At 46.8% G+C, this 57671-nt stretch carries 59 protein-coding genes and 1 other RNA gene; 19 read left to right on the top strand and 41 right to left on the bottom strand.

Annotation, left to right across the window (positions count from 1 at the left end; all coding sequences use genetic code 11):
• The first annotated feature begins 107 nt into the window (after positions 1 to 107).
• Genes CHH53_RS09575 through CHH53_RS09560 form a run of 4 tightly spaced genes read left to right on the top strand, consistent with a single transcriptional unit; the run spans position 108 to position 2310 of the window.
• Positions 108 to 836, top strand: a complete 729-nt coding sequence (locus tag CHH53_RS09575; protein WP_095215898.1) for a metal ABC transporter ATP-binding protein — start codon at positions 108 to 110, stop codon at positions 834 to 836.
• Complete coding sequence (locus tag CHH53_RS09570; RefSeq protein ID WP_095215897.1) at positions 833 to 1699, top strand: metal ABC transporter permease; 867 nt, start codon at positions 833 to 835, stop codon at positions 1697 to 1699. Before CHH53_RS09575 ends, CHH53_RS09570 begins: the two co-directional genes overlap by 4 nt.
• 1 nt (position 1700) lies before the next feature.
• A complete protein-coding gene (locus CHH53_RS09565; protein ID WP_095215896.1) occupies positions 1701 to 2117 on the top strand; it encodes a Fur family transcriptional regulator in 417 nt (138 codons plus the stop codon).
• A gap of 13 nt (positions 2118 to 2130) precedes the next feature.
• A complete protein-coding gene (locus CHH53_RS09560; RefSeq protein ID WP_093725739.1) occupies positions 2131 to 2310 on the top strand; it encodes a 2-hydroxymuconate tautomerase in 180 nt (59 codons plus the stop codon).
• Between the two features lie 56 nt (positions 2311 to 2366).
• On the opposite strand, the gene CHH53_RS09555 is transcribed toward CHH53_RS09560, so the two are convergent.
• Positions 2367 to 3170 (bottom strand): VLRF1 family aeRF1-type release factor, encoded by an 804-nt coding sequence (locus tag CHH53_RS09555; RefSeq protein WP_233135013.1) that lies wholly within the window; start codon positions 3168 to 3170, stop codon positions 2367 to 2369.
• A gap of 149 nt (positions 3171 to 3319) precedes the next feature.
• On the opposite strand from CHH53_RS09555, the gene CHH53_RS09550 reads away from it, so the two are divergent.
• A complete protein-coding gene (locus tag CHH53_RS09550) occupies positions 3320 to 3754 on the top strand; it encodes a GtrA family protein (protein ID WP_095215895.1) in 435 nt (144 codons plus the stop codon).
• A gap of 27 nt (positions 3755 to 3781) precedes the next feature.
• Here the strand turns inward: CHH53_RS09550 and CHH53_RS09545 are convergent, their stop codons facing one another.
• Complete coding sequence (locus CHH53_RS09545; RefSeq protein ID WP_233134998.1) at positions 3782 to 5227, bottom strand: SulP family inorganic anion transporter; 1446 nt, start codon at positions 5225 to 5227, stop codon at positions 3782 to 3784.
• Positions 5228 to 5354: 127 nt separating this feature from the next.
• Here CHH53_RS09545 and CHH53_RS09540 point away from each other — a divergent pair, with 127 nt between their 5' ends.
• Positions 5355 to 5801 carry a DUF2512 family protein gene (locus tag CHH53_RS09540; protein ID WP_095215893.1) on the top strand — a complete coding sequence of 149 codons (447 nt, stop codon included), beginning with the start codon at positions 5355 to 5357 and terminating at the stop codon, positions 5799 to 5801.
• 49 nt (positions 5802 to 5850) lie between these two features.
• Here CHH53_RS09540 and CHH53_RS09535 read toward each other — a convergent pair whose 3' ends face one another.
• From CHH53_RS09535 to CHH53_RS09500, 8 genes are all read right to left on the bottom strand, one after another.
• Positions 5851 to 6837 (bottom strand): ketoacyl-ACP synthase III, encoded by a 987-nt coding sequence (locus CHH53_RS09535; protein ID WP_095215892.1) that lies wholly within the window; start codon positions 6835 to 6837, stop codon positions 5851 to 5853.
• A 71-nt stretch (positions 6838 to 6908) separates the two neighbouring features.
• Positions 6909 to 8048, bottom strand: a complete 1140-nt coding sequence (locus CHH53_RS09530) for an acyl-CoA dehydrogenase family protein (RefSeq protein ID WP_095215891.1) — start codon at positions 8046 to 8048, stop codon at positions 6909 to 6911.
• 86 nt (positions 8049 to 8134) lie between these two features.
• Positions 8135 to 8455: a cytochrome aa3 quinol oxidase subunit IV gene (gene qoxD, locus CHH53_RS09525; RefSeq protein ID WP_095215890.1), complete on the bottom strand. Its 321-nt coding sequence runs from the start codon at positions 8453 to 8455 to the stop codon at positions 8135 to 8137.
• Position 8456: 1 nt separating this feature from the next.
• Complete coding sequence (gene qoxC / locus CHH53_RS09520) at positions 8457 to 9068, bottom strand: cytochrome aa3 quinol oxidase subunit III (protein WP_095215889.1); 612 nt, start codon at positions 9066 to 9068, stop codon at positions 8457 to 8459.
• A gap of 16 nt (positions 9069 to 9084) precedes the next feature.
• Positions 9085 to 11034 carry a cytochrome aa3 quinol oxidase subunit I gene (qoxB, locus tag CHH53_RS09515; RefSeq protein WP_095215888.1) on the bottom strand — a complete coding sequence of 650 codons (1950 nt, stop codon included), beginning with the start codon at positions 11032 to 11034 and terminating at the stop codon, positions 9085 to 9087.
• Between the two features lie 20 nt (positions 11035 to 11054).
• The gene (qoxA, locus tag CHH53_RS09510; RefSeq protein ID WP_095215986.1) at positions 11055 to 12077 is read right to left on the bottom strand and encodes a cytochrome aa3 quinol oxidase subunit II; all 1023 of its coding nucleotides are present in this window, start codon (positions 12075 to 12077) and stop codon (positions 11055 to 11057) included.
• A 361-nt stretch (positions 12078 to 12438) separates the two neighbouring features.
• On the bottom strand, positions 12439 to 12999 hold the full coding sequence (locus CHH53_RS09505) for a GNAT family N-acetyltransferase (RefSeq protein ID WP_095215887.1): 561 nt from the start codon (positions 12997 to 12999) through the stop codon (positions 12439 to 12441).
• A gap of 64 nt (positions 13000 to 13063) precedes the next feature.
• Positions 13064 to 14248, bottom strand: a complete 1185-nt coding sequence (locus CHH53_RS09500) for an MFS transporter (protein WP_095215886.1) — start codon at positions 14246 to 14248, stop codon at positions 13064 to 13066.
• Between the two features lie 199 nt (positions 14249 to 14447).
• Between CHH53_RS09500 and CHH53_RS09495 the strand changes: the two genes are divergently transcribed.
• Entirely contained in the window at positions 14448 to 16043 is a 1596-nt protein-coding gene (locus CHH53_RS09495; RefSeq protein WP_095215885.1) for a solute:sodium symporter family transporter, read from the top strand.
• A gap of 30 nt (positions 16044 to 16073) precedes the next feature.
• Here the strand turns inward: CHH53_RS09495 and CHH53_RS09490 are convergent, their stop codons facing one another.
• Complete coding sequence (locus CHH53_RS09490; protein WP_158221531.1) at positions 16074 to 17144, bottom strand: methyl-accepting chemotaxis protein; 1071 nt, start codon at positions 17142 to 17144, stop codon at positions 16074 to 16076.
• A 140-nt stretch (positions 17145 to 17284) separates the two neighbouring features.
• Between CHH53_RS09490 and CHH53_RS09485 the strand changes: the two genes are divergently transcribed.
• Complete coding sequence (locus CHH53_RS09485; RefSeq protein ID WP_095215883.1) at positions 17285 to 18352, top strand: nitric oxide synthase oxygenase; 1068 nt, start codon at positions 17285 to 17287, stop codon at positions 18350 to 18352.
• A 45-nt stretch (positions 18353 to 18397) separates the two neighbouring features.
• On the opposite strand, the gene CHH53_RS09480 is transcribed toward CHH53_RS09485, so the two are convergent.
• From CHH53_RS09480 to CHH53_RS09465, 4 genes are all read right to left on the bottom strand, one after another.
• Positions 18398 to 19339: a siderophore ABC transporter substrate-binding protein gene (locus tag CHH53_RS09480; protein WP_095215985.1), complete on the bottom strand. Its 942-nt coding sequence runs from the start codon at positions 19337 to 19339 to the stop codon at positions 18398 to 18400.
• A 93-nt stretch (positions 19340 to 19432) separates the two neighbouring features.
• A complete protein-coding gene (locus CHH53_RS09475; RefSeq protein WP_095215882.1) occupies positions 19433 to 20188 on the bottom strand; it encodes an iron ABC transporter ATP-binding protein in 756 nt (251 codons plus the stop codon).
• Positions 20185 to 21135 (bottom strand): iron chelate uptake ABC transporter family permease subunit, encoded by a 951-nt coding sequence (locus tag CHH53_RS09470; protein ID WP_095215881.1) that lies wholly within the window; start codon positions 21133 to 21135, stop codon positions 20185 to 20187. Before CHH53_RS09470 ends, CHH53_RS09475 begins: the two co-directional genes overlap by 4 nt.
• The gene (locus tag CHH53_RS09465) at positions 21128 to 22078 is read right to left on the bottom strand and encodes an ABC transporter permease (protein WP_095215984.1); all 951 of its coding nucleotides are present in this window, start codon (positions 22076 to 22078) and stop codon (positions 21128 to 21130) included. Before CHH53_RS09465 ends, CHH53_RS09470 begins: the two co-directional genes overlap by 8 nt.
• A gap of 303 nt (positions 22079 to 22381) precedes the next feature.
• Between CHH53_RS09465 and tlp the strand changes: the two genes are divergently transcribed.
• A complete protein-coding gene (gene tlp, locus CHH53_RS09460) occupies positions 22382 to 22621 on the top strand; it encodes a small acid-soluble spore protein Tlp (RefSeq protein ID WP_095215880.1) in 240 nt (79 codons plus the stop codon).
• A gap of 30 nt (positions 22622 to 22651) precedes the next feature.
• Here tlp and CHH53_RS09455 read toward each other — a convergent pair whose 3' ends face one another.
• From CHH53_RS09455 to CHH53_RS09435, 6 genes are all read right to left on the bottom strand, one after another.
• Positions 22652 to 23266: a spore coat protein gene (locus CHH53_RS09455; protein ID WP_233134996.1), complete on the bottom strand. Its 615-nt coding sequence runs from the start codon at positions 23264 to 23266 to the stop codon at positions 22652 to 22654.
• A gap of 67 nt (positions 23267 to 23333) precedes the next feature.
• A complete protein-coding gene (locus tag CHH53_RS09450) occupies positions 23334 to 23480 on the bottom strand; it encodes a YfhD family protein (protein ID WP_095215982.1) in 147 nt (48 codons plus the stop codon).
• Positions 23481 to 23514: 34 nt separating this feature from the next.
• On the bottom strand, positions 23515 to 23736 hold the full coding sequence (locus CHH53_RS09445; RefSeq protein ID WP_095215879.1) for an alpha/beta-type small acid-soluble spore protein: 222 nt from the start codon (positions 23734 to 23736) through the stop codon (positions 23515 to 23517).
• Positions 23733 to 23891 (bottom strand): hypothetical protein, encoded by a 159-nt coding sequence (locus tag CHH53_RS17335; protein WP_158221530.1) that lies wholly within the window; start codon positions 23889 to 23891, stop codon positions 23733 to 23735. The genes CHH53_RS09445 and CHH53_RS17335 overlap by 4 nt, the downstream gene beginning before the upstream one ends.
• A gap of 84 nt (positions 23892 to 23975) precedes the next feature.
• Positions 23976 to 24836 (bottom strand): undecaprenyl-diphosphate phosphatase, encoded by an 861-nt coding sequence (locus CHH53_RS09440; protein WP_095215878.1) that lies wholly within the window; start codon positions 24834 to 24836, stop codon positions 23976 to 23978.
• Positions 24837 to 24852: 16 nt separating this feature from the next.
• Complete coding sequence (locus CHH53_RS09435; RefSeq protein WP_095215877.1) at positions 24853 to 25467, bottom strand: DedA family protein; 615 nt, start codon at positions 25465 to 25467, stop codon at positions 24853 to 24855.
• A 233-nt stretch (positions 25468 to 25700) separates the two neighbouring features.
• On the opposite strand from CHH53_RS09435, the gene CHH53_RS09430 reads away from it, so the two are divergent.
• The gene (locus CHH53_RS09430; RefSeq protein WP_095215876.1) at positions 25701 to 26828 is read left to right on the top strand and encodes a conserved virulence factor C family protein; all 1128 of its coding nucleotides are present in this window, start codon (positions 25701 to 25703) and stop codon (positions 26826 to 26828) included.
• Positions 26829 to 27257: a BrxA/BrxB family bacilliredoxin gene (locus CHH53_RS09425; RefSeq protein WP_095215875.1), complete on the top strand. Its 429-nt coding sequence runs from the start codon at positions 26829 to 26831 to the stop codon at positions 27255 to 27257.
• 332 nt (positions 27258 to 27589) lie between these two features.
• On the opposite strand, the gene CHH53_RS17330 is transcribed toward CHH53_RS09425, so the two are convergent.
• The gene (locus CHH53_RS17330; protein WP_158221529.1) at positions 27590 to 27757 is read right to left on the bottom strand and encodes a hypothetical protein; all 168 of its coding nucleotides are present in this window, start codon (positions 27755 to 27757) and stop codon (positions 27590 to 27592) included.
• Positions 27758 to 28177: 420 nt separating this feature from the next.
• Between CHH53_RS17330 and katA the strand changes: the two genes are divergently transcribed.
• The gene (gene katA / locus CHH53_RS09420) at positions 28178 to 29629 is read left to right on the top strand and encodes a catalase KatA (protein ID WP_095215874.1); all 1452 of its coding nucleotides are present in this window, start codon (positions 28178 to 28180) and stop codon (positions 29627 to 29629) included.
• A 140-nt stretch (positions 29630 to 29769) separates the two neighbouring features.
• Here the strand turns inward: katA and CHH53_RS09415 are convergent, their stop codons facing one another.
• The 5 genes from CHH53_RS09415 to smpB all read right to left on the bottom strand — a co-directional run bounded on the left by CHH53_RS09415 (position 29770) and on the right by smpB (position 33055).
• The gene (locus CHH53_RS09415) at positions 29770 to 30030 is read right to left on the bottom strand and encodes a CPCC family cysteine-rich protein (RefSeq protein ID WP_095215981.1); all 261 of its coding nucleotides are present in this window, start codon (positions 30028 to 30030) and stop codon (positions 29770 to 29772) included.
• Between the two features lie 42 nt (positions 30031 to 30072).
• Positions 30073 to 31011: a UDP-N-acetylmuramate dehydrogenase gene (gene murB / locus CHH53_RS09410; RefSeq protein WP_369819874.1), complete on the bottom strand. Its 939-nt coding sequence runs from the start codon at positions 31009 to 31011 to the stop codon at positions 30073 to 30075.
• Between the two features lie 151 nt (positions 31012 to 31162).
• Positions 31163 to 31786, bottom strand: coding sequence for a nuclear transport factor 2 family protein (locus CHH53_RS09405; protein ID WP_158221528.1), 624 nt, complete (start codon positions 31784 to 31786; stop codon positions 31163 to 31165).
• A 342-nt stretch (positions 31787 to 32128) separates the two neighbouring features.
• Positions 32129 to 32494: a transfer-messenger RNA gene (ssrA, locus tag CHH53_RS09400) on the bottom strand.
• A 96-nt stretch (positions 32495 to 32590) separates the two neighbouring features.
• Positions 32591 to 33055: an SsrA-binding protein SmpB gene (gene smpB, locus CHH53_RS09395; protein ID WP_093725697.1), complete on the bottom strand. Its 465-nt coding sequence runs from the start codon at positions 33053 to 33055 to the stop codon at positions 32591 to 32593.
• Between the two features lie 117 nt (positions 33056 to 33172).
• On the opposite strand from smpB, the gene CHH53_RS09390 reads away from it, so the two are divergent.
• Positions 33173 to 34033, top strand: a complete 861-nt coding sequence (locus tag CHH53_RS09390; protein ID WP_095215871.1) for a GNAT family N-acetyltransferase — start codon at positions 33173 to 33175, stop codon at positions 34031 to 34033.
• Positions 34034 to 34068: 35 nt separating this feature from the next.
• On the opposite strand, the gene rnr is transcribed toward CHH53_RS09390, so the two are convergent.
• From rnr to secG, 3 genes are all read right to left on the bottom strand, one after another.
• Positions 34069 to 36357 carry a ribonuclease R gene (rnr, locus tag CHH53_RS09385; protein WP_095215870.1) on the bottom strand — a complete coding sequence of 763 codons (2289 nt, stop codon included), beginning with the start codon at positions 36355 to 36357 and terminating at the stop codon, positions 34069 to 34071.
• A 42-nt stretch (positions 36358 to 36399) separates the two neighbouring features.
• A complete protein-coding gene (locus CHH53_RS09380; RefSeq protein ID WP_095215869.1) occupies positions 36400 to 37155 on the bottom strand; it encodes an alpha/beta hydrolase in 756 nt (251 codons plus the stop codon).
• Positions 37156 to 37274: 119 nt separating this feature from the next.
• Positions 37275 to 37508 (bottom strand): preprotein translocase subunit SecG, encoded by a 234-nt coding sequence (secG, locus tag CHH53_RS09375; protein ID WP_095215868.1) that lies wholly within the window; start codon positions 37506 to 37508, stop codon positions 37275 to 37277.
• A 213-nt stretch (positions 37509 to 37721) separates the two neighbouring features.
• Here secG and CHH53_RS09370 point away from each other — a divergent pair, with 213 nt between their 5' ends.
• The 5 genes from CHH53_RS09370 to ptsP all read left to right on the top strand — a co-directional run bounded on the left by CHH53_RS09370 (position 37722) and on the right by ptsP (position 43366).
• Positions 37722 to 38474, top strand: a complete 753-nt coding sequence (locus CHH53_RS09370; RefSeq protein WP_095215980.1) for a DeoR/GlpR family DNA-binding transcription regulator — start codon at positions 37722 to 37724, stop codon at positions 38472 to 38474.
• Positions 38471 to 39382 carry a 1-phosphofructokinase gene (gene pfkB, locus CHH53_RS09365; RefSeq protein WP_095215867.1) on the top strand — a complete coding sequence of 304 codons (912 nt, stop codon included), beginning with the start codon at positions 38471 to 38473 and terminating at the stop codon, positions 39380 to 39382. Before CHH53_RS09370 ends, pfkB begins: the two co-directional genes overlap by 4 nt.
• A 14-nt stretch (positions 39383 to 39396) precedes the next feature.
• Positions 39397 to 41301 carry a PTS fructose transporter subunit IIABC gene (locus CHH53_RS09360; protein ID WP_095215866.1) on the top strand — a complete coding sequence of 635 codons (1905 nt, stop codon included), beginning with the start codon at positions 39397 to 39399 and terminating at the stop codon, positions 41299 to 41301.
• A gap of 77 nt (positions 41302 to 41378) precedes the next feature.
• Positions 41379 to 41645, top strand: coding sequence for a phosphocarrier protein HPr (locus CHH53_RS09355; protein ID WP_038564763.1), 267 nt, complete (start codon positions 41379 to 41381; stop codon positions 41643 to 41645).
• 5 nt (positions 41646 to 41650) lie between these two features.
• Positions 41651 to 43366: a phosphoenolpyruvate--protein phosphotransferase gene (ptsP, locus tag CHH53_RS09350; protein ID WP_095215865.1), complete on the top strand. Its 1716-nt coding sequence runs from the start codon at positions 41651 to 41653 to the stop codon at positions 43364 to 43366.
• A gap of 47 nt (positions 43367 to 43413) precedes the next feature.
• Here the strand turns inward: ptsP and blaI are convergent, their stop codons facing one another.
• Positions 43414 to 43788: a penicillinase repressor BlaI gene (gene blaI / locus CHH53_RS09345; RefSeq protein ID WP_095215864.1), complete on the bottom strand. Its 375-nt coding sequence runs from the start codon at positions 43786 to 43788 to the stop codon at positions 43414 to 43416.
• A gap of 13 nt (positions 43789 to 43801) precedes the next feature.
• Positions 43802 to 45565 (bottom strand): BlaR1 family beta-lactam sensor/signal transducer, encoded by a 1764-nt coding sequence (locus CHH53_RS09340; RefSeq protein WP_158221527.1) that lies wholly within the window; start codon positions 45563 to 45565, stop codon positions 43802 to 43804.
• 115 nt (positions 45566 to 45680) lie between these two features.
• Here CHH53_RS09340 and bla point away from each other — a divergent pair, with 115 nt between their 5' ends.
• On the top strand, positions 45681 to 46583 hold the full coding sequence (gene bla / locus CHH53_RS09335) for a class A beta-lactamase (RefSeq protein WP_095215862.1): 903 nt from the start codon (positions 45681 to 45683) through the stop codon (positions 46581 to 46583).
• Positions 46584 to 46925: 342 nt separating this feature from the next.
• On the opposite strand, the gene CHH53_RS09330 is transcribed toward bla, so the two are convergent.
• The 9 genes from CHH53_RS09330 to CHH53_RS09290 form a co-directional block, all read right to left on the bottom strand.
• Positions 46926 to 47642: a 3-ketoacyl-ACP reductase gene (locus CHH53_RS09330; RefSeq protein WP_095215861.1), complete on the bottom strand. Its 717-nt coding sequence runs from the start codon at positions 47640 to 47642 to the stop codon at positions 46926 to 46928.
• A 253-nt stretch (positions 47643 to 47895) separates the two neighbouring features.
• A complete protein-coding gene (locus CHH53_RS09325; protein WP_095215860.1) occupies positions 47896 to 48639 on the bottom strand; it encodes an alpha/beta hydrolase in 744 nt (247 codons plus the stop codon).
• 171 nt (positions 48640 to 48810) lie between these two features.
• Positions 48811 to 50097, bottom strand: coding sequence for a phosphopyruvate hydratase (eno, locus tag CHH53_RS09320; protein ID WP_095215859.1), 1287 nt, complete (start codon positions 50095 to 50097; stop codon positions 48811 to 48813).
• A gap of 16 nt (positions 50098 to 50113) precedes the next feature.
• Positions 50114 to 51652, bottom strand: a complete 1539-nt coding sequence (gene gpmI / locus CHH53_RS09315; RefSeq protein ID WP_095215858.1) for a 2,3-bisphosphoglycerate-independent phosphoglycerate mutase — start codon at positions 51650 to 51652, stop codon at positions 50114 to 50116.
• Positions 51649 to 52407, bottom strand: coding sequence for a triose-phosphate isomerase (gene tpiA, locus CHH53_RS09310; protein WP_095215857.1), 759 nt, complete (start codon positions 52405 to 52407; stop codon positions 51649 to 51651). The genes gpmI and tpiA overlap by 4 nt, the downstream gene beginning before the upstream one ends.
• A gap of 21 nt (positions 52408 to 52428) precedes the next feature.
• Positions 52429 to 53610 carry a phosphoglycerate kinase gene (locus CHH53_RS09305; protein WP_095215856.1) on the bottom strand — a complete coding sequence of 394 codons (1182 nt, stop codon included), beginning with the start codon at positions 53608 to 53610 and terminating at the stop codon, positions 52429 to 52431.
• Between the two features lie 139 nt (positions 53611 to 53749).
• Positions 53750 to 54757, bottom strand: a complete 1008-nt coding sequence (gap, locus tag CHH53_RS09300) for a type I glyceraldehyde-3-phosphate dehydrogenase (protein ID WP_095215855.1) — start codon at positions 54755 to 54757, stop codon at positions 53750 to 53752.
• A gap of 30 nt (positions 54758 to 54787) precedes the next feature.
• Positions 54788 to 55819, bottom strand: coding sequence for a sugar-binding transcriptional regulator (locus CHH53_RS09295; protein ID WP_095215854.1), 1032 nt, complete (start codon positions 55817 to 55819; stop codon positions 54788 to 54790).
• A gap of 228 nt (positions 55820 to 56047) precedes the next feature.
• A complete protein-coding gene (locus CHH53_RS09290; protein ID WP_095215853.1) occupies positions 56048 to 57412 on the bottom strand; it encodes an MATE family efflux transporter in 1365 nt (454 codons plus the stop codon).
• Positions 57413 to 57671: the final 259 nt, after the last annotated feature.

Genomic DNA, 57671 nt, shown 5'->3' with positions numbered 1-57671 from the left:
AAAGAGAAATTCATCAATAAATCGAAACGATTATGATTTACAAATCGAAATGATTACGATAGAATAATTCCTTGTGAAAGAGTACGTGAATAGAAAGGTGATAGAATATGACATCTATCCTTCAAATAGACAAGATTAATTTTTCCTATGAACAAAAAGCCGCTTTGCGCGAGGTATCCTTACAAGTCGAAAGGGGGGACTTCCTTGGTTTGATCGGTCCGAACGGCGGAGGCAAAACAACGCTGATCAAGCTTGCACTCGGACTGCTTCAGCCAAATAAGGGCTCCATCCAGCTCTTCGGACAGCCTGTCCCCTCTTTCAAGGACTGGAATAAAGTAAGCTTTGTATCGCAAAAAGCAAATGCCTTCAATAAAGGTTTCCCAGCTACTGTCTTTGAGGTGGTCGCAATGGGACTCACCCCGAAGATCGGTTATTTCCGCAGATTTTCGGCTAAGCACCGAGCTGCAGTGAAACAGGCAGTGGCCCAGGTGGATATGAGCGATTATCTGCATGAAAATATCAGCAGCCTATCCGGCGGTCAGCAGCAGCGTGTGTTCATCGCCAGGGCACTCGTAAGCCAGCCGGAATTGATCATCCTAGATGAACCCACAGTCGGGATCGATCATGCCAATGTAAAAGGCTTTTATGAATTGCTGCAGCGGTTGAATAATGAAAACGGACTGACACTTGTGATGATCACCCATGATTTGGAGGGAATTGCACGTTACGCATCCAAACTGGTTTATTTGGATCAGCAAGTCCGATACGAAGGCAGTCCCGAGCAATTCAGCTTGCCTGAAACCGACTTACATGTATTGCGAGGTATCCATGCATGATTGCTGATTTCCTTCAATTCGAATTTTTACGCAATACACTATATACTGGTCTGCTGATCGGCTTGATAGCCCCATTATTGGGCTGCTTCATCGTCGTCCGCAGGTTATCCTTGATTGCGGACGCCTTATCCCATGTGACACTGGCCGGGATTGCTTTCGGCCTCTTAATGGAAAAAAAGCTGGCAACACCTGTGATATCACCATTTTATGCAGGTCTTGGATTTTCCGTCGTCGCTTCTTTGTTGATCGAGAAGCTTCGCAGTATGTTCCGTAATTTTCAGGAAATCGCCATCCCGATCATCCTTTCCGGCGGAGTCGGATTGAGCGTCATCTTCATTTCACTGGCAAATGGCTTCACGACCGATTTGTTTTCTTATTTATTCGGCTCTGTATCAGCTGTCAGCAGTGACGATCTGCAAGTCATCATCATCATTTCCATCATTGTTTTGCTGGTGATCGGCGTCCTTTACAAACAGCTGCTCGTGCTCTCCTTTGATGAAGAGCATGCACGTGTCAGCGGCTTGCATGCAAAAGTGATCCACTTCATTTTCATGCTGCTGACTGCCCTTGTCATCGCAGCGAGCATCCGCATCGTCGGCGTGCTGCTCGTAAGCGCCTTGATGACCATTCCTGTCGCAGCAGCCATCCGTCTGGCCAAAGGATTCAAACAGGCAATGATACTTGCAATCCTCTTCGGTGAGACATCTGTCATTGTAGGATTGTTCTCCGGCTATTACTTCGAGATACCGCCCGGAGGTACCATCGTTGTCGTATCGATCCTTATCCTTCTGTTGAGTTTCATCGTTCAAAAGCTGCTGCTTGCGAACAAACGAAAAACTGCATTCGAGAAAGGGGTTTCCTAATATGCAAGTGGACGAAGGCATTGCCATCCTGAAAGAAAATGGTCATAAGTATACGGATAAACGCGCGGATATTCTATCTTATTTCATTCATGCCCAAGGGTATCGAAGTGCAAAGGCCCTGCTTGCGTTCATGGAAACCAGCTATAAGGGCATCAGTTTGGATACGATTTACCGAAACCTCCGCCTTTTCGAACAGCTTGGGCTGCTGGAGACCCGCGAGAAAAACGGGGAGAAACTCTTCAAGATCGCTTGTAAAAGCGGCACGCATCACCATCATTTCATCTGCGAAAGCTGCGGGCTGACCAAGCCGCTCCAAAAATGTCCGCTGCCGGTTTACACAGATGAATTGGCGGATTATCATATAAATACACACGCATTCGAGCTTTATGGACTTTGCCCGACGTGTCACAATCGCTAAGGAGTCGTTATATATGCCAATCATTACCGTCAAAATGCTGGAAGGCCGTACAGATGAACAAAAAGAGCAAATGATCAAAAAGATGACCGATGTAATGGTCGAAACAACCGGCGCACGCGCTGAAGCAGTTTCCATCGTCATCGAAGAAATGAACAAAGCAAATTATGGTGTGGCGGGGAAACGCCTATCCTAATGGAAAAGCAGCATGCCACTGGGCATGCTGCTTTTTCACTCCTCTCGCAACTTTGATCATGAATAGGCTGGCATCACTTCTTCCAGGACTTTCCTCTCCTCTTGATCAAAAAGGTTTTTGCTTTCGGTTTGCTGGACCTGCTTCTGCATATGGCTTTCAATCAATCTTGCTTCTTCTTTATTACCCACAAGGTGGATGCATTTCCATTCTTTTTCCTTGGCCAGTCTATCGAGATCCGGCGCCAAAGACTTATACCAGCGTTTTTGATTGGCTTCCAAACGGCTCTCGATCGTCTCCTTTTTCGATCCTTTGCCGCCTTTTCCTTTTATCGATAAAGCTCGCTGAGGGCTTGCCTGCACCTTCCATTTCTCCGTATCCAAATCCATTTCATAAAGTTTCGTATCCTTGATCTTTCCCAGTACGGCATCGATCACTTTCACCTGATTTTTTTGGACCAAGATCACACCAGATTCCGGGAATCGGTCATACAGCGACTGGAATTGTTCCAGCTTTGGCTCATCCTCCCAGTGGAATTCCGTTGTTACGGGCATTTGTAGGCATTCGGCAAACCAAATATCATCTGCTGATGCAAACACGACACAGCTTTTTTTCATGCTTTGACCGTTATCGTCCAAAAAAGCTTTCACCTTTTCCTTCACTTTCAAGAATTGCTTCCATTCTTCGGGATCATTCTTGAGATATGTCTCGAAATTCTTCAAGCCATTTTTCACATGAATCTTCCATTCCCCGCCTGTCTGATCACGATTGGCCGGATCGGTGTTCACATACATGCTAAGTACTTTTTGAGGATGGTGCTTGGCTTTTTGTGCAAGTTTCTCCATATTTTTTGCATAACACAAACTGCAATCACTCCTCTTCCAGATTTGCTTGAATGAAACTAGCATATAGCACTACATACCACATCCAAGCTACTTGAAACGTTAAAAAAGCAGCAAATGAGGGAAGAATGTTAAGATATAACCATGTCACCCAAAGGCTGTGAAAAATCATGTTAAAACGGACCCGGACCCAAATCCTGCAATTCACCTCTATTGGCGTACTGAATGCAGCAGTCGATTTGGCTGTGCTGAATATATTGCTACTCATTTGGCCGACAAAGGATAATCTTTTACTGTTACTATTCAATACGATCAGCTATTTGGTATGTATCTGGAATAGTTACTATTGGAATACGAGATATACCTTCCGCAGTCAAAAAAAATCAAACATGGCCGAGAAAGGCTTGTTCTTTGCGCAAGCCTTGATTGCGTTAGTAATCAGCAATCTTGTCTTCATTGCCGGTCTTTCCGTCCTGAGAGCCATCACTTTCATTTCGATCCCGGCATATATAGAGCACAATGCAGCAAAAGGGGCGGCAATGTTCCTTTCTTCCTCCAGCAGCTTCTTGTTCATGAAATACATTGTGTTCAAAAGAAAAAAATAGCGTATACCATCCGGTATACGCTATTTTCTATGCCTGAATATAAGCAGCCCGCCGATCGACCAAGGCCTGGCTTGCATGATCCAAGTTTTGGATGTCGACTTGGATGCCGTATTCCCGATATTTCAGCACAAGTTTATCCAATGCTCCGACAGCAGAATCATCCCATAGTCTTGCTTCCTGAAAATCAAGGATGATTTGCTTGGAAGTTTCCTGTTTGGGATGGAAGCTTGCCAGAAAATCAGTCACGGAAACGAAGAACAATTGACCCTTGATTTTATATACCTTCGTATCTTTCTGCTTTGTCTCTTTGACATCCACCTTGGAAATTTTAGCAGCAAAGAATACAGCGCTCATCAATACACCGATGATGACACCGATGGACAGATTATCTGTCCACACGACGGCAATCACTGTCACGATCATGACCACTGCATCCGTCCGCGGCATCCGATGCAGATTCCGTACCGATGACCAGTCAAATGTACCGATACTGACCATGAACATGACAGCAACAAGTGCCCCCATCGGGATTTGTACTAAAACATCCTGGAAGACGAGAATCAGCAGCATGAGAAAGGCACCTGCGATGAAGGTCGATAGGCGGGTGCGTCCCCCAGCTTTTACGTTGATGACGGATTGCCCGATCATCGCACAGCCTGCCATTCCGCCGAAGAATCCGGCAGCAATATTGGCAATCCCCTGTCCGCGCGCTTCACGGTTCTTATTACTATCTGTATCCGTATATTCATCCAATAGCTGCGCTGTCAGGAAGGTCTCCATCAGACCGACGATCGCCAAAGCAATCGCATACGGAAAAATGATTTGAAATGTTTCCATATTGAACGGGACATCCGGGATGAAGAACGAGGGCAAAGCCTGCTTCAGCTCTCCCATGTCGCCGACTGTTTTCGTCGAGCTATGGGTAAAGATGGCGATGATGGTCATCACGACAATCGCCACCAGCGGTGATGGAATAGCTTTCACAAACCGCGGGAGCACATAGATGATCAGCAGGGCGCCTGCTGCGAAAGCATAAATTTGCCATGATTCACCTTTGAAATGTACAAGCTGGGCCATGAAGATCAAGATTGCCAGACTATTTACGAATCCGATCATGACCGGACGCGGGATGAAAATCATCAATCTCGCCACTTTAAAGACACCGAATAGAATTTGGATGATACCCGTCAGGATTGTCGTCGCGAAAAGATACTGCAGTCCGTGATCAGCCACCAGACTTCCCATCACGAGTGCCATCGCGCCTGTAGCTGCAGATATCATCGCGGGTCTTCCGCCAGCGAATGATATTACGATGGCTATACAGAAAGAGGCATACAATCCGACCATCGGATCGACACCAGCAATGATGGAAAAAGCAATTGCTTCTGGAATGAGTGCCAAAGCGACCAAAATGCCTGATAATACATCTTTCGGCACATTGGAAAACCATGCTTCTCTTATATTTGTAATCATAATCGACATAAACTCCTATCTCTTGACTTACAGCAGGTTATTATACCATATTTTCCGGACTTGTTGCAGCTGCGTATACAAGCGGCTCAAACTGGACATATTGTATAAAAAAAGCAGCAGGTGAACAATGATGAAACATATCAAAGCCATAGTTCTGAAAGGCATCTTTGCCGTGGCTATCCTTTATCTCTTCGCAGGTTTAATCTATCAATTATCTTTCACCAAAGTAGCACAGCTGACAGTCATCCTGACAGTCATCGGTTACTTGATCGACATGGCATTGCTCCCAGGTAAAACAAATAAAAGCACTGGATGGCTTGATTGTATCTTCTTCACCATTGTCAGCTGGATGCTGATCTTCCTGGCGTCCGATGGACATGTGCATCCATTGGCAGGTGCCATTCCAGCAGGACTGATCCTGGCTTGGCTGGATGGGACATTTTTGCATGCTTACGTGCGGAAATACGTCATACGCAATGGCAAAGATCAATACTACAATGTCATCTTCCTGGATCAATTCCGTACGAAAATCGCTGGTGATTTGCCTGTTCGCGGTCCGCATAAGGATTCTTGAAGAAATGAACAGAAGAAAGCCCGTGGAGTAATACCCACGGGCTTATTTTTTATGCTTTTGGATCCCATTTGATGATGATACCGCATTCGGTCAGACCGCCGCCGAATCCGTATAATAGCATGGTATCTCCATCTTTGACCTTGTTTTCCTGCAATCCGAAATCAAAAGCCAAAGGAATCGTAGCCGAAGATGTATTACCAGCTGTCGCCATGCTGGTAAGCGTCTTTTCCACCGGATAATCCAAACGATCACAGATGGACTCGATCATCCGCATGTTCGCACTGTGCGGGATGAACCAATCGATATCATCCATGGACATGTTTGCTTCTTCCACCAGTTTCTTGACACCCTTTGGAACACCGGAAACGGCCCATTTATATACTTCGCGTCCGTTTTGGACCAATTTGCCTGGGTTGGTGAGCTCTTCCCCATTCATCTTTGTGGACAAGCCCGTTTGGTATAGATGGCGGCCGCCTTCCCCTTTCGTTCCCATGTGAAAGCCGAAGAAGCCAGGATTTTCAGCATCGTACTCCACCAATGCCGCACCAGCACCGTCCCCAAATAGGATACAGCTTGTACGGTCGGTATAATCAGTGATCTTGGACAATGTTTCTCCGCCTAAAACAAGTACTTTCTTATGCATGCCGGCAGTGACCAATCCATTAGCCATATGCAGTCCATATACGAAGCCTGCACATGCACCGCCCAAATCGACGGCTCCCGTGTTCTTCAGGCCTAGTCTTGCTTGCAGCTGACTGGAAACACTAGGGAATTTATATTCCCCAGTCACTGTAGCCACAAGGATCAAGTCCACATCATCCAATGACTTGTTGAAATTCTTCGCCAGGTTCCGTGCAGCATTTTCACATAAATCTGTTACATATTCATCTTCAGCAGCGATTCTTCTTTCTTTGATGCCAGTTCGCTGTACAATCCATTCATCGGAAGTATCGACCATTTTTTCAAAATCTGCATTGGTCAACACCTTTTCCGGTATATATGTTCCAATCGCTGTTATGCGTGCTTTGGATTCCATATTATCTGCCTCCTTTACATCTGCCTCCATTATACCATCTAGTTTTAATACCTGGTACTAAAAAGAATAAATTAATTATCTTTTTTCTCAGCATGGGAAGCCAGGAGCTCCAATACAGCATCATCCATAGGCGGGTTATGCAGGCCGGCACGTACATCCCGATAATGCTGCTCGAAGACTTGTGACTTGGCAAGTCCCCTGCCGCCGGCAATCCGCATCGCCAAGTCCACTGCCTCGGAAGCAGCCCTGGTGGCATTTACTTTTACTGCTGCCAGCTCAGGTCCCAGGTATTTCCGCTTCTCAGGATAGCTATCCCACAAACTGGCAACATGATACATGAAATGTCTGGCTTGCATCAATTCCAAATCCATTTTCCCGATTTTCTCCCGTATGTGAGGAACACTGATGATCGGTTTATCCAATGTATTCGGCTGGAATGCTTTAGCGAACTTGACAGCTTCGTCACGTGCGCTTTTGGCAATGCCTAAATAACAGGCTGGAATATGCAGTAACGATCCTTTTGGCCCTGACTTCTTCCTGGTTCGTTCTACATAATGATCAGCTGGCACCTTAACCTTTTCCAAAATCAAATCGTCACTTCCGGTTGCACGCATTCCCATGGGATTCCATGTCTTTTCGACACGTACTCCATTTATTTCCCTGGAAATCAAAAAGCTTCCGACAGTATCATCATCTTCTACATAAGCCGTAACCAAATAATAATCCAGATCAGCAGCCATGGAAGTGAAGGTTTTACGGCCGGTTATTATATAATGATTGCCCTCCCGCACAGCTTTCGTTTCTGGAATGCCTCCACGTGTAGGACTCCCTGTATTCGGTTCCGACGCTGCACGATTGACTATCTTACGCTCCTGGATGACTTCTTGCAGGAAATCCTCAAACACCCCATCGGGCCAATCCGCATTTTCAGTCAAATCCTGCATCGTGCTGAGATGCCAGCCTATGGATAAAGCCGCCGCTCCATCACCAGCAGCTACCGTTTCCTGTGCCAGCAGGAAATCATGCAAATTGGCTCCATCCCCTCCGTGCATTTTCGGGATGGTCAGCAATGTATAACCAGTCGAGCGAAATGCATCCACCACCTGCGGAGCGAGCCGTGCCTGCTCATCGCCGATCCTTTTATATTGTCTTGCAACTTCCGCTGCTTGCTTGGCCTTTTCAAGAATATGTTCCTCATTTGCGATTATCATGCGCCGTACCTCCTCATTTCTCTTTTCCATTCTATTGAAAAGCAGAAAATAATACAAAAAAACCCGCTCAAAGAGCGGGTCTTATCTTACATACTCATACCCATGTGCATGTGACCGGAAGTCATCAGCCAGTAAGTACCGAGAATGATGACGATAGCGATGAAGAAACCGAAAAGTGTATTCCCGGAAATCAATCCACCGTCTTCTCCTTCTGTCATGTGCATGAACATAACAAGCTGCAATGCTGCCTGGATAACCGCAAAAATCAAGATGATGATGAAAATCGTTGATGATGACCAGTCTGTCCATAGCGCTGTTGCGAAGGCGACGAGTGTCAATGCAATCGAAATCAAAAAGCCGATGACATGCTTCCAAGGGAAATGTCCTTTTTTCGTTTGTTGACTCATATTAATTCACCATCCCCATCAAGTAGACGCATGTGAAGATAAAGATCCACACAACGTCCAGGAAGTGCCAATAAAGACTAGAAATAAATACTTTCGACGCTGTTTTTGGTGTAAGTCCCCTTCTTGCAAGCTGGATGAGCAGCAGGATGATCCAGCCGATACCGATCGAAACGTGCAGACCGTGAGTACCAAGCAAGATGAAGAACATTGACCAGTGTGCACTTGTTCCTAGTGTAACACCTTCATGTACGTAATGTACAAATTCATAAAGCTCATAACCGATAAATCCTGCACCCAGGATGAGTGTGATGATCATCCAGATGATAACGCCTTTTACATTGTTCGCACGCATTTCGTGAATCGCGATACCGCATGTGAAACTACTTGTAAGAAGCAGCATCGTCATGATCATGACCAGGCCTGCTTCGAACATCTCGATTGATGTCGGTCCATCGCCTACACGTGATTGTAACGCGAAATAGGATGCGAATAGTGTCGAGAACAAAGCGATCTCTGCACCAAGGAAGGTCCAGAAACCGGTGATGTTCAAACGGCCGGTTTCTGATTGGTATTCCAATGGAGCGTTGGGGTTCACATTGTGATCATGTGCCATTTCTTCACAACCTCCTTTATTTATTCGCTTTCGCTTCTGTTTCTTTTATTTCTTCCACGCTGATATAGTAGCCGTCATTGTAATCGAATGAACGGACGATCATTGTGATGAAGATACCGATGGCACCTACGATTCCAACCCAGTACCATTGGAATGTAAGCCCGAAAGCTGCAATCCCCATCAATACTGACATGATTGCTGGAATGGAAGAGTTGCTTGGCATATGAATCGGCTTATAATCCGTGTTCTTCTGTCGATCAAGGCCTTTTTCTTTCATATCCCAGTATGGATCGAGACCTGTCACTTCAGGAAGGACTGCAAAGTTGTAATGCGGCGGGATCGATGAACTTGTCGCCCATTCCAAGTTACGTCCAAGACCCCAAGCATCGCCAGTCTTCTCTCTTGGTGCATGTCTCCAGCTATAGTAGATGTTGTACACGAAGATGATGAATGCAAGACCCATCATGAACGCACCGATTGTCGAAATCATGTTCAATCCTGTCCAGCCATCTTCCGGTGTATACGTGGAAATACGTCTTGGCATACCGTCCAACCCTAGGAAATACTGCGGGAAGAAACATACGTTGAAGCCAATGACGAAAATCCAGAATGCCCATTTACCGATTTTTTCGTTCAATTTATGTCCGAACATCTTCGGATACCAGAAAATCAAACCTGCAAAACAAGCAAATACTGTACCAGAAATCAGCACATAGTGGAAGTGCGATACCAGGAAGTACGTATTGTGATACTGATAGTCAGCTGCTGCCATCGCGAGCATGACCCCTGTCACCCCACCGATAACGAAGTTCGGGATGAAGGCAAGGGACCAGAGCATCGGTGTGGTAAAGCTGATACGGCCCCGATACATCGTGAAGAGCCAGTTGAATATCTTAACCCCGGTCGGGATCGAGATAGCCATCGTCGTAATAGAGAAGAAACTGTTCGCTTCTGCGCTATTACCCATCGTGAAGAAGTGGTGAACCCATACAAGGAAGCTCAGCACGGAAATCGTCACAATCGATACAACCATCGCTTTATAGGCGAATAGCTGTTTCCTTGCAAATGTCGAGATGATCTCAGAGAAAATCCCGAAAGCAGGAAGAATAACGATATATACTTCAGGGTGACCCCATACCCAGAATAGGTTGACCCAAAGCATCGGGTTACCATCACCTTGCAAGGTGAAGAGTACGGAACCGAATAGACGGTCGAATGTCTGCATAGCAAGTGCGACTGTAAGCACTGGAAATGCGAAGATGATGATCAGCATTGTGATCAAAGTCGTCCATGTGAACATGGACATTTTCATCAATGTCATACCTTTCGTACGCATCTTCAAGATGGTGACGAAGAAGTTGATACCTGTCATCAATGTACCGATACCGGCAATCTGGATACCTAGCACGTAGTAGTTCTGTCCAGGACCCGGGCTGAATTCATTCGTCGCAAGCGGCGTATATCCAGTCCATCCGGCATCCGGCGAACCACCGATGATGAAGGAAATGTTGAATAGAGCCATACCGACAAAGAATGTCCAGAAGCTCAAGTTGTTCAAATAAGGGAATGCAACGTCACGCGCACCGATTTGCAACGGTACGATATAGTTGATCAAACCGATCAGGAATGGCATCGCCATGAAGAGAATCATGATGACACCGTGTGTCGAGAATACCTCATTATAATGCTGCGGATCCAGGAATTCCATCCCTGGTTTAGCAAGCTGCGTACGGATCATCAAACCATCGATACCGCCGCGGAAAAGCATTAAAAGGGCACTGAGGATATACATGATACCCAGTTTCTTATGGTCGACGGAAGTCAGCCATTCTTTCCATAGCCAACTCCATTTTTTAAAGTAAGTAAGGGCAGCTACAACGGCGATACCGCCGAGTAAGATGCTGATCTGTGCACCCAGGATCAATGGGTCGCCGGTAATGATAAACTCATTCCATTTTAAGTCCAAAACTCTTCCCCCTCTCTCTGTTACTCGTGACTCGCATGTGCATGTTCTTTGGAGTCCATGTCTTCATCCGAGTAGTCTACAGTATTGTCTTGCTGATAGTATGGAATTTCGTCTTCAGGCAAGATATGTTGAGATTTGTCTTTTGCATGCGGATTCTTCGGCTCATAGCCTAGGCGATCCCATGCTTCCAATGTGTATTCCGCATCTTTGGAATGGTCGATCCATTGCAAATGCGTACCATTGAATTCAGCTGTTCCGTCATATACACCAGGAATCAGAAGATTGTCATACTCGTATTGTGTCAGTTCCGGAGCGGAGTTTTGCACTTCTTCCACCCACTGATCGTAATCGGCTTCTTCCTCAGCGTAGACTTTGAATCGCTGTTCATTGAAGCCTTCTCCTGTGAAGTTGGCATTCCGTCCATTATAGACGCCTGCTTCATCGGCCTGCAGATATAGTGTCGTCTGCATGCCTGCCATGTTGTATTTCTGACCGCCCAGGCTCGGTATCCATAGAGCAGCCATGGAATCGGCGGAGGTCAGTTTGAATTCCACCGGACGGTGAATCGGGATGTGCAGATAGTTCACTGTTTCAATGTCTTCATCCGGATAGGAGAATACCCATTTCCAGTTGATGGATGTTGCGTGGATCACCAGCGGATCCTCATTCGCAGCTTCAGCCGTTTTCGGCTCAGGCGCGTCCTCTAATGAGTAGATCGTTCTGACGGTTGGGACAGCCAAGATGATGACGATGATGATCGGGATGATCGTCCAGATCGTCTCGAGCAGCGTGCTGCCGTGTAATTCAGGGCTGTACTTATCGTGATCCTTTCTTTCTCTGTACTTGACAAGGATGATCGTCAACAGTACGAATACAACCGCAACGATTGTAAGCATGAAGATGATTGATAGAATAATAAGGTCACTTTGCTGACTTGCCACTGGTCCTTTCGGATCGAGCACTTCCGGTGTTGAACATCCGGCGAGCATTAGCGGCAGGGCAAGGAACAACAGAAGACTCAAGGGTTTCAATTTTTTAAGCATGCGCCTGCTTCCCTTCCTTTCTTTACCTGAGTTCACGAATGTGTCATTTTCCCTCTGCATAAGAAAACGACCCCTTCGCTTTAATAGGGTTTTTGATAAGTATTTCACAATGAACCTTCCGCAATACCTAAAAGCTGCAGAAATTCAACTGGAAACACATAATCACACTGCCTGATCGGCAGTGTCTGACAACAATCCAGAAACTAGTGTAATACAAAGCAGCCAAAAAGACCAGACTTGCCCGGTAAGTAAACAGTTCATTTTACATTCTAACACCGGCAAAAAGAGAGAATACGAATAAGTAGTGAACAAAATTTGAACGTTTTATGTAATTTATGCTCATTTATTGGTAATCCATACGTTATCTGGTTTTGCTGTAATACACCGTATTGCGGACTGTCTTTCCATCGGCACGGAGGCTGTCGCAATGATGTATCCCCTCCAGCTTATACCCGAGCCGTTCCGGGACGGCCCGGCTTGCACTGTTTTCCTCATCGCAGAGTATCTGGATCCGCCGGACACCAAGCTCGGTAAAAGCATACTCCGTCTGCGCCCCTACGGCTTCGGTCATATAACCACGACCGGTGTGGCGTGTATCCATCCAATAGCCTATTTCAACTTTTGGAATATCCCAATCGATGGCATGAAAACCGCTGGACCCGATGAATTTTCCCGTATCCTTGTGAAAGATGAGCATACGCAAGTTCGTCCGATTGATCCAATCTGCAACCGACTGCCTGATATTTGCTTCGGTTTCCTCTGGTGCTGGCAATTCCTGTGCGAAAGCCATCCACCTTTTCAACTCCGGCAACGAGGCCTTGATCGCTTCATTGACAGCTTTCCCGTCACCGATTAGCGGCTGCCTGATGATAAGCCGTTCCGTTTCGATTATGGTCTTGAAATCTCTCAACACTGGATCCATGTCCTGCTCCCCCCTGCCCCGAATTTACTCTAGTATGCAGGAATATATCAGGACTTACAATAGTTTAAGCGGCTTCGGTTTCTTTTTTCCCTTCCCGAAAGCTGATGGCAGATAATAGTATGCCGATGATGGATATCCCGGCCCCGATGACGGTCAGCCATGTGAATCCGAGTCCTGCATCCAATACGAGCCCGCCTATATAAGCTCCTCCGGCATTGGCTAGATTGAACGCGGAGACACTTGTGGCTGCTGCGATTGTCGGACCTTCGGCTGCTGCCATGACGATTTTCGACTGTAATAAAGGCGTCGTGCCGAATGCCCCTGCCCCGAACAGGCCGATGACCAAAACAGCTGCGACGGCATGTGGCGTTGCCAGCGGAAACAGCAATAGGATCACTGTCAGTATTGCAAACACATAGATAAGCGTCCTGGTCACATTCCCTCCAGCCAATTTGGGTGTGGAAAAATTACCGATCACACTGCCCATTCCGAAAAAGAACAGACTGATCATGATACCTATACCGCCAAAGCCGGTGACCGAACGCAGCAATGGTTCAATATACGTATAAGCAGTGAATACACCTGAATATCCAAAAATGATGATGGCTATCGTCAGCAGCACTTGCTTATGCTTGAACACACTAAGCTCCTGCTTGATGCGCGGGGTTTCTTCGGGCTTCGTATTCGGCGCACAAATGAGCAAGCCAATGAAACCTATGATCCCGAGCAATGCAATCAGCCAGAATACAAGGCGCCACTCAATGAGAGAACCAAGGTAGGCCCCGAATGGCACCCCGATCATGATGGCAATCGTCAGGCCTCCGTTGACTGCCGCGATTGCCTGGACCCGTTTGCGCGGCTCCACCAGCTCACTTGCCATGACGAATGCCAATGCAAAAAACGGACCATGGATGAATGCGGAAGTGACCCTTGAAATGAGCAATACCGTAAAATTTGGCGCTGTCGCACTGATAATATTACTGATGATGAATATCAGCATGAATAAAAGCAGCATCGGCTTGCGGGGCAGCTTGACCGAAAGTGTCGTCATCAGCGGGCCGAATACCGCAACACCAAGCGCATACATGCTGACTACAAGACCGGCAGCTGCAATTGTGACTCCAAGGTCCTGGGCTATATGGGTGAGCACCCCTGTCACTACATATTCCGTCGTCCCGATGGCAAAAGCACAGATCATAAGGACGGCGATGACTGTCGCAGGCTTGAACTGCCTGCTCGCTAAAGACATTTTAATCCTCCTTTTAAAGCATGACATTGGCTTAAGATACAACAGAAAAGTCCTCGATACAAACCAAAACCCATTTATTTAACAAAAAAATCAAGGAAGCGGATCCAAACATCCAAATAGGTTTGGCCAAAGAAAGTCAGGGGTATCCCATCAAGAGAATCACAGTAACATCTGCTCGAAAGTATAAGGAGGAACAGTCATGCTTTATGCGTTCATCATTCTATCATTCATCCTTGTGACGATCGGTATCGCCTATTATTCCTGGCGCAAGACGAGGGGGATCGATCTTGCAACATCGGACGGTTATTTCCTCGGAGGCCGCAGTCTTACTGGAATAGCAATCGGAAGTTCGATGCTCCTGACAAACCTATCCACGGAACAGCTGGTCGGACAGAACGGTCAGACGTTCGGCGGCAACTTCACTGCGATGGCCTGGGAAGTCACATCACCGCTTGCTTTGTTCGTCCTTGCATTTCTTTTCCTTCCCCGATATTTAAAAACGGGGATCACAACCATACCCGACTTTCTTGAACAACGCTTTGATATGCGGACGCGTCAGTTCGTATCTGTTTTGTTCATTCTGGGCTATATGACTTCTTTCTTGCCGACTGTCCTTTATTCCGGGGCATTAGTGCTGGATTCCATATTTGATTTAACTGGCGGATTACATATCAGTACATTTTGGGCGGTTGCGTTGATTGCCGGGGTGATCGGATTAGTCAGCCTTGGCTACGTGGTATTCGGGGGTCTGCGTGCGATTTCGGCCGCTGATACCTTATATGGCATCGCCCTGATTGTAAGTGGTATAGGTATTTTACTGCTGGGCCTTTGGACCTTGGGAGACAGCAGCATCACCGGAGGCATCGACAAGCTGATAAACGATCATCCCGAAAAACTGAATGCAATCGACAGCAGCAATGATGCCAATGTTCCGTGGCCGACAATCTTTACCGGGTTGCTTGTAAACAACCTCTTCTACTGGGCAGCCAACCAGGCAATCGTCCAAAAATCGCTAGGGGCAAAAAATCTGGCCGAGGGGCAAAAAGGTGTCCTTTTGACAGGCTTCTTCAAGATGTTCGGTGTTCTTTATCTGCTGCTGCCCGGTACGATAGCCTTCCATCTTTACGGGGATACATTGAAAACGGCGGATGATGCCTATCCAACTTTGGTCATCGATTTGCTGCCTACAGCCATAACTGGTATTTTTGCAGCCATCCTGTTCGGCGCCATCCTCAGTTCGTTCAATGGTGCCTTGAGCAGTACGATGACATTGTTCACTTTGGACTTGTACAAACCTCTTTTCCGTAAGGACGCGACCGATTCCGAGCTTGTGAAAGCAGGACGTATATTCGCGATTGCAGTCGGTGTCATTTCCATCATCATCGCACCATTCATCATCTTCTTCCCTAGCGGGTTATATAATTATCTGCAAGAGATGTTCGGATTCATCAACGTACCGATCGTGGCAGCCATCTTCATTGGGTTCTTTACGAAACGGGTACCTGCGTTTGCAGTTAAGATTGCAATCGTGACACATTTGATTCTGTATGGTTTATCCAAGGTATTTTTTGGCGAAGTACACTTCCTTTATGTATTGGCCATCCTCTTCCCGTTCAGCCTGCTCCTTATGATCGCCCTAGGCAAATGGAAGCCGCGGAAAGAGCCTTTTGTACTGAGGGATGCGGCAGTTGTCGATATGACACCTTGGAAATATGCAAAGTCATTTGCGATCTTCATCACAATCTGCATCATCGGTTTGTATATACTTTTCTCCCCTTGGGGAATTGCAGCCTAAACGAAAAGCGACCATTTCTGGTCGCTTTTTTCATTTCTTATCGAATTTATGCTGGATATCCTGCGTAATGGCTGTAACCTCCTGCATACTTGCTGCATTCTGTTGCGCCACCGCAACTATACTATTGATACTATCTGTTACACCACGTGTATTATCAAGCACATCATACATCGCTGCAGCAATCTCTTCGATTTGGCTGCTGGTGATGCCGATCTCCTCCGACAGCTGTTCGAATGTGCTTTGGGTCGTCGTGATTTTATCAGAACCGGCAGCCACGGCTTCCCTTCCTGCACCGAGAGCTTCGACAGCTTCCTTCGATTCTGTTTGGATGCTTTGGAACACATCTGTTATATCCGTCACTGCAACACGGACCTGATCGGAAAGTTTGCGCACCTCATCGGCCACAACAGCGAACCCTCGTCCTTGCTCGCCTGCCCGGGCTGCTTCGATGGCAGCATTCAGTGCCAGCAGATTCGTCTGCTCGGCTATATCCTTGATTGCCTTGAGCAAGGCACTGATTTGATCTGTCTTGCCATTCAAGCCTCTCACTTTTTCATAGGAGAATGTAATTTTACTTGTTATCGTGTCCATATGATTTACTGAATCATCCATATGAGAGGCCCCTTCTTTTGTTAATGCATCCATTTTTGCTGCAATCTGCTTCGCTTCTTCCCCTTTCAGGGCAACCATCATGACATTTTCCGCAAACTTCTGCATTGCTGCGGCCAGCTCTGCTGATGACCGGGATTGATGCTCGGATCCAACCGTCACTTCTTCCAAAGCTTTGACAATCTGCTTCAGCGCTTCACCTGCCTGTTCCAGTTCGGCAGTCCCCGTTTCGATCACTGGTTCGGCATCAGGTTCGATTATCGCTGGCGGCTCCTGAACGATCGTCTCGGCTGCAATCGGCTCTTCCGCCATCCCCTCCGGCTTTTCCTGTTTGTATGCAAAAACAAAAGCAAAGCTTCCCCCTGCCAAAACAATACCAATGATCACATTGATCCGCCAATCCAGAAAGAAAACCCTTTCATTTTGCAGGATAAGCAAACATGCATAAAGGTATCCCAAACTAAGCATAGTGACTGGATATCGTTTTTTCATCATTGTTCCCCCTTTATCCCTCTTCTTTTCTATCGGCTTATCTGCTGCAATCATGAACCTTTTTCTACATTTTTCACCACATTAAATCTTTTCCTTCATCGGATGCTATACTACTAACTGACTAAAGGAGGCTGCATCATATGGAGGGACTTTTGGAAGAAGCAACCGAATTCATTCGGGAAAGCTACCAGGAACTGGGGAAATCAGAAATGGAAATGAATCGGCGTCTGAGCGAAATCAGGCACGATATAACACGCGATGCAACATATACCCATACAGCAGAAGAACTGACGCATGGGGCCAGAATGGCATGGCGTAATTCGAATCGCTGCATCGGACGCTTGTTCTGGAATGGTCTGCAAGTGATAGACGCCCGCGATGCAAATAATAATGAAGAAGTATTGCAGAGGCTGTTCGATCATATTGACAAAGCGACAAATGACGGAAAGATAAAACCTTTGATCACGGTTTTCTCACCAGATAAAAATATCCGGATTTGGAATCATCAGCTGCTCCGATATGCCGGATATGAAACGGAGGATGGCATCATCGGAGATCCTGCTTCCATCCGCTTCACCTCTATTTGCAATGCTCTTGGCTGGAAAGGCAAAGGGACGGCCTTTGATATCCTGCCGCTCGTTGTGCAAGTCGGTGATGAAAAGCCCGCACTTAAGGAAATACCAGCAGAAATCGTGAAGGAAGTACGTATCGAGCATGAGGAATACCCTGATTTTGCTGAGCTTGACTTGCGCTGGTATGCAGTTCCGATCATTTCCGACATGAAATTGGAGATTGGAGGCATCACTTATAACGCAGCGCCGTTCAACGGCTGGTACATGGGCACGGAAATCGGGGCGCGGAATCTTGCCGATGAGGATCGTTACAACCTGCTTCCGAAAGTGGCGGAGCTGATTGGTCTTGATCAAAGCAAAACATCGACCCTATGGAAGGACCGGGCATTGGTCGAATTGAATATCGCAGTGCTTCAATCGTTCCATAAAGCAGGCATTACCATTGTCGATCATCATACCGCCGCCAAGCAATTTGCCCATTTCGAGAAGCAAGAGCAAAAAGCAGGACGAGATGTGACGGGAATGTGGAGCTGGCTTATTCCGCCAATGTCGCCTGCGACGACCCATATTTTTCACAAGCCCTATCCAAACAGGATTTTGAAGCCGAATTACTTCCATCAAGAAGATGCACATTGAAAAAAGAGCGCAAATGCATGTGCATTTGCGCTTTTTTTGTTTTACTTATTCCAATGCGTCGGAGACTTCTTTCACTTTCTCCAATTCGGACTCCAGTCCGCCGCCGGATAGATACCAGTAGTTTGGGTTTAGATAAGTGATGTGGTTTTCTTTCGCAGCTTTTGTGCCGTTGACCAATTCATTATCCAATACTTTTTCGGCTGAAGAAGTACCGTTGCCTACAACAGCACCGCGATCTACTACAAACAAGTAATCAGGATCCTTTTCTGAGATGTACTCGAAACCGATGGATTGACCATGTGTGGAAGCTTCAATCGTGTCATCGACAGCAGGCACACCATATACATCATGGATCACACCGAAACGGGAAGCTTTCCCATAAGCACTTACACTGCCATCATTCACAAGTGTGATCAAAGCTTTTTCATCCATGCCTTCTGCTTTGCTTTTCAATTCCGCAATTGCGTCATCGATTTCACCCAATGCTTGTTCTGCTTCTTTTTCTTTACCTACGATTTTTGCAATCGTTTCTGTATTCTTTTTGAATGAATTCATATAATCCGTCGTATCGACCCCAACATAAATTGTTGGTGCAAGCTCACTAAGCTGGTCATAATAGTCGCTTTGACGACCGGAAATGAAGATGACATCCGGCTGCATTTCTGCGATTTTCTCCAAATCCGGCTCCTTCAGGCCGCCGACGTTTTCATAGTCCTTACTGCTGTATTTGGAAAGATAATCAGGAAGGCTCTCTTGCGGGACACCTGCTACATCGACACCAAGCTTATCCAAAGTGTCCAATGCTCCCATATCGAATGCAACAATCTTTTCTGGATTCTTAGCGACTTCCGTTTCACCTAGTTCATGCTTGATGGTAAGCTTTTCTTCCTCTTTATCTGCACTGCTTGCGCTATCGGAATTGCTCCCGCATGCTGCAAGCAGAAGTACGAATAATAGACCTGTCATCAACAACGTCAGTTTTTTCATTTTATCCCTCTCCTTTTTCTCTTTGATGGATGAATTGCTGGCCAAAAAAGGCATTATGCTTCATAACGGCATCACCCCTTTAACCCCAGTTGATTAAAAGTAGACACAAATCCGATTACAGCTGATATTATGGACATCGATATCCAGATCATATATGGATTTGAGAACGTCAGATTGGATAATTTCTTCCGTTGGACCCTCCGCGATAATCCGGCCATCCTTCATTGCCACGATGCGGTCCGAATAGACGGAAGCAAAATTGATATCATGGATGACAAGGAGGATCGTCTTACCAAAATCCTCCACCAGCCTGCGGAGAAGCTTCATCATTTGAACGGCATGCTTCATATCGAGATTATTCAGCGGTTCATCCAGCAGGATGTATTCTGTATCCTGCGCCAGGACCATGGCGATGAATGCCCGCTGCTTTTGTCCCCCGCTCAGTTCGTTCAAGTATTTATCTTCCAAATCCTCCAGATTCACATAAGCAATGGCCTCACTGACCTTCTCCTCATCTTCGGGAGTGAGTCGACCGCTGGAATACGGGAATCGGCCGAAGCTGACCAGCTCGCGCACTGTCAGCCTCATCTGGACAACATTGGATTGACGCAGTATCGCTATTGTCTTCGCCAAGTCCTTACTTTTTTGTTTGTGTACATCTTTACCGTCAAGATATACAATCCCATCATCTTGTTTCAGCAGTCTGCTCACCATGGAAAGCAAGGTACTCTTCCCAGCACCGTTAGGGCCGATGAAGGAAGTGATCGCACCGCGCTTCACCTCGACGGAAACATCCTGGATGACTTTCTTGGATCCAAAAAACTTAGACAGCTTTTCTGCTACGATCATATCTTCTTACTCTCCTTTACCAATAAATAAATGAAGTAAATACCGCCGACGAAATTGATAATGACACTGATTGGCGTAGAGAAAGAAAAAATCCTTTCGACAATCAGCTGGCCGCCGAGCAATGCGATGACGCTGAGCAGACTTGCTGCCATCAGCAGATATGTGTGACGGAACGTTTGGAGGAATTCCCGTGCCAGATTGGCAGTCAGCAATCCCAGGAAAGTGATAGGTCCGACCAACGCAGTGGATACGGCAACCATCACTGCAATAACCAAGAACATCCGTTTGACGATTTTTTCGTAAGGGACGCCAAGGTTGACTGCATGATCACGCCCGATCGACATGACATCGAAATAATGACGGTATCGGAATATGTAAATACACAGCAAAATGATGATCACTGCCGAGACAAGCAGGAGATTCGTATTTACATCCGTGAAGCTTGCGAACATGCTATCCTGGATCAGGAGAAATTCATTTGGGTCGATTATCATCTGCATGAACGATGAAAGACTGCTGAAAAATGTCCCAAGCACCAGCCCGACAAGCAGCAGCAGGAACAGATTATTCTCTCCCCTGCGGAACAGCAGCTGATACAATCCAAAAGCGAAACCGACCATCAGCAGGATGGTGACAAAGAAATAAGCATCACTCTGGAGGATGGCAAATGTCCCTGAACCGAACAGGAAGACGACGATGGTCTGGATGAACATATACACACTATCGAGACCCATGATACTTGGCGTCAAAATCCGATTATGTGTAATCGTCTGGAATACGACAGTCGAGACTCCGATGGATACAGCGCACAGGAACATGGCCAGGATTTTCTCCAGCCGGGTACGCAGCAAGTACTCCATCGCTTGGAAGTTCATATGGATGAACAGGTATAAACCAGCCAATCCCAAGGCAATCAAGACGAGTATGATAATTTTTCGCTTAAGCATAGGCCTTCCTCCTCAACAGCATATAAAGGAAGATACCTGTCCCGATGACGCCCACCATCAAACCTACTGAAATTTCATATGGGTAGATGATCAAGCGCCCTGCTATATCACATATCAGCAGGAATAATGCACCAAGTACAGCCGTATGCCAAATACTGTTCTTCAAATTATCACCGCGATACATGCTGACGATATTCGGCACGATCAGACCAAGGAACGGGATGACACCGACCGTCAGGATGACCACTGCTGTAATGATCGCTACAATGATCAAACCAACATTCACCACATACTTATATGGAAGTCCGAGGTTCGTAGCGAAGTCCTCCCCCATACCCGCTACCGTGAACATGTTGGCAAATAAAAATGCTATGATCAGCAGCGGGATGCTCAAGTAAAGAAGTTCATAGCGCCCTTCCATGATCAGGGAGAAGTCCCCCTGCAGCCATGAGGACATATTTTGAACCAGGTCGAATTTCAGGGCGAAAAATGTCGCAATGGAACTGACCACATTACCAAGCATGATTCCCACCAGCGGGATAAAGATTGTATCTTTCTGCTTCAATCTTTGGAGGATACCCATGAAGAGCAAGGTTCCGAATAAAGCAAAAGCCGCAGCGATACACATTTTCCATATCGGGCTCGCATCGGTGAAGAACAGCAAGGAAACAAGGATCCCTAATCTTGCCCAATCCATCGTCCCGGCAGTTGTCGGTGAGACGAATTTATTCTGGGTAAGCTGCTGCATGATCAGCCCGCATATACCGAGACTTGCACCAGCCATGATGATACTGAGCATCCGAGGCAGCCGGCTGATAAGCACGATATTCCAAGCTTCCCCATCCATGTTCCACAAAGCGGAAAATGACACATTTTCCACTCCCACAAACAGGGAACAAACAGCTAATAAAACTGTAACGATAAGCAAATAAACCAACTTCATAAGCGTCAAAACCTCTTCGGCAGCATCGGTGATACTGATATTCATTATCAATTAGATTCTTATTTTAGTATAGTAAATGGAAAAAGAGACGTCAATAGAACTTTTGAATCTCTTTAAAAATAATGACAACTTTGTTACATGATGTTTTGCTTGTAACGAAAACAGACAAGGATTGCTATAAAATATAGCTCCCTGGCTGGGCACTTTGCCATTGCCTGGCATCCCCCCCAAAGATATGTAGGATACATAACTTCCATTTCAATAGCGGATACTACCTTATATCTGCTTGAAAGGAGGTTTATCATGCCAAACCCAAAGCCGGACAATCGCGCAGACAATGCCGAACGGATTGAAGATACGATCCAGCATACTCTGCAGCGTGTTCATCAGACCGAGGATTTTGTCAAAGCAAATAGTGAGCATTTGACCGATGAGGAAATTTCCTATTTGCACGAAAAGAACGACAGACGCGCAGCAAGTGTGGAAAGCCTGCGTCATGAACTGAAAGAAGAAGCGAATTATCAGCAGCAAAAGGATCAATGAAAAGGTCCGCCTATATGGCGGACCTTCCGTTTAATGCGTTTGATTCATAGGAGCTGTATCATAACTTTGCATCATTGCAGCCATATCACTCGGCTGCAATTGTGCCACCTGATAATAATGATGTTTGTTCTGATACAGGAATATTTCATAGCTCATCTCGATCAGGTTCGGTATGGAATCAGCTACAACCCTTCTCAGCACAGGATTTGTCAATTCACAAGCACTTAGCGCACTCATGGAAGCAAGTCCCTTCACCTGAGAAAGCATATACGTGGAAAGACACTCATCCGTCACCTCATTGACCGATGTTATCGGCTTTTTCGGTTCTGCTGGCTGCAGCCCGTAGACGACATCATTTCCCTGCTGCATGCTGTAGGAAGTAGTCGGCACTGTCGGATCCTGGCCTGTTTTGAATGATTCCACCATTGTATTGTAGGTCTGTTTTAGAAAATCACCCTGGCGTTGCGCAATTGTCTTCAGCTCTGGATCCTGGACGAATTGTTCAAAGATCTTGTATTGATCCATCACACTGATCATCCCGGTAAGGATTTCATGTGTATCAAAGATCTCATGACCACCATGGTTCTGTTTGCCATGCAAGGTTGTCGGCTGATTCATTTGTGCAGTTTGCATTTGATTTTCCAAAGTGATAACCCCCTATGAGATGTCGTGCCTTCTTAGTATGGCGTGTGCTTCCTTCAGATATGACCGGTTATTTATGCCTTTTTGCCACACGGGCATCGGCAGCATCGGAACGGGCCTGTGCCTCCAGATCCCCGGCATCGGCTTCTTCCTGTGAAAATGAAATATCTTTACCGTCTCCATCCAAATCCGTATACTTCATATAATAATCTTCCATTGATTTGTCTTTTTCGTTCACGGGCTTTTCCTCCTTAACGGTGCTTCAGATTCTCTTCTGCCATCCGTATGAGTTCGCGGACCATGCTGCCGCCTATACTGCCGCCTGTCCTACCATTTTCCCTGCTTGTTCTATTCCCTGGATCGCAAGCCTGCTCTGTTTTGTATGGCTGGTTGGCTTCCTGGATGATTTTGTGCTTCAGCTCATCCAGACCTTCCCGTGCTTGCGGGACCAAAATCCGATTACGCCTTGTCATCGGTAATGCCCGAGCGTATGCTCATCACCTGTATCGCCTTCATAATCGGCCCGCACATGATTCTTTTTCGGTTCCTGCTCGTTAAGTCCTTCCTCCATGCCTGGCTGATACGTTTCATCAATCCGGATTCCTCCATCAACGCGATGCTTTTTCATGATGCTCCTCCTCCTTTCTGCATTAGCTTCTGTCTTTTGCGCCATAATATGAAAGGCACTTCTAGCCAAAAAAAAGACCCCTGCTCAAGACAGGGATCCATTGAAGATCAAGAAGATCACGATCACAATCGCCAACCCGATGCGGTAGAAGGCAAAAGGAACAAGTTTATATTTGGAAATGATTTTCAAGAAAGTACGGATGGCAATCAAAGCAAAAATGAAAGCGCTGATGAATCCGACGATAAAGAACGGGATCACATCAGGCGTGAACGCATGCAGATGATTGCGTAATGAGACAAGGCTTGCACCAGCCATGATCGGCACTGCCATGATGAAGGTGAAGTCAGATGCCACCCGGTGATTCAATCCAAGGATGACACCGCCGGAAATCGTTGCTCCGGAACGGGAGAACCCAGGCCATAAGGAAATACACTGGAATAATCCGATCAGGAAGGCTTTTTTATAGGTAAGGTCATCCAGCGAATCGATGGTTTCTCTCTTCTTTGAGGATACCCTATCCGCAAAGATCATAAAGAAAGCACCTACGACCAATGCTACGATTACGTACCATACGGAGAATAGATACTTATCAATCAGATCGTCGAACAAAAGTCCAAGGACACCCGCAGGCAGCAAACCGACAATGACAATACCAAGATTGAATTTGTTTTTCTTGCCAGGCATCGCCTCTTCTTTCCCTTGCAGTTTGCGGATGCCGAGAATCTGCATGAACTTGTCCCAAAATACAATGACCGAAGCCAAGATGGAACCAAGCTGAATGACGATGATGAACGTATTTGCCACTTCTTCATTGAATAACTCATGGATCTTCAGCCACATATCATCGACGATGATCAAGTGACCGGTGGATGAAACCGGGGCAAACTCTGTCAGCCCTTCTACCAGCCCCATGATCAAGGCCGAAAAGAATTCGATAATACTCATGCCTCTACTCCTCTGACTACTTTTTCTTTTTATTCCTTCTGATGAACCAAATGACGAACAGGACGAAGATGATCGCCAGTATCACGATGACGACATCCTGATAATACCCGAGATAAGTTTCCACCGTCGTCCAGGATTCACCGAGCCACATACCGAGCAATACTAATACTGTATTCCAAATGAGTGTCCCTAATGTCGTAAAGATAAGGAATAGCGGGAAATTCATATTGGACATACCGGCTGGTATGGAAATCAAGCTCCGGATCACCGGTACGAAACGGCAAAGGAAAATCGTCCATACACCATATTTGTCGAACCAAGCATCTGCTTTATGTATATCTTCTTTTTTAATGCGCAATATATGTCCCCAGCGGTCCACGATTTTCTCCAGGCGCTCGACATCCAAGAGAAGTCCGATTCCATAAAGGATAATGGCTCCGATGACTGCACCAATCGTCGCTGCGATAATGACACCGACTGCCGTCACACTATCCGAAGTGGTTGTCAAAAAGCCGCCGAACAGCAGGATGATTTCTGAAGGGATAGGCGGGAAAACGTTCTCGCCGGCCATCAGCAATACGATCGCAAAATAACCGAATTGTTCCATAAACTGCGTTATCCAATTATCCATTTCACAACTCCAAACGTAAATTATTTACCAAATCATTATAGCATCCTGCGCTCAAAAAAGTGGAATTTTTTACGGATTATTAACATTCTAGCAGACAGTGTGCGCAAGGTTAATAGAAACAGAGACTTAGTTTTCATTGGGCTGTAGTCCTAGAGCCGCATTGTCGCAACTTTCACCCTTTCTGTGATATAGTCTATAGGAAGAAAAATGATTTTGTATATAGGGGGAATACGATGAAGATCGTGACTATCGAGCCTACCCCAAGTCCATACTCGATGAAGATCGTAGTGGATGATATGCTGCCGATGGGCAGCAGTTTCGATTATAAAAAAGAAACAGTGACCGCTGCCGATCCGGAGTATATCCAAGCATTGTTCCAAATCGAAGGTGTCAAAGGGATATATCGTGTTGCAGATTTCCTTGCACTGGAACGGAGCCCAAAAGCAGCCTGGGAAACAATCCTCCCTGCTGTCCGCAAGGTCTTCGGGGAGGAAAATCAAGGTTCAGCTGCAGGAGCCGGCAGCGAAGAGCCTCATTATGGACAAGTCGATGTCCAGATTCAGACGATCTACGGTGTACCGATGCAAATCAAGCTTCTGTTCGAGGATCAGGAGAAGCGAATCGGACTTCCGGCTTTGTTTACCGAAGCAGCAATGGAAGCAGCAGGGAGCGATAATATCGTTTTCGCCCGTAAATGGGAAGAACAATATCCCCGTTACGGTGATCCGGAGCAAGTCGGTCAGGATGTCTATGAGGAACTGCTGGCAAGCTACAGTCCGGAACGCCTCCAAGAACTCGTTTCCCGTGCCAATAACCCTCAAGCACCCCTTCCCACACGAAATTCGCCGACCATGGCTGTCTGGGAAGAAGAGGATTGGCGTGTACGCTATCGTGCATTGGATGAACTGGAGCCGGACATCGAGCATCTTGCCTTCCTTGAGAAAGCATTACAGGATCCAAAAGCATCCATCCGCCGTCTGGCAACTGCCTATCTTGGCATGATCGAAGACAAGGCAGTCCTTCCCTTGCTTTATCGTGCACTGCAGGATAAAGTCGTGACAGTCCGCCGAACGGCTGGCGACTGCCTTTCCGATCTCGGCTTCAAAGAGGCGACACCAGCCATGGAAGCGACACTTGCCGACCCGAATCGGATCGTCCGCTGGCGGGCAGCAATGTTCCTTTATGAGCTTGGTGAAGCCGAAAGCCTTCCCATGCTGGAAAAAGCAGCAAGGCAGGAAAAAGAATTCGAAGTGAAGCTGCAACTGAATATGGCCATCGAACGGATTGCCGGCGGTGAAGCAGCACAGGGCTCCGTCTGGAAACAAATGACGGAAGCAGCCAAACAAAAGGAGGAAAAATGAATGAATGCATATGAAGAATACATGCGCGGTATCGTCCAGCCGATGAGGGACGAACTGACACAGGCAGGATTCCAGGAACTTACGGATGCAGAACAGGTAGAAAATTATGTGAACCAGGCAAAAGGCAGCACATTGGTCGTCGTCAATTCTGTTTGCGGATGTGCAGCAGGGCTTGCCCGGCCTGCCGTAAGGGAATCTCTGAAAAACGAGAAAAAACCTGAGCATCTTGTGACGGTTTTTGCCGGGCAGGACAAGGAAGCGACCGAAAAAATGCGCGAATACTTCACGGATCAGCCGCCATCCTCCCCATCGATTGCTTTGATGCAGGACGGGGAACTGGTTCATTTCATCCCGCGCGAACAGATTGAAGGCTATGATGTGGAAGAAATTGTGGAGAATTTGACAACTGCTTATGATAATCATCTCTAAGAGCTGCGAGTGCAGCTCTCTTTTTTTATCTCTTTCTTATAACAGCTTTATCGACGAGCCTGTTCATCTAGCGATCATGCTTATCAAGCCAACAAGGAAACCCTGATCACTCTCAGTTTCCATCGCTACTTGAGAAAGGACTGCAGCGCGCATTGCCGTTGCTTTCTCCAAACTGGATGATGCTTCCTTTTCGGCTGCCCAGACATGAAAAAAGATGGCTTCTCCATAAGCAGCAGACGTTTACCAAGTAGTCCGGGACCTTTTTAGCCTTCACAGATGCAAACACTTCTAACCAGCTCAATGACTGACACGGGCATCTTGCAGATGATCAGTTAATCAATCGCCTCCCTGAAAGCACCCGGCCTGTCAGGGGGAAAATCTCTGCCAAGGCGGCTGAGCCCTTTTACCGGCCCCCATTCCGAAGCATCCCTTGATAAGTCAGCATGTTTCAATGAATCAAGATGACGTTGATTGCGGTAAGCTTCTCCTTCCCTCCTCATCCCCTGACTCCTCTTTGACAGTAACAGGAATGGTGGCATCAGCCGGCCGAAAAAGGTATAAAAGCAAACTGCATTTTTAAAGATGTCCAAACCAATAATTGGGTTCATCCCAGTATTGAAAACCCTTTCATTTTTTGTTAAACTTAAACCAACGGAGGAGGGGTGCCAATGTGGAAAACAAACTTGTTAATCAACGGTAGCATAATAGGATGGGCTTTAGTCACATGGGTAACTTCTTTATAAGATTTTTGGAAACGGTATCATTCAACCTATCAGGGTAAACCTGCTTTCTAGCTGGTTTATCCTTTTTAATTTTTTTGTTAATAAGTTTATAATTATTATAATTAAGTATTGATTTTTAATAAAAAGATGTTACTATATTGATAGATTTACTAAAACATTACATACGAGGTGATTTTCTTGGCAGACAAAAAATTGACTACAAGCTGGGGAGCTCCAGTTGGCGACAACCAGAATTCACAAACCGCTGGTTCACGTGGACCGACACTGATCCAAGATGTGCATTTACTTGAAAAACTGGCACACTTCAACCGTGAACGCGTTCCTGAACGTGTGGTACACGCTAAAGGTGCTGGTGCACATGGATACTTTGAAGTCACCAATGATGTTTCTAAATATACCAAAGCAGCCTTCCTTTCAGAAGTAGGCAAGAAAACAGATATGTTCATCCGTTTCTCTACTGTAGCTGGCGAGCTGGGCTCTGCTGATACAGTGCGCGACCCTCGCGGTTTCGCTGTTAAATTCTATACAGAAGAAGGCAACTATGATCTAGTCGGTAACAATACACCTGTATTCTTCATCCGTGATGCGATCAAGTTCCCTGACTTCATCCATACACAAAAAAGACATCCGCAGACACATTTGAAAAATCCTGATGCAGTATGGGATTTCTGGTCCCTTTCTCCAGAGAGCCTGCATCAAGTGACGATCCTTATGTCTGACCGCGGTATCCCGGCGACATTCCGCCATATGCATGGCTTCGGTTCCCATACATTCAAATGGGTTAACGACAAAGGCGAAGGTGTTTGGGTGAAATATCACTTCAAAACACAGCAAGGCGTTAAAAACCTTGATCCTGCCGTTGCGGAGAAACTTGCTGGTGAAAATCCGGACTACCATACAGAAGATCTGTTCAACGCAATCGAAAACGGCGATTTCCCTGAGTGGAAGCTTTATGTACAAATCATGCCGCTTGAAGATGCGAACACTTATCGCTTCGATCCATTCGATGTAACAAAAGTATGGTCCCAAAAAGATTACCCGCTGATCGAAGTCGGCCGTATGGTATTGAACCGCAACCCAGAGAACTACTTCGCGGAAGTGGAACAAGCGACGTTCTCTCCAGGGACACTTGTACCTGGTATCGAAGTATCTCCTGACAAGATGCTTCAAGGCCGTCTATTCGCTTATCATGATGCCCACCGTTATCGTGTAGGTGCCAACCACCAGGCACTTCCGATCAACCGTGCACGCAACGAAGTGAACAACTATCAGCGTGATGGTCAAATGCGTTTCGATGATAATGGCGGAAGCGGCGTTTATTACGAGCCTAACAGCTTAAACGGTCCGAAAGAAGATCCAGCAAGCAAGATGGCGCCATTCGAAGTATCCGGACAAGCTGATAGCGTTGCTTATGATGAAAATGACCACTACACACAACCAGGTGATCTTTACCGTCTTATGACTGATGATGAAAAGACTCGCCTTGTAGAAAACTTCGTTAATGCAATGAAGCCTGTTACAAGAAAAGAAATTCTTGAACGCCAAGTAGCTCATATCTACAAAGCAGATAAAGAATGGGGTCAGCGTGTCGCTGACGGTCTTGGAATTGCCCTTCCACAGGAAGTTTAATCCGAGAAGATAAATAAAGGATAGATGAACAGCACTTGTTCATCTATCCTTTTTCTTTTACACAATATAATGCTCCAAACCCGAAAATCACTCTTTTTCGCTGTTGACATTCCAACGTGCAGAAGCTGTTCTGTTATGGATCATCCCTTTACAGGCTTCCAGCCCGGATCTTTTTCATCTTCAGCGGCGGGGTTCCTCGTGTACTGGATGACATGTCTTTCACAAGCTCCAAATTCTTTGTAATTTTGCTGTGCCTCTATGAGAGAAACGGTGTTTGCTCCTCCTTCATAAATATGTTCTTTCTGAAACGGATCATCCTCCCAAAAGCAAATGGGGCATATATCATATGATCCGTCACTTTCCAAGGTTTTATATCCGCAGCAAGGACAGGTATATGCCAGCAAATCCTTCCCTCTCTTTCCTATAAAAAAATACATCACTTATCAAAGTGATGTACTTATCTCTTCATCGGGTGAATCCCCTATGATCCGCACTTCCCGGTGCAAACTGACGCCGAACTTCTCTTTGACTGTCTTCTGTACGTGTTTGATCAGATTGATATAATCCGATGCTGTACCATTTGCCACGTTCACCATGAAGCCAGCATGCTTCCCCGACACCTCGACACCGCCGATTCGTGTCAGCTGCAGTCCGGCATCCATGATCAGCTTTCCAGCAAAATGACCCGGAGGGCGCTGGAAAACACTTCCGCAAGATGGATATTCCAAAGGCTGCTTCGATTCACGAAGATGCGTCAGTTCATCCATCTTCGCTTTGATAGCCGTCTGTTCACCTTTTTCCAATACGAATGTTGCCTCGACAGCGATGTAGTTATTCTTCTGCAAAATGCTCGTGCGATAGCCGAGCTCCAATTCATCGCTCGACATCACTTTACGCTCACCTGTATCAGTGATGACGACTACTTCTTCCAGGATATCCTTCACTTCCCCGCCGTACGCACCAGCATTCATATATAAGGCTCCGCCGATCGATCCCGGAATGCCGCAGGCAAATTCCAAACCTGTCAAGCTTGCATCCAATGCCCTTCTGGAAACATCGATGATCGCAGCACCAGACTGGGCTGTGATTCGGTTCCCTTCCACTTTCACTTCATCCATTTTGGTAAGGATGACCACCACTCCGCGCAAGCCGCCATCACGGATGATCACATTCGATGCATTACCGAGTATTGTCAGCGGTACATCATTTTCTTTTGTGTAGGCAACAATCTGTTCGATTTCCGCATAATTCCTCGGAAAAATGAGTACATCCGCTTTTCCGCCCACCTTTGTATATGTGTAATCCGCAAGCGGTGCTTCTATCAGTACATCATTGGCATCTACAAACTGCTTTAAATCCTTTTCAAGCGTGTTCACATTCATCATTTAATCCCTCATTACTGTATTAGCCGCTGCAAATGAGCGTACCCCAACCTGTATTGTATACCACATATCACACACGTGACAATGCTCTTATTTTCCTGTTAGGCCAGACACCTATAGTCTATGCAATAAAAGGAACGATGCGCCTGCTTTACAGCCTCGAACAATGTCCGGCGATGACCTGGTATTGATCACCGATCAGCTGCCATACACGTGTGTGGATATAGTCCCCATCGATCTTTTCATCTCCTGCCTCACCCTTTAAGTGGATTTGTGAAATCGTCACCGCTCCATCCTTTGTCGGTTTGATCTGCAGGTCCTTGCAGGATACTTCCGTGAAACGGACAGCCAGTGTCCGATGTGCTTCCAAATGCATTTCTTTCGTGATTTGACTGCCTTCATGGTTGATGGAAACCAGCTCATCATGCAAAAGCGTATCCAGCAGGAAGATATCACGTGTCTGCATGGCCTCCCGAAGCTCCTGCTCCAGAAGTTCGAATTGCTCTTGGCCCCCGGTTTCACCTGCTTGGTCGCTCGGATAAGCACTCTCTGTCTCAACAGCTTGTTGATCCTGATACAGCTCTCCCATCGTATCCGGCTGTTCCAGCGATTCCACCTTGACTATATGAGCAGTAGCGATATGTACGTCGCCAATCACGATAAAGGCTTTATTGATCATGCCTTGATTATTCGTTATATGCTGCAGGATTTGTCGTTCTGATGCTTGTGTAACGATCTTTTCTCCGGTCGATAATGTAATTTGTGTTTCTGCCACTTGTCGTAACTCCATTCTACTCGAATATTCTTTCTAGCCAACCTAATTGTATCCCGTTACCGACCTTTAAGAAAGACATATGGTTTGTCCGAAACCATTCAGAGTAAGCAACAATATAAGTTAAGGCTCACATGTACTCCAAAGGCTTCTTGTATATCATGCTGCAGATACTCCCGGCCGATTACAGGTTTTATGCCACTATTTGAAAAAGCATCACAATGCATGGGCATTTCTCGTCCTGCAATATTCACCCATCAGTCATTCCAGACGTGCGGGAAAAATAAAAAAGCTTCGGAATACTGAAATCAGTATTCCGAAGCTTTCTTTTCCATCCGTATGTAAGGATGGAGACGGTGGGAGTCGAACCCACGTCCAGAGATATCGGCACTCAGGCATCTACGTGTGTAGTCGTCATATTATAATTCGCACACGCTTCGGCCTAACGACAGGCTTTCAGCGAGGCTAGCTTGATTGTCTTCTTCCGATCATCCGCAAGCGGAGGATGATGGCGTAGCCCACTTCAGTTTGAGACCCTCGAATCTGCCACATGGGCGATGGCAGCAAGGATCCTCCAGGAGTGCTTACGCAGCTGCTAGAGAGTAGTTGTTGTTAGTTTTGCCAGTTATATTTAGGCGTAACGTTTTACGAGCCGTAACCTCGACACGCAGCCTGAGCTCGATCTACCCCTGTCGAATCCGTAACGTCCCCATGATAATGGGGGCTACAGGAAGTAACCCGTTCACTTAGGATAAATTCAAATCCCAGACAAATTCCATTATATCATCTTTATCAGGAAATGCAAGTTTAATAATCGCGGTCGCGCATCGCACGATCTACATCGCGTTTCATTTGCTTTTGTTTGAGATCTTCACGTTTATCGTATTTCTTTTTCCCTTTCCCGACACCAAGCAGGATTTTGGCAAAGCCGTCTTTGATGTACAGCTTGATCGGCACCAAGGAATAACCCTGCTGCTGCGTCTGACCGATCAGTTTATCGATCTGCTTGCGGTGCAATAGCAGCTTCCTTGTCCGTGTCGGATCATGGTTGAATCGGTTTCCTTGTTCATACGGCGAAATATGCATATTGATGATGCGGACTTCCCCGCGGTCGATCCTGGCAAAACTATCTTTTAAATTGACTCGGCCGGCACGGATCGATTTGATCTCGGTACCTTGCAGAACGATGCCAGCTTCGATCGTCTCTTCGATTGCATAATCGAAATTGGCCTTCTTATTCTGTGCGAGTACTTTACCTTGTCCCTTAGCCATAGACTTCTTCCTCCTAACTACGAGCTTTATTTTATCAGAAACTGTATGATTATCCTAACGATTCATATACTGAATCGGGAATGGATAAGAACCTGATTGATTGGAGTGTAATAGAAGATGACGACGATAAGGCAATTGACTATCGATGATTACCGGTCAGTGCTCGATATGCAAACCGGCATCGAGGATGATTATGTGATCGGGTCTTTCCCGCAGCTGATCGAAAACCCTGCTCAATCCCTGTTCGGCCTGATGACAGAGGAAGGGCTTGCTGCAGTGGCAGGGGTATACCGTTTGCCGAATGGAAACGGTATATTAGGCAGATTACGCAGTGATATCCGCTATCAATCCAAAGGGAATGCCACAGCTTTACTGAAGCATATCATTGCCTATTGTGAACAAGACCCTAGGATGAATTGGCTTGGCGCCATCACCCGCAAGTCCAACCTACCTGCACAGCGGGTACTGGACAAGCTCAATATGCGGTATAACAGTCAATTCATCAGTCTGCTGATGGAAAATCCAGGGGAGGCCGAGTTTCCTGCCGCTGCACCATGGCAGCCAATCGAAGGAACCGAAGCGAAGCGCGATGCAATCGAACAAGCAGCCAAGGATACAAAATTGGCTTTTTATCCATATGAAGCCTATTTTCCTATTCCTTATGCTGCCGCCATACTGGAGGATGAGTACATAGAGAAACTCTCCGTATTCCGCAATACGGATGCCAGTCGCATCATGGCGATCCAAGAAGACTTTAAAGGCAGGGACTTAGCCCAGATCCAATATTTCTGGCCGGATGTGTTTGAGCAGGATGGCCTGTGGGCTGCTGTGTTCGACTATTTGCAGCAATCCGATAGACAGCTCGTCCCCCAGCTGGATGTTTCACCGGGGAATGCTTCCTGCATACCCGCAGTCTTTAAGGAGAGCTTCGCGGAGGATGATGATCCCTGGCTAATCTATGGTAAATACATCAGATGATAAACGCCCCGGCTCATGTAGTCGGGGCGTTCATTTTATGGTCTTTTCCTTGTATTGCGTTTCTTGCTCTTCTTACCTCTTGCCGGTGGTTTCCGTTTGCCCTTGTTCTTCGGCGGGCGGTGATCACCAGGCTTTTTCTTCTTATCTGCTTTGATGATCGTTGGCCGGTCGCGATTTTCGCGTGGTTTCCTCGGTTTCATGCCAACCACTTCAAAATCGATGACGCGTTCCTCGATATTCACCTTCACCACACGGACCGTGATTTCATCACCGATACGGAATTGGTTGCCAGTTCGTTCCCCCACCATCGCATAACGCTTATCATCGAAGTGATAGAAATCATCGGTCAGGTAACTGACATGAACAAGGCCCTCGATGGTATTAGGCAGCTCGACAAACAATCCAAAACCGGTGACGGAACTGATGACGCCATCGAATTCCTCGCCGATTTTATCTTGCATATACTCGGCTTTCTTCAGGTCATCCGTTTCCCTTTCTGCATCGACAGCAGCACGTTCCCGTTCCGAAGACTGTCTCGCGATTTCAGGCATACGCTCTTTCCAATGGTCCTGTGTCTTTTTATCCAGCTGATTATTGACGATATAGGTGCGGATCAATCGATGCACGATCAAATCCGGATAACGGCGGATCGGCGAGGTGAAATGTGTATAGAATTTCGTCGCCAGCCCGAAGTGCCCCAGGCCTTGCGGATCATATTTTGCTTGCTGCATCGAGCGCAGCATGAGGCGGTTGATGATCATCTCTTCCTGCGTGCCTCTCACCCGCTCGACGATTTTTTGCAATGTTTGCGGATGGATATCCGAGGATGATCCTCTGACGGTATATCCCAAACTGGTAATGAATTCGAAGAAATGCTGCAGCTTATCCGGATCGGGATCAGTATGGATCCGGTGAATGAAAGGCACATCCATCCAGTGAAAATGCTCCGCGACTGTTTCATTGGCAGCCAACATGAACTCCTCGATCAGCTTCTCTGCAACAGAACGTTCCCGAAGGACGACATCCACTGCCTTTCCTTCTTCATCGACAGCAACCCTTGCTTCAGGGAAGTCAAAATCGATCGCCCCCCTGTCCATGCGCTTTTTCCGCAGGATCGCAGCCAAATCCTCCATTTGCTGAAACATAGGGACAAGATCGGCATAACGGGCTTTCAGCTCTTGATCATCCTCCAGCAAAATCCGGTTCACATCCCCATATGTCATCCGTTCATTCGTCTTGATGACACTCTGGTAAATCTCATGCTCCACCACTTCCCCTTGTGGGGTGATCTGCATATCACAAGTCAAAGTAAGGCGATCCACTTGAGGATTCAGGGAACAGATTCCATTGGAGAGGCGGTGCGGGATCATCGGGATCACCCTGTCGACCAAATAAACGCTGGTTGCCCTCTCCAGAGCCTCTTCGTCTATCGGAGAGCCCTCTTCGACATAGTAGGATACATCCGCAATGGAAACGACCAGGCGGTAATTCCCGTTTTCCAGACGGCTGACAGCTACGGCGTCATCCAAGTCCTTCGCGTCCGCTCCATCGATCGTCACCGTCATCATCTCCCTGAGATCCCGGCGATTCTCTATCTCGGAAGGGTCGATGGTATCGGGTGTCTCTGCCGCCTGCTGCAGCACTTCCGGCGGGAACTCCGTCGAAATACCGTGCTTATAGATGATGGACAATATATCGATGCCCGGGTCATTCTTATGACCAAGTATCTGGATGATTTCCCCTTCGGCACTCATACGTCCTTCCGGGTACTTCGTGATCCTGGCAATGACTTTGTGACCGTCTGTCGCGCCGCCGGAAGCCCCTCTCGGTATGAAGATATCATTCGGTATCCGTTTGTCATCGGCAATGAGGAATCCGAAACGGCCGTTATCTTCATATGTACCGACAACTTCCGCTATCGCCCGCTCCAGGATCCGGACCACCTGTCCTTCGCGGCGCTGTCCGTCCTCTGCTTTATTCTCGATCCGTACAAGCACTGTATCATTATTCATGGCAGACTGCAGATCGCTATAGTGGATATAAACATCATCCACGCCTTCTTCATCTGGTATGAGGAAAGCGAAGCCCTTTGCGTGCATTTGAATCCTGCCGCGCACAAGGTTCAGTTTTTCAGGCAGTCCGAAGCGGTTGCTTCTTGTCCGGACAAGCTGTCCTTCTGTTTCCAATTCATTAAGTCCTTTGACAAGGACGGTGAATTCATTTGCTTCATCAAGCTCCAATTGCTGTTCGATTTCTTCGACTGTCAACGGCTTAGCCGCGTTTTCTTTGAAATAAGCCAATATCTTCTGCTTTATTTCGTCCATTATTGCTTCACCTTCTTTTCGGCTTTTTTCATCTAGTATGAACTATTCCCAATCAAGCGATTCGAGAAACTGATATACATCCTCATGCAGCTGCTCTTTTTCTTTTCCCATCGTAATCACGTGGGAAGAATTCTCGTACCACTTGATCTCCTTCCAATCGGATTCCGCGTTTTCATAAATATAGTTGGCACTATCCGTATTGATCATTTGATCTTCTGTAGCTTGTACCACGAAAAGAGGTGCGTAGATTTCGTCGACATGCTTGCTTACATCCGTGATGAAGGCCCCCAGGCGCTGAAACATATCTGCAGTCGCGGGCGCCTCCATCAATTCTGCCAATTCCTGTTCGATGGTCTGCTCATCTTTTCCCTGCAGCTGTTTATGCTGTTTCGCATATAGCTTGAAGCCTTTGTTCAGTTGGGCTTCATTATCGAAAAACATCGGCGAACACATCGTGATGACGCCCTTCACCGGATAGGAGTAGGCCAGCTTCAAGCTGAGTACCCCGCCCAGTGACAAACCAGCTACAGCAATCTTTTCATATCCCTTATCCTTCAGATACCGATAAGCATTCTGTACATCCTCCCACCATTCATCAGAATTGGAAGCGACGATATCATCCGGTGTTTTCCCATGTCCGCGATAGATAGGCGCGTGAGCGGTATACCCTTTGCCTGCAAGAAAACGCCCCATCATCCGGACATCCGCTGAATGGCCGGTGAAACCATGCAGCAGCAGCACAGCGCGATCTCCTTTCCCCTCGAATGTGAACGGCTCTGGCTGTTTCATTGTGACCATATGTATCTCCCCTGTTATGACTATTTATATTGTAGATTTCCGAACTAGTTTTCCCTTCCCCGGGAATAAATAATCCCCCACCACAGAAGTTGTGACGAGGGATGGAATTGGCTATTCGATTACTGCAGGACATACGCCAAAAGGAACGTCAATACAAAAAGAATGACTCCTGTAACGATTGTTGCACGATGGAGGAACAAGTCCAAACCACGGGCCTTCTGCTTTCCAAATAATTGCTCAGCTCCTCCGGAAATAGCTCCGGACAGACCTGCACTCTTACCAGATTGTAAAAGGACTAACGCAATCAGCGCGATGGCATCGATTATTAATAGAACTACTAAAGTTGTCTGCATCCCAGCACCTCCTATAACGGCAAATACCTATGTCAACTGTAGCATACGTGTCAGATAATTGGCAAGATGTTCTTGTCCGCCCTGCAAGTTCTGACAAAATCTTGAACAGTTTTTAAGAAATTTGAATTTTTATGGCGTTTTTTGAATTTTTTTGGTTGCAAGGTGAAACCGTTTCCTTTATAGTGGACTTAAGTTCAGGAGGAGGTAATGGAAATGCTTACACCTGAGCGGCAGGAAATGATCCTGCAGATGCTGCAAGAACAGCGCGTTGTCACGATTCCAGAGTTCGTGGAATCAACAGGCGCTTCCGTCTCGACAATACGCCGGGATTTGATCGAACTAGAAAAGCAGAAGCTGCTTCAGCGGGTCCATGGCGGCGCGACGACAGTATCTTCTTTAAGATATGAAATGAGCTATACCGAGAAAGAGACGCAAAACCGGACCGGAAAGCACCTAATCGCAGCATACGCTGCCAGTCTCGTCGGACAAGATGAATGCATCTTCCTCGACGCCGGTACGACGACATATCAGATGATCCCCTTCTTGACAGGCAGAAATGTAACCGTCGTCACAAATGGTTTGACTCATTTGGAGGCACTTTATGAAAAGGACATCACTGTGTATGTGACAGGCGGTTTAGTAAAGGATAAAACGAGAACTTTAATCGGCAGGGGTGCGATGACCGCACTCACCCAATACCGTTTCGATAAATGTTTCCTCGGTACAAACGGCGTCCATCCAGACAATGGCTGCACTACGCCAGATCCAGAAGAAGCTGCCATCAAGCGGCAGGCCTTGCTTCGATCGAATGAAACATTCGTTTTGGCTGACAGGAGCAAGCTGGATAAGACTGCCTTTGCACATATAGCTGATTTGACAGAAACAAAGCTTATCGTCGACCATGCCAGCTCGAAACAACTGACTGCTTACAAGAAACTTACATCAATAAAGGTTGTGGACTCATGAATTACACATGCACGCTGAACCCATCCATCGATTACATCATGCACGTGGACGGTTTTGAGGCAGGAGATCTGAATCGCGCCACACAAACAGCCTATTTCGCCGGCGGGAAAGGGATCAATGTTTCCCGTTTGCTGAAGCGTTTGGATGTGGAAACGACGGCATTAGGATATATCGGCGGCTTTACAGGCGCCTTCATCAAGGAAACACTGGAAAGCGCCGGCATTGCGCATCAATTCATTGAAATAAATGAACCGACACGCGTCAATGTAAAACTGAAATCCGGCGCCGAAACAGAAATCAACGGACCAGGACCATCCATTGCGACAGAGCAGCTAGACTTGCTTTTCGAACAGATCAGAGGCCTCGGTAAAAATGATGCTCTCGTAGCTGCAGGCAATGCACCCGGCTCCGTACCGGCAGATATTTATGCTCGGATGGCGGATATCTGTGAAGGAAATGGCACCAGGTTCATTGCGGATACTTCAAGTGCTGCGCTTCGGGATTTAATCGGCAAGCGTATGTTCCTTGTCAAGCCGAACCATCATGAACTGGGGGAGCTATTCGACACGACGATCTCTTCCATTGAAGAAATCGTCAGCTACGCACGGAAACTGCATGATACCGGCATCGATAATGTCATTGTGTCAATGGGCGGTGAAGGTGCGATCTTCGTGAATAAAGATCATGCCTGGAAAGCCGAGACTCCAAAAGGCACAGTGAAAAACTCCGTCGGCGCTGGCGACAGCATGGTCGCAGGGTTTTTGGCCGCATTTGAAAAATCGGGCAATTACGAGCAAGCATTCACCTATGCGGTGGCAGCAGGAAGTGCTACAGCTTTCAGTGACGATCTTGGCGAAAGACAATATATAGAAGAATTAGTAAGCCAAGTCAAGCTCACATCTATCTAAGAGGGGTGTTACCTATGCGAATTACAGAACTTTTAACCAAAGATACTATCATTTTGCAGCTAAAGTCCCAATCCAAAGCGGATGTCATCGAAGAGCTTGTTTCCAAGCTGGACGAAGCTGGCAAACTGAACGATAAAGCAGGATTCAGGGAAGCAATCCTTGCGCGTGAAGCACAGTCCACGACAGGAATCGGCGAAGGTATTGCCATTCCGCACGGTAAATCAGCTGCCGTCAAAATTCCGGCAATTGCTTTTGGCCGTTCAGAAGAAGGACTGGACTATGAAGCACTGGATGGCCAGCCATCCCATCTATTCTTCATGATCGCGGCTTCTGAGGGGGCAAACCAGACACATCTGGAAACATTATCCCGGCTTTCTTCTTTCTTGATGGACAGCACATTCCGTTCAAGCATTGAAAATGCAAAGACGGAAGAAGAGATCATGACCATCATCGATGCCAAGGAAAAAGAAGAGCTTGGCGAAGAAGAACAAGAAAGCCCAGCAGCAGAACAGGCACAGGATGCATCAGGCTCAAAAGGCAAAGTACTTGCCATCACTGCATGCCCTACCGGTATCGCCCATACGTTCATGGCAGCCGATAAGCTGAAACAGACAGCAGCAGAAATGAATGTCCCGATCAAAGTCCAGACAAATGGAGCTGGCGGAATCAAGAACCGCCTGACTGACGAAGACATCAAAGAAGCAACAGCAATCATCGTTGCAGCCGATGTCAATGTCGATCTCAGCCCATTCGAAGGGAAGCACGTCTTGCAGGTTCCAGTAGGGCGCGCCTTGAAAATACCGAAAGAATTGATTGAAAAAGCACTGGCCCAGGATGCACCAGTCCACCATAACAGCGGACGCAGCTCAGAAGCTGCTGCAGAAGGCGGTCAGAAAGAACAGCGTTCCGGATTCTACAAGCACATCATGAATGGTGTTTCCAACATGCTTCCATTCGTTGTCGGCGGCGGTATCCTGATTGCTCTCAGCATCCTTTTCGGAGAGTTGTTCCCTGACAGCCGTTTTGCAGAGATGCTGAATGAAATCGGAAGCAATCAGGCGTTCTTCCTGATCGTTCCCGTACTGGCAGGTTTCATTTCCAGCAGCATTGCTGATAAACCTGGTTTCGCTCCAGGTGCAATCGGCGGTTTGATTGCTGTGACCTATGGCCATGGAGATGCAACCAGCTCCGGATTCCTTGGCGGTCTGATCGCCGGTTTCCTGGCAGGTTATGTGACACTTGGCATCAAGAAGGCACTTTCCGGTCTCCCAGCCGTATTGGAAGGCTTGAAAACGATTCTCTTCTTCCCGGTATTGAGCATTTTCATCACCGGTATGATCATGCTGTTGATCAACCCGACATTGACTCAAGTATATGTAGCGCTTTCCGATTTCCTGGAGGGGCTTGGCGGCACTAACCTGGTATTGGTAGGACTCGTGCTTGGTGCGATGATGGCTATCGATATGGGCGGACCGATCAACAAAGCGGCATACACTTTCGGCATTGCGATGCTGGATGCAGGCAACCTGGAATTCATGGCAGCCGTCATGGCCGGCGGTATGGTACCGCCACTGGGACTCGCACTTGCGACAAGCCTATTCCGCAACAAGTTCACGAAGCAGGAAAGAGAAACAGGTAAAACAGCATACGTGCTTGGCGCGTTCTTCATCTCGGAGGGTGTCATTCCATTCGCAGCTGCCGACCCGCTTCGTGTCATTCCGGCAACAGCAATCGGTGCCGCAGTAGCCGGCGGTCTGTCTGCCTTCTTCGAAATCGGGTTGAACGCACCGCACGGCGGCATAATCTCAGCAAGTTTGGTCGATGGAAATCCATTGCTCTACTTCCTTTCCATCATAATCGGTGCTTTTGTCACAGCTATTATTGTAGGACTATTGAAAAAAGACCTAAGAAAAGTATAAAATAAGATAGAATGAAAGCATTCACATAACAAGAATGAAAGCATTCACATAAAACTTAATCTTTGGAGGTATTTACCATGGCAGAAAAAACAATGACAATTACAGATGAGACTGGCGTACACGCTCGTCCGGCTACAATCTTAGTGAATAAAGCAGGCGGCTTCAAATCCGATATCCAGCTTGCATACAACGGCAAGAGCGTCAACCTTAAATCTATCATGGGTGTTATGAGCCTTGGTATTCCACAGGGTGCTGAAATCACAATCTCTGCTGAAGGCGACGACGCTGAAGAAGCAGTCAATACAATTGCGGAAACTATCAAAAGCGAAGGCCTGGGAGAATAATCCGTATGAGCATGATAAACGGAATCGCAGCTTCAAATGGTATTGCGATTGCAAAAGCATACCATTTGGCTGTGCCAGACCTCTCTTTCGATAAGACGACTGTTGCAAATGCGGAAGAAGAGATCAGCCGTTTGGATGCTGCCCTCGAGATCAGCAAACAAGAGCTGGAGAAAATCCGTGAGAATGCCCGTGTGTCACTTGGCGACGAGCATGCCGAGATTTTCTCGGCTCATTTGCTTGTCTTGGCAGATCCCGAACTGATCAACCCTGTCAAAGACAATATCCGCAATAACAGCATCAATGCAGAAGCTGCCCTTGATGAGACAGCTACGATGTTCATCGACATGTTCCGCAGCATGGACAATGAATATATGAAAGAACGAGCAGCTGACATCCAGGATGTCACAAAACGCGTCATGGCGCACTTGCTTCAGGTTTCCTTCCCTGATCCTGCACTTATAGATGAAGAAGTTATCATTATTGCAGAGGACCTGACTCCATCGGATACAGCACAGCTCAACAAGCAGTTTGTGAAAGGGTTTACAACCGACATCGGCGGACGTACTTCCCATTCCGCCATCATGGCCCGCTCCCTTGAGATTCCTGCTGTCGTCGGTACGAAGTCGATCACGACTTCCGCTGCAAGTGACGCCATGATCATCGTTGACGGCATCGAAGGCACTGTCATTGTCGATCCGACAGAAGATGAACTAGCGACTTACAAAGCGAAACAAGCAGCTTTCGAACAGCAAAAACAAGAATGGGCGAAACTGAAAAATGAACCTACCGTTACAACAGATGGCGTCCATGTAGAGCTTGTTGCCAATATCGGTACGCCAGAAGACGTCACTGGCGTTCAAAACAATGGAGGCGAAGGTGTCGGCCTTTACCGTACTGAATTCCTTTACATGGGCAAAAGTGAGCTTCCTAGTGAAGAGGAGCAGTTCGAATCCTATAAAGCCGTACTTGAGCAAATGGGAGACAAGCCTGTTGTTGTTCGTACATTGGACATCGGCGGCGATAAAGAGCTTAGCTACCTGCAGCTTCCGAAGGAAATGAACCCTTTCCTTGGCTACCGCGCCATCCGCCTTTGCCTGGAACGCGATGATATCTTCCGTGTGCAGCTTCGTGCCCTCTTGCGTGCAAGCGTATACGGAAACCTTAAAATCATGTTCCCGATGATCGCTACTTTGGAGGAATTCCGCCAAGCAAAAGCCATCCTTCTCGAAGAAAAAGATAAGCTTACTGCTGAAGGCGCGGAAGTCTCCGATTCCATCGAAATCGGTATCATGGTCGAGATCCCTTCCACTGCGGTTGCTGCGAAGCAATTTGCGAAGGAAGTAGATTTCTTCAGCGTCGGCACAAACGACTTGATCCAGTACACCATGGCAGCTGACCGCATGAATGAACGCGTAAGCTACTTGTACCAGCCATACCACCCAGCTATCCTGAACCTTGTGCATAATGTCATCGAGGCAGCACATGCTGAAGGAAAATGGGCTGGCATGTGCGGGGAAATGGCAGGCGATGCAATTGCAATCCCGCTTCTTCTCGGCCTTGGCCTTGATGAGTTCAGCATGAGCGCAACCAGCATCCTGCCGGCAAGAACACAAATCACGAAGCTATCCAAAGCCGAGATGCAGGAACTGAGTCAAGAAGCATTGGCTCTCAGCACTGCAGATGAAGTGGAACAGCTTGTCCGTCAAAGAACTGCACAATAAAAACAGCTCTCCCAGCAACGGGGGAGCTGTTTTCTTTATAGTGAACATCACTCACTTTTTTTCTCCAGCATCTGGCGGAGCTCCTTCATTTCCTCCTCCGATAATGCATCCTCTTCAATAAACTGAGCCAGCATGGACTTCATCGTCCCTCCGTAAATACGATCGATAAAGGTTTTAGCCTCGGCACGCTGATATTCACTCTCTGCATACAGCGGATAAAAGGTATATACTCTATGTTCTTTATTTACACCTACAACTTTCTTTTTTGTAAGGCGATCCAGCAGTGTACGTATCGTTTTGGGCTTCCAGTCCGCCTTATCGATAGCTTCCACCACCTCATTTGCTGTCAGAGGCGAATTCTTCCAAAGCACTTTCATTATTTCCCACTCTGATTCGGATATATTCGGAAACTGTTTCGACATTTTCCCCACTCTCCTATTGATAAATCTGCTTCTCTTTTAATATCCTTAGTGTGATTTCTGCTGCTTTGCTTCCCGTTGCATTTCCGTCCCTTAAATTCGTTGCGAAAAAATAAGTATCCGAATTTGTTTCTACAAAGCCGATGAACCAGCCATTCGCGGCTTTACCGTTCACAATGCCAGTTCCGGTTTTCCCGTAAAGCACAGCTCCATGTTTTTGCGCCAGCATCAATGATGCTTTGACTTCCTTGATGTTTTCGGGAGCAGCGCCGAATTCATTCCGATAAAAATTCCGCAGCAGCTCCACTTGTTCGAATGGAGATATCCTTAAGGATGACTCCAGCCAAAAGTCTCTCATTCCTCCGGATATATCCTCATTCCCATAATGATATTCAGCTAACAACTTTTGTATCTGCTGCTTCCCTACCTGCTGATCAAGATCTTGGAAGTACCACGTAACCGAATTACGCATGGCAGATTGCAAGTCTTGATTTTGGTTCCAGGTCCCATATTCATAATTGTTTCCATCCCAATTCCTATTTGTAGCTCCTGGACGGATGATACCTTCTTCCAAAGCTGTTAAAGCACTATATATCTTATAAGTGGAATTAGGGGAAACTCTTTGGGCGCTCTGCTCTATATTATGGACATAATACTTGTCTTTTTGCATGCTGTATAAAACGAAGCTGCTGCTATCTCCCTTGAGGAAGTCGCTTAAGTCCTCTTCCTCCACATCTTTGCCCTGGATATGATATTGATCATCCGGGAAAGCTGCCGCACGGAACGCCGGCACCTGTATCGTCACAACGAGCCCCAGTATAATCAATATAGCCACGCTCTTCCTGATACGCTTCTTCGCAGGAAAGCCTCCGGCTGCTATATACAGAATCCGCTGCTTCAGATGACTCTTGGAACTGATGATTGGATGGATAAACTGATCGAGCCTTAGCTGTTTCGATTTTTCAGCATAATACAAGATCGTCCTTCCATAATCCAAATTCTCTTCAACATCATTCAAGGATTTCATCACTGCAGCATCACAGGCTATTTCACGGTCCAGCCGCATTTCCTTCCATGCATGCCACACGAGCGGGTTGAACCAGTGTAGGATTCGAGCCAGCAAAAAGAGATAATTCCAATGCACATGTCTGCTTTTATAATGATGCAATTCATGAAGCAGGACATGCTTTAATTCCCTTGTCACACCTTCTTTTTCAACTGTGGCCGGCAGAATCAGATATGTTTGGAACAGCCCGAAAATGAATGGGGACGTAACCGAAGAAGACTGTTTCAGCTTGATTTTTTTCCGTATGGATAGCTGTACTTTGCAATGCCCAAACAGCTCGTTTATTCCCTCATCACGTATGGGATGTGCACTCCTCACTAGCTTCATCAGTTTCCACAGCGTGAAGGAAACGGCTAAAATGCCTATAACCAAACCGGATATCCAGATACCATTGATCAGCCGATCCAATAGGGAAACATCCATACGCGTGACAGAACTTCCAAAGTCATTCATCCAGCCAGTATTGGATGGACCAGATAAAATGGAATGATTTACAGCATTGTGTCCAGTCATTTTGTGCATGGATATTGGTTCTGCCATACCGAAACGCTTAAATGGCAAGAAAGGAAGAAATAAAGCTCCCAGCACGAAAAACCATAAATAATATCGCCACGCTGGGGCGAGGTGCGCAGCAAGAAACCGTCGAATGAAGAAAATGATCCCTATCGTAGCAGAAGATAATGTCAATACCAGCAGCAATCGAACCAATGTCACTTTCCTTTCCTCCTCTCGTCCATCGTTTATAACTTCCATTTTACAGTTGACAGCTCTAGATTACAAATGTAATATTGACTACAGTTGTAATCCAAATACGGAAAGGAGAAGAAAAATGAAAATTTCAACCTGCTTATTTAGTGCACTATTCGCTTTTTGTTTGCTGGCTGGCTGCTCCAGCAGCACCAATGAGGGTTCTGATACAAGTTCCTCCGTTCAAGCTGCAGAAGATGCCCAGGAGCCGTTTGCCGACTTAGAAAAGGCTTACGATGCGCACTTGGGCGTCTATGCCATTGATACTGGTTCCGGGAAAACAGCTGCTTACCGGGAAAATGAACGATTTGGCTTTGCTTCAACGCATAAAGCTTTGTCCGCAGCCGTTCTATTGCAGCAGAACTCGCTTAAAGACCTTGATAAAAAAATCATGTATACCCGCGATGATCTGGTAAACTACAATCCAATCACCGAAAAACATATCGATTCTGGTATGACATTAAAAGAGCTGGGCGAGGCCTCTGTCAGTTACAGCGATAACACTGCTGCCAATTTGATATTTGAGGAAATCGGCGGTCCGGATGGTCTTAAACAAGCATTGCGGGATATCGGCGATCAAGTGACAGAACCTTCCAGGATCGAGCCGGAATTAAATAATGTAAAACCAGGTGAAACACAAGATACCAGCACACCAAAAGCCTTGGCAGAAAGCCTCCGAGCCTTTACCTTAGGAGACAGCCTTCCTGCTGAAAAACGCCAGCTTCTTATTGATTGGTTAAAAGGCAATACAACAGGAGACGCCCTGATTAAGGCTGGTGTCCCCGAGGAGTGGGAAGTCGGCGACAAAACCGGTGCCGGGGCTTATGGGACAAGAAACGATATTGCCGTCCTTTGGCCGCCTGATAGCGACCCAATTATAATGGCTGTCATGTCTAGCCGTGATGAAGCCGACGCAAAATATGATGATGCTTTGATTGCAAAGGCTGCCGAAGAAGCTGTCTCCATCCTATCTGCTGAGGAATGAAAGGGATATTAGAGCGTAAACCGTGCTTTAGAAATACCTGTAGATCAGGGGGATTGCCCATCGACAAAACTTCTGTACGATCATATGAAGAAAGAAAAGATTGAACGCCCTCTCAAGGATTCCGAAGACAAGGACTAGAATGAAAACATCGGAAATCAGTCGCTGATTTCATAAACTTGCTCAAACGTATGGATGGTATATTCTGAATGTCTTATACATTCGAATGCCGGCTATTTGAATAGAGTCACTGATGTTTGAGTCCAAACGGATGATACAGCCACCTTCCCAAAATAAAAACGGGACATTCGATGATCAAATGATCGAATGTCCCGTTGCAAGCTATTATGGATTAGTGGACCACAAGCCGGCGGATTTAATGAATGTACGACTATTCAATTTCAGCTGTGCCACAACAAATTCGGCAATATCCTCTGGCTGCATGACTTTTTCGGGGTTTCCGTCAGTCAGTTTATTTTCATATGCCAAATCAGTTGCCACTGTACTTGGTGTCAGGGCAGTTACACGGATATTATGCTTGCGTACTTCCATTGCCAGGGATTCAGTCAAACCAAGGACACCGAACTTCGATGCACTATACGCACTGGTAGCTGGTGCTCCTTTCTGGCCGGCAGTGGATGAAATATTGATGATGTCACCGGATTGCTGTTCGATCAAATCCGGAAGTACCGCGCGAGTGACATTGTAAACACCCATCAGGTTCACATCGATGATTTGTTTCCATTCCTCTGGATCAAGGTCCAGGAATCCGCCAAACTTCGCGATGCCGGCATTATTGATGAGGATATCAACTCCGCCAAGCTCTCCTTTCAGCTTATCGATTGCTGCAGTGACCTCGTCCAGGCTGGAAACATCCGCTGCTGCATAAGCTGTCTTGACCTTGTTTTCAAGTCCTTCCGCTACTGCTTTTACATGTTCTTCCGTACGGCCGATCAAGCCGATATGGGCACCCTCTGCTGCCAATGCCTCTGCCAAGGCGCGTCCGATACCACGTCCGCCGCCTGTAATGATAGCTCGTTTTCCTTGTAATGATTGTGCCATGTTATATGTATTCCTCCTTATATGAACCCATTCGCTCTATATTATCAGCCTGTCTGTCAGGTCAACAAGTGTTTTGCTTCATAAAGAATCGAAAACACTGTAAAAGCCTCTTTTCTATTATTGGATACGGAACGAAAAGAATATCTTTTAGAATTGCATAGCTTTTATCACACAAAAAAGAATGAGCAGCTCTGCTCATCCTCGAAATAATTGCTTTCGGCCCCTGCTTATAAAAAACGCATGGAAAATAAAATCATAAATTCCCCTCAATGAATGCAAGGGTTTTATCTATAATGATTTGCTGATCATGATCAAGGGTGGCAACATGATAGCTATCATGCAAAGGATATATTGCTTTTCTCTCAGACCCGATTGCATCGTGAATGAGTTTGGCATTGACTGGAGGGACTACATGATCTTCATCGGAAACAAAGATGAGCGCTGGACATGTCACCTTGGAAAGATCCCTTTTAACCGCTTCCATTAACTGCAGTATTTCCTTAACAGATCGCACAGGAGTCTTTTCATAAGCTAGCTCTTTTATTCCGGTTTTTTTGATGTCAGAACCGATTGCATCCAGAAATCTTACATCTTGCAGCTCGTGCACACTCTCCATCGATGGCACCGATACAGCTGCATTGATTGGAATGATGGCACGGATATCAGGATGATTCTCTGCCATATATAAAGACAGCGTGCCTCCCATTGACAGCCCGGTAACAAAGATTGTGTCACATCGCTCCTTCAGCCAATGATAGCCCTCTTCAACGGATGCTATCCAGTCCTCATGAGAGGTTTGTTCCATATCTTCATAATGCGTCCCATGCCCGTAAAGCCGCGGACCGCAGACAGTGTAGCCTGCTTTGGCATACGCCTCTCCCAATGGGCGCATACTCTGGGTGGATCCTGTAAAACCATGGGATAGGAGAATCCCTATTTCATTTCCCTCATAGTAAAATGCCTCCGCACCCTTCAATACCGGAAACTGATTTGACATGCGATTCCTCCTTAACTCAATAAGCTTTTGGATATGCTTACAATGATCCTTCCATTTATGTTTGAAAACGCTTTCCATTTTCATGATACCGCCCCTTGTTTACTAAAGCAACGGAAATGTATTTGCATATAAAAAGAGGATGAGCTCAAATTCGCTCATCCTCTTGATGAATTATTTATTCAGGTTGTAGAAAGATGCAAGGCCGCCGTAGATGCCGGATGCTTTCAACTCGTCTTCGATACGAAGAAGCTGGTTGTATTTCGCAACGCGGTCCGTACGGGATGGTGCACCAGTCTTGATTTGGCCAGCGTTAGTCGCTACCGCGATGTCAGCGATCGTTGCATCTTCGGATTCACCGGAGCGGTGAGAGATGACAGCAGTGTAGCCAGCGCGTTTTGCCATTTCGATTGCATCGAATGTTTCTGTAAGTGTACCGATTTGGTTAACTTTAACAAGGATGGAGTTGCCAACGCCTTGCTCGATACCTTGTTTCAAACGTTTTGTGTTTGTAACGAACAAATCATCACCAACAAGCTGCACTTTACCGCCAAGACGGTCAGTCAATAGCTTGTGGCCTTCCCAGTCGTTCTCGTCCAAACCATCTTCGATAGAGATGATTGGGTATTTGCTAGTCATTTCTTCATACCAAGCAACCATTTCTTCGGAAGTGCGGACAACGCCTTCCCCTTTCAGGTTGTACTTGCCATCTTCGTAGAACTCGGAAGATGCAACGTCCATTGCAAGTTTCACTTCTTCGCCTGGTTTGTAACCAGCAGCTTTGATTGCTTCTACGATTGTTTCAAGTGCTTCTTCATTGGAAGAAAGGTTTGGTGCGAAACCACCTTCATCACCAACCCCAGTGTTCAAGCCTTTGGACTGAAGGACTTTCTTCAGGCTGTGGAAGATTTCCGCCCCCATGCGAAGTGCTTCTTTGAATGTAGGAGCTCCTACAGGCATGATCATGAATTCCTGGATATCAACGTTGTTATCCGCATGCTCCCCACCGTTCAGGATGTTCATCATCGGTGTTGGAAGTGTTTTGGAGTTGAATCCGCCAAGGTAAGTGTAAAGCGGTACACCAAGGTGATCTGCTGCTGCGTGGGCAACTGCCATGGAAACACCAAGGATTGCGTTGGCACCGAATTTACCTTTGTTTTCTGTACCATCAAGATCGATCAAAAGCTGGTCGATGATCACTTGGCGTGTAACATCGATACCGATCAATTCCGGAGCGATTTTTTCGTTTACGTTGGCAACTGCTGTTTGTACGCCTTTGCCCAGGTAACGATCTTTATCACCGTCACGAAGCTCGACTGCTTCGTATTCACCGGTGGATGCACCGCTTGGTACGATTGCAGAACCGAAAGCACCGGATTCTGTTAGGACTTCTACTTCTACTGTAGGGTTACCGCGGGAGTCAAGGACTTCGCGTGCATATACGTCAGTAATGTATGGCATTATTCATTCTCTCCTCTTATTTTTTGATTAGGCTTGAGCCTGTCATTTCTTCTGGTTTCTCGACATCCAATAGATCCAACAGGGTTGGTGACAAGTCGGCAAGGATACCGCCGCTGCGGAGCTCGACGCCTTCTTTCGTCACGATTACCGGAACCGGATTCGTTGTATGGGCAGTCATTGGTTTATCTTCCAATGTGACTACTTCATCCGAGTTGCCGTGGTCAGCCGTGATGATGGCATGACCGCCTTTTTCAATGATTTTGTCGACGATTTTGCCTAGGCATTCGTCAACTGCTTCGATTGCTTTCACAGTCGGCTCCAGCATGCCGGAGTGTCCAACCATGTCCGGATTGGCGAAGTTCAGGATGATCGCTTGGTGCTTGTCCTGATCCAAGTCATCGAGTAACGCGTCCGTCACTTCATATGCACTCATTTCAGGCTTCAGGTCGTATGTCGCAACTTTCGGGCTGTCGATCAGGATACGATCTTCACCAGGGAACTTCTCTTCGCGTCCGCCGCTCATGAAGAACGTCACATGCGGGAACTTCTCTGTTTCGGCAATACGCAGCTGTTTGATATTGTTCTGGGAAAGCACTTCACCGATTGTGTTATCCAAGTTGACCGGCTTGTACGCTACATCGCCGTCCACTGTCTCACTGAAATTCGTCATGCAGACAAACTGGTTGATAACAGGCGGATGTTCGCCTCTATCAAAGTCACGGAAGTCTTTGTTTGCGAATGTCCGTGAAATCTGGATGGCACGGTCCGGACGGAAGTTATAGAAGATGATGGAATCATCATCCTGTATTTTCGCTACCGGTTCGCCGTTTTCCTCTGTAATGACAGATGGAAGCACGAATTCATCATAGATTTCATTTTTATAGGAATCTTCGATGACATCGTACGGGCTCTTGTATGCAGGGCCTTCCCCATAAACCATTGCATCGTACGCTTTTTTTACACGATCCCAGCGTTTGTCGCGGTCCATGGAATAATAGCGTCCGGTAAGCGTTGCAATCTTCCCGACCCCGATTTCCTTGATTTTCGCTTCTGTCTGGTCGATGAATTCCTTTGCACTGCGCTGACCGACATCACGACCGTCGAGGAAGCCGTGGATGTATACTTTTTCCAATCCATGCTTTTGGGCAAGCTCAAGGAGAGCGAACATATGATCAATGTGACTGTGTACGCCGCCGTTGGATAAAAGACCGAAGAGGTGCAGACTCTTATCGTTCTTTTTCGCATGCTCGACTGCATTCACCAGCACTTCATTTTCATAGAAGTCTCCTTCTTTGATGGATTTATTCACACGGGTAAGGCTTTGGTATACGATGCGTCCGGCACCGATATTCAAGTGACCTACCTCGGAATTCCCCATCTGGCCATCAGGCAAGCCAACCGCCTCTCCGCTTGCCGTAAGCTGGTTATGCGGATACTTGTTCCAATAACGGTCGAAGTTCGGCTTTTTGGCATGCTTCACTGCATTACCCTTTTCCTCATCGCGGATACCGAATCCATCAAGGATGATAAGGGCAGCTAGTTTGTCCTGACTCATTTTGCACCAGCCTCCACAAGCGCTAGGAAGGAATCTGCTTCCAGGCTTGCACCGCCGACCAAAGCGCCATCGATATCTGATTCTGCAAGAAGTTCATCCACATTTGCCGGCTTTACGCTTCCCCCGTATTGGATGCGTACAGCGTCAGCTGCTTCAGCGGAAACTTTCTCACTCACAACATTACGGATGAAGGTGCAGACTTCATTCGCTTGCTGTGCTGTTGCAGTTTTGCCGGTACCGATAGCCCATACAGGCTCGTAAGCAAGGATGACTTTTGCTACTTGTTCAGCAGAAAGGCCTTCCAATGCTTTTTCTACTTGGCCGCCGACTACTTCATTCGTTTTATCGCCTTCGCGCTCTTCAAGCGTTTCACCGATGCAGACGATCGGAGTGATGCCATGCTGCAATGCTGCATGTGTCTTTTTGTTTACAGACTCATCCGTTTCGTTGTAATACTCACGACGCTCGGAGTGACCGATCACCGCATATTCAACGCCGATGCTTTTTAGTGCTGCCGGGCTGATTTCACCAGTGAAGGCGCCGCTTTCTTCGTAGTGCATCGTTTGAGCAGCAATCTTAAGGTCTGTGCCTTCTGTTTGCTTCACCAATTCAGTCAAGTACAATGCTGGTGAACAAACGATTGCTTCCACTTTGTCACTGGATGGAATCTTCGCTTTTGTCGCTTCGATGAATTCTTTTGCTTCGGAAATTGTTTTGTTCATTTTCCAGTTTCCTGCAATTACGTTTTTACGCATTGTTTCCCATCCCTTCGTCTATTATTTATCGTCCAGTGCAGCTACGCCAGGAAGTTCTTTACCTTCCATGAATTCAAGGCTGGCTCCGCCGCCTGTGGAGATATGATCCATTTTGTCCGCCAGGCCGAATTTCTCTACAGCTGCAGCTGAGTCACCGCCGCCGATGATGGAGAATCCTTCCCCTTCGGCCAGTGCTTCACCGACTGCTTTCGTACCGCCGGAGAACGCGTTAAGCTCGAATACGCCCATAGGTCCGTTCCAGATGATCAATTTGGAATCTTGGACGATTTGTTTGTATTTTTCGCGTGTTTTCGGTCCGATATCAAGCGCTTCCCAATCTGCAGGGATTTCTTCGATACTTACTTCACGCTTGTTTGCATCCTCGGAGAAGTCATCTGCTACGATGACATCGACAGGCATCACCATGTTGACGCCTTTGTCTTTTGCCTTCTGCATGAATTCCTTCGCCAACTCGATTTTATCTTCTTCCAGCAAGGATTTTCCGATTTCGAAACCGCGTGCTTTCACGAAAGTATAAGAAAGGCCGCCGCCGATGATCAAGTTATCGACTTTGTCGAGCAAGTTGTCGATGACACCGATTTTGTCTTTGACTTTCGCCCCGCCGATGATTGCGGTAAATGGACGTTCCGGATCAGATAGCGCTTTACCCAGCACTTCCAATTCACGTTCAAGCAAAAGACCAGCTACTGCCGGGAGATGCTCCGCAATGCCTGCAGTGGAAGCATGCGCACGGTGTGCAGCGCCGAAAGCATCATTCACATAAACATCAGCCAAGGAAGCAAATGCTTTTGCCAATTCCGGATCATTCTTTTCTTCACCCGGCTCGAAGCGGACGTTCTCGATAAGAAGTACATCGCCATCAGCAAGGCTTGCTACGGCTTGGTTCACTTCTTCACCATGCACTTGATCCACTTTTGCGACTTCCTTATCCAGCAAGTCGCTCAGACGCTGTGCCACGGGATCCAAACGCAAGTCTTCCTTCACTTCGCCTTTCGGGCGGCCAAGGTGGCTTGCCAGGATCACTTTTGCACCTTGCTCGACAAGATGCTTGATTGTCGGAAGGGCAGCCTTGATCCGTGTATCATCGGTCACGGTGCCATTTTCCATTGGAACGTTGAAATCCACACGGCAGAAAACCTTCTTGCCAGCCACATCGATATCGCGGATTGATTTCTTGTTCATATCTACGCCTCCTCGAATACTTGTTACCTATGTATCTGTACCCTTATATGCATTCGCGATTGGCAGATAAGAAGAACAGGCATAGGCCAAAAGGGAGGGAGGTGCTCCTCCCTCCCTTTCTACCATTGCTTATTTACAATCAGATGCCTTTGCTTTTCAAGAATACAGCCAAGTCTACGCAGCGAGTGGAGTAACCCATTTCGTTATCGTACCAAGAAACAACTTTCACCATGTTATCTTCCAATACCATAGTGGAAAGTGCATCTACTGTGGAAGAGTTTTGGTTTCCGATGTAATCGGAAGATACAAGCGGCTCTTCGCTGTAGCCAAGAACGTGGCTAAGTTCGCCTTCGGCAGCTTCTTTCAAAGCAGCGTTAACTTCCTCGGCAGTCACGTTTTTGTCCAGTTCGGCAACCAAGTCGACGATGGAAGCATCAGCTACTGGCACACGCATAGCCATACCGTTCAATTTACCTTTCAATTCAGGCAATACTAGGGATACAGCTTTCGCAGCACCTGTAGTCGTCGGGATGATGTTTTGAGCTGCAGCACGTGCACGACGGTAGTCTTTGTGCGGCAGGTCAAGGATTTGCTGGTCGTTAGTGTACGCGTGAACTGTTGTCACTAGACCGCGATTGATTCCGAATGCATCATGAAGTACTTTTGCAACCGGAGCCAAGCAGTTAGTAGTACAAGAAGCGTTTGAAAGTACAGTATGCTCAGTTGGGTCATAGCTGTTTTCGTTGACACCCATAACGACAGTAAGGTCTTCACCTTTTGCTGGTGCAGAGATGATGACTTTTTTCGCTCCAGCTTCAACGTGTTTCTTCGCATCTTCACCATTTGTGAAAATACCAGTAGATTCAACTACTACTTCCACACCAAGGTCTCCCCAGCCAAGGTTAGCAGGATCGCGCTCGGAAAGAACTTTGATCTCTTTACCATCAACAACCAGGTTAGAGCCGTTGACAGATACTTCTGCATCAAGGATACCGTGTACAGAATCATACTTTAACAAATGGGCAAGCATATTCGCATCTGTAAGGTCGTTGATTGCAACTACCTCTGCTTCGCTGTTAGCAAGCGCTTGACGGAATACGTTACGTCCAATACGTCCAAAACCGTTAATACCAATTTTTACTGTCATGAAAATTTCCTCCTTGTAATAACTGAATGATTAAAGGGTCTGATGATCCTTTATTAACTGGTTCGCTGCCGCCTCATCGGTCACCAGGATATTGTTCTGTCCCAGTTTGAAATATGAGGCGATTGCACGAGCTTTCGAGGCACCGCCTGCAATAGCTATTACATGTTCTGCTTTATCCAAGTCCTCAAGCTGCAATCCGACCGTCCGTACACGATGGACCACATTCCCCTCAGCATCGAAGTAATAACCAAATGCCTCACTTACTGCGACACCACTTTGGATTTTCGCAACAAGCGGTGCAGGCGTCCGTCTCCGTTTCGCCATCGTCATGGCGTCACCGATACCGTGGATGACCACATTCGAACGGTTGATGATGGACAGGACTTCCTTGACGGAAGGCTCTTCGATAATTGTCTGATAAGATTCTTCCCCGATCGGATCAGGAACATACAGCAGTCTGTACTGACTTCTGGCACGTTTTGCCATGGCCGCACAAATCGTATTCGCTTCGTTTTCCACCTGCTCGCCGATACCTCCGCGTGCAGGCACGAACATGACATTCTCAGCTGTATGTATCGGCGGCATCGCTGCTGCCAGCGCTGCCATCGTGGTGCCTCCCGTCACTGCAACCGTGTAGTTCGGATGCAGCATCCCTTCCAGAAGCTGGGCACACCGTTTTCCCATCTCTTGTTTTACCCAATCCTGGGTATCACTATTACCGGGGACGACAATACAATTATCTATTCCTAGTGTTTCCCGGACACGCTGTTCCAAAACACTTATTTCAGAGGCTTCAAGCATAAAAGCTTTCAATTGCTCGTGAACTTCAAGTCCATCCTCGGTGATCTGCACTCCTTTTGTCGTCGTGTAGATCAATCCTTGGTTCTGCAGGAACTCGATTTCACCTCTGACTACCCGTTCTGCAAGATTCATGTTTTCAGCAAGGGTGCGACGTCCCAGCGGTCCCATTGTCTTAACGAATTGCAGGATGCCGTATCTTCGCTGCATAATTGTCAGGACATCAGGGAAAAGCTTTTTTTGTAGATCAATTATTGATCGCATAACATACCCCTTCTTTACTAAAGCCAAATGGGTCAAAAATGTCCCGGTATGTCATATATTGTCCCACTTGCTATAAAAAAAATTCCTCTTGCAGGATTATCATAACAGTAAGACCCTCTACATTCAACTTAAATCAACCGAAAAAAACAATTTATTCATATATTTATTTAACTTAACATTTTCATAACAAAAAGGCACCGACCTGAAGTCGATGCCTTTCTTCTATAATCATGTAAGAGCAGTTTCCGGGACTGCTGCTTGTGCTTTCTTTTCCCAAGGACGGGAACGCCATCTGCGATAAGCAAATATCCCGCGGAACCATTCATCGATCCCCATTGCAATCCAGACTCCAAGCAATCCGAGACCGAAGGATACGCCCAGTATATAGCTGAAGAGTACAGCAACCCCCCACATGCTGATGACACCGATGACAGCAGGGAATTTTGCATCACCTGCCGATTTAAGGGAGCTCATTAACACAATATTCATCGCGCGGCCAGGTTCGGTGAACGCGACCGCCCAAAGAATCGGGATCCCTACCGCTAAAATAGCGGGATCTTCGGTGAACATTTGCAGGATGGGCGCACCTGTCAAAGCGAAGGCCATGGAAACAATGAAAGATGCAATCATGGCAATCTTCAAAGTGCGCAATCCGCGCTTCAGCGCCCTATCGAACTGCCCGCCTCCGATATAGCGGGACACAAGCAGCTGCGTACCTTCGGCAATGGACATGGTGAACAAATAGCAGAGCATGGAAATATTATTGATATACACACGCGCTGCCAGGGAAGCATCCCCGAAATTCGCCACGATTGCCGTGATGACAATTTGGGAATACTGGTAAGAAAGATTTTCCGCCGCTGATGGCACACCGATGACAAGGATATCCTTGATATCTTTCACATGCATCTTGATCAGATTCGTTCCGGTGAAGCGAATCGCCAAGAAACGAGAAACAAAGTAGAACAATACAACCACCGCAAAAATACGGGCAATGACGATTGTCCAAGATACTCCGATAACTCCCGTCACCGGCATACCGAACAACCCAAAAATCGCTACTATATAACCTATCACACTCAATACATTCATCAAGACCGCCACGACCATGGATACTTTTGTACGGCCATTGGCACGCAGGATCGCACTCAGCGTCAAGGACAAAGATTCCAAAAACAAAGATGCCCCGCTTATTTTCACAAAGGTAGTCGCATATGCAAGCGTATCACCTTTCAAATCGAAGAAACCAAGAAATACTGAACCGAACAATACGACGACAGCAGAAACGATCAAACCGAACCAGAAGTTCATGCCGAATGCTGTCCGGGCTGTCTGCCGGGCATGCGCCAAATCTTCCGCACCGAGCTTCTGGCCGATGATGATCATGGAGGCAATAGACGTGACGTTAAAAACCAAAATAAAAATGCTAATCAGCTGATTGGCTACGCCGACTCCGGCAGCAGCTAAATCTGAGTAATGACTCAGCATCAGTGTAGCAACGATACCCATTCCCATATGAAGGGCCAATTCAATAAACAGTGGCCAAGAGATACGAAACAACGTTTGCTCAGATGTAGAAGTTGGATTACCCAACAGACATTCTCCTTTTCGTTTAAAATCAAACTCACTCTATATTAATCCTTTTTTTGAGAATGTAAAGGGCTTTGTTTAAAAAAGCCAAAAATTATTTTATATACCCCGGCCAGCAGTAAACAAACGCTTTTTACTAAAAAAATCATCATTCCATCAGGTATTTTTGCAATCGCTTCCAATGATTTCGATAAAAAACTTCTGTTATTGACATCCTGCAAATACTTTCAGACACAAAAAAGAATCTTCCAAAAGAAGATTC

Origin of the sequence: Terribacillus sp. 7520-G, from assembly GCF_002271665.1 — a bacterium.
Classification (GTDB): domain Bacteria; phylum Bacillota; class Bacilli; order Bacillales; family Amphibacillaceae; genus Terribacillus.
Note: the sequence above shows the minus strand (reverse complement) of the source record. Positions and strands in the feature narration are given on the sequence as shown.

Bases quoted from the DNA above. Each gene is read 5' to 3' on its own strand.
- CHH53_RS09485 (WP_095215883.1), top strand. From the start codon at position 17,285: ATGGAGGGACTTTTGGAAGAAGCAACCGAATTCATTCGGGAAAGCTAC.
- CHH53_RS09355 (WP_038564763.1), top strand. From the start codon at position 41,379: ATGGCAGAAAAAACAATGACAATTACAGATGAGACTGGCGTACACGCT.
- CHH53_RS09295 (WP_095215854.1), bottom strand. From the start codon at position 55,819: ATGCGATCAATAATTGATCTACAAAAAAAGCTTTTCCCTGATGTCCTG.
- CHH53_RS09465 (WP_095215984.1), bottom strand. From the start codon at position 22,078: ATGAAGTTGGTTTATTTGCTTATCGTTACAGTTTTATTAGCTGTTTGT.
- bla (WP_095215862.1), top strand. From the start codon at position 45,681: ATGAAAATTTCAACCTGCTTATTTAGTGCACTATTCGCTTTTTGTTTG.
- CHH53_RS09360 (WP_095215866.1), top strand. From the start codon at position 39,397: ATGCGAATTACAGAACTTTTAACCAAAGATACTATCATTTTGCAGCTA.
- CHH53_RS09475 (WP_095215882.1), bottom strand. From the start codon at position 20,188: ATGATCGTAGCAGAAAAGCTGTCTAAGTTTTTTGGATCCAAGAAAGTC.
- rnr (WP_095215870.1), bottom strand. From the start codon at position 36,357: ATGGACGAAATAAAGCAGAAGATATTGGCTTATTTCAAAGAAAACGCG.
- pfkB (WP_095215867.1), top strand. From the start codon at position 38,471: ATGAATTACACATGCACGCTGAACCCATCCATCGATTACATCATGCAC.
- secG (WP_095215868.1), bottom strand. From the start codon at position 37,508: ATGCAGACAACTTTAGTAGTTCTATTAATAATCGATGCCATCGCGCTG.
- CHH53_RS09535 (WP_095215892.1), bottom strand. From the start codon at position 6,837: ATGGAATCCAAAGCACGCATAACAGCGATTGGAACATATATACCGGAA.
- CHH53_RS09435 (WP_095215877.1), bottom strand. From the start codon at position 25,467: ATGGATAATTGGATAACGCAGTTTATGGAACAATTCGGTTATTTTGCG.
- CHH53_RS09560 (WP_093725739.1), top strand. From the start codon at position 2,131: ATGCCAATCATTACCGTCAAAATGCTGGAAGGCCGTACAGATGAACAA.
- CHH53_RS09325 (WP_095215860.1), bottom strand. From the start codon at position 48,639: ATGTCAAATCAGTTTCCGGTATTGAAGGGTGCGGAGGCATTTTACTAT.
- CHH53_RS17330 (WP_158221529.1), bottom strand. From the start codon at position 27,757: ATGAGGAGGGAAGGAGAAGCTTACCGCAATCAACGTCATCTTGATTCA.
- CHH53_RS09545 (WP_233134998.1), bottom strand. From the start codon at position 5,227: ATGATTACAAATATAAGAGAAGCATGGTTTTCCAATGTGCCGAAAGAT.
- CHH53_RS09380 (WP_095215869.1), bottom strand. From the start codon at position 37,155: ATGGTCACAATGAAACAGCCAGAGCCGTTCACATTCGAGGGGAAAGGA.
- CHH53_RS09430 (WP_095215876.1), top strand. From the start codon at position 25,701: ATGAAGATCGTGACTATCGAGCCTACCCCAAGTCCATACTCGATGAAG.
- blaI (WP_095215864.1), bottom strand. From the start codon at position 43,788: ATGTCGAAACAGTTTCCGAATATATCCGAATCAGAGTGGGAAATAATG.
- smpB (WP_093725697.1), bottom strand. From the start codon at position 33,055: ATGGCTAAGGGACAAGGTAAAGTACTCGCACAGAATAAGAAGGCCAAT.
- tpiA (WP_095215857.1), bottom strand. From the start codon at position 52,407: ATGCGTAAAAACGTAATTGCAGGAAACTGGAAAATGAACAAAACAATT.
- CHH53_RS09570 (WP_095215897.1), top strand. From the start codon at position 833: ATGATTGCTGATTTCCTTCAATTCGAATTTTTACGCAATACACTATAT.
- CHH53_RS09540 (WP_095215893.1), top strand. From the start codon at position 5,355: ATGATGAAACATATCAAAGCCATAGTTCTGAAAGGCATCTTTGCCGTG.
- CHH53_RS09390 (WP_095215871.1), top strand. From the start codon at position 33,173: ATGACGACGATAAGGCAATTGACTATCGATGATTACCGGTCAGTGCTC.
- gpmI (WP_095215858.1), bottom strand. From the start codon at position 51,652: ATGAGTCAGGACAAACTAGCTGCCCTTATCATCCTTGATGGATTCGGT.
- CHH53_RS09425 (WP_095215875.1), top strand. From the start codon at position 26,829: ATGAATGCATATGAAGAATACATGCGCGGTATCGTCCAGCCGATGAGG.
- CHH53_RS17335 (WP_158221530.1), bottom strand. From the start codon at position 23,891: ATGAAAAAGCATCGCGTTGATGGAGGAATCCGGATTGATGAAACGTAT.
- CHH53_RS09445 (WP_095215879.1), bottom strand. From the start codon at position 23,736: ATGACAAGGCGTAATCGGATTTTGGTCCCGCAAGCACGGGAAGGTCTG.
- CHH53_RS09505 (WP_095215887.1), bottom strand. From the start codon at position 12,999: ATGGATCCAGTGTTGAGAGATTTCAAGACCATAATCGAAACGGAACGG.
- CHH53_RS09470 (WP_095215881.1), bottom strand. From the start codon at position 21,135: ATGCTTAAGCGAAAAATTATCATACTCGTCTTGATTGCCTTGGGATTG.
- CHH53_RS09440 (WP_095215878.1), bottom strand. From the start codon at position 24,836: ATGAGTATTATCGAATTCTTTTCGGCCTTGATCATGGGGCTGGTAGAA.
- CHH53_RS09500 (WP_095215886.1), bottom strand. From the start codon at position 14,248: ATGTCTTTAGCGAGCAGGCAGTTCAAGCCTGCGACAGTCATCGCCGTC.
- CHH53_RS09530 (WP_095215891.1), bottom strand. From the start codon at position 8,048: ATGATAATCGCAAATGAGGAACATATTCTTGAAAAGGCCAAGCAAGCA.
- CHH53_RS09565 (WP_095215896.1), top strand. From the start codon at position 1,701: ATGCAAGTGGACGAAGGCATTGCCATCCTGAAAGAAAATGGTCATAAG.
- ptsP (WP_095215865.1), top strand. From the start codon at position 41,651: ATGAGCATGATAAACGGAATCGCAGCTTCAAATGGTATTGCGATTGCA.
- gap (WP_095215855.1), bottom strand. From the start codon at position 54,757: ATGACAGTAAAAATTGGTATTAACGGTTTTGGACGTATTGGACGTAAC.
- qoxD (WP_095215890.1), bottom strand. From the start codon at position 8,455: ATGAGTCAACAAACGAAAAAAGGACATTTCCCTTGGAAGCATGTCATC.
- CHH53_RS09575 (WP_095215898.1), top strand. From the start codon at position 108: ATGACATCTATCCTTCAAATAGACAAGATTAATTTTTCCTATGAACAA.
- tlp (WP_095215880.1), top strand. From the start codon at position 22,382: ATGCCAAACCCAAAGCCGGACAATCGCGCAGACAATGCCGAACGGATT.
- CHH53_RS09550 (WP_095215895.1), top strand. From the start codon at position 3,320: ATGTTAAAACGGACCCGGACCCAAATCCTGCAATTCACCTCTATTGGC.
- CHH53_RS09490 (WP_158221531.1), bottom strand. From the start codon at position 17,144: ATGAAAAAACGATATCCAGTCACTATGCTTAGTTTGGGATACCTTTAT.
- murB (WP_369819874.1), bottom strand. From the start codon at position 31,011: ATGAATGTGAACACGCTTGAAAAGGATTTAAAGCAGTTTGTAGATGCC.
- qoxA (WP_095215986.1), bottom strand. From the start codon at position 12,077: ATGCTTAAAAAATTGAAACCCTTGAGTCTTCTGTTGTTCCTTGCCCTG.
- CHH53_RS09370 (WP_095215980.1), top strand. From the start codon at position 37,722: ATGCTTACACCTGAGCGGCAGGAAATGATCCTGCAGATGCTGCAAGAA.
- qoxC (WP_095215889.1), bottom strand. From the start codon at position 9,068: ATGGCACATGATCACAATGTGAACCCCAACGCTCCATTGGAATACCAA.
- CHH53_RS09330 (WP_095215861.1), bottom strand. From the start codon at position 47,642: ATGGCACAATCATTACAAGGAAAACGAGCTATCATTACAGGCGGCGGA.
- CHH53_RS09480 (WP_095215985.1), bottom strand. From the start codon at position 19,339: ATGAAAAAACTGACGTTGTTGATGACAGGTCTATTATTCGTACTTCTG.
- CHH53_RS09495 (WP_095215885.1), top strand. From the start codon at position 14,448: ATGCTTTATGCGTTCATCATTCTATCATTCATCCTTGTGACGATCGGT.
- eno (WP_095215859.1), bottom strand. From the start codon at position 50,097: ATGCCATACATTACTGACGTATATGCACGCGAAGTCCTTGACTCCCGC.
- CHH53_RS09450 (WP_095215982.1), bottom strand. From the start codon at position 23,480: ATGGAAGATTATTATATGAAGTATACGGATTTGGATGGAGACGGTAAA.
- CHH53_RS09305 (WP_095215856.1), bottom strand. From the start codon at position 53,610: ATGAACAAGAAATCAATCCGCGATATCGATGTGGCTGGCAAGAAGGTT.